At 68.1% G+C, this 57,671-nt stretch carries 47 protein-coding genes and 3 tRNA genes (1 of these 50 cut by a window edge); 39 read left to right on the top strand and 11 right to left on the bottom strand.

Annotated elements, in window-relative coordinates:
- A protein-coding gene (locus BMW54_RS08765; protein WP_256374576.1) for a 5-(carboxyamino)imidazole ribonucleotide synthase crosses the window boundary here: on the top strand, positions 1 to 846 show its 3' portion. It extends 309 nt beyond the left edge of the window; only the last 846 of its 1,155 coding nucleotides appear in the window; the start codon falls outside the window, past its left edge; its stop codon occupies positions 844 to 846.
- A 41-nt stretch (positions 847 to 887) separates the two neighbouring features.
- Here BMW54_RS08765 and BMW54_RS08760 read toward each other — a convergent pair whose 3' ends face one another.
- Positions 888 to 1,469 carry a Fe-Mn family superoxide dismutase gene (locus BMW54_RS08760; protein ID WP_090054659.1) on the bottom strand — a complete coding sequence of 194 codons (582 nt, stop codon included), beginning with the start codon at positions 1,467 to 1,469 and terminating at the stop codon, positions 888 to 890.
- Between the two features lie 106 nt (positions 1,470 to 1,575).
- Between BMW54_RS08760 and grxD the strand changes: the two genes are divergently transcribed.
- The 10 genes from grxD (at position 1,576) to BMW54_RS08710 (ending at position 13,785) form a co-directional block, all read left to right on the top strand.
- Positions 1,576 to 1,899 (top strand): Grx4 family monothiol glutaredoxin, encoded by a 324-nt coding sequence (grxD, locus tag BMW54_RS08755; protein WP_090054658.1) that lies wholly within the window; start codon positions 1,576 to 1,578, stop codon positions 1,897 to 1,899.
- Positions 1,896 to 2,669 (top strand): SDR family NAD(P)-dependent oxidoreductase, encoded by a 774-nt coding sequence (locus BMW54_RS08750; RefSeq protein ID WP_090054656.1) that lies wholly within the window; start codon positions 1,896 to 1,898, stop codon positions 2,667 to 2,669. Before grxD ends, BMW54_RS08750 begins: the two co-directional genes overlap by 4 nt.
- Before the next feature lie 58 nt (positions 2,670 to 2,727).
- Positions 2,728 to 3,324: a YhgN family NAAT transporter gene (locus tag BMW54_RS08745; protein WP_090055846.1), complete on the top strand. Its 597-nt coding sequence runs from the start codon at positions 2,728 to 2,730 to the stop codon at positions 3,322 to 3,324.
- Positions 3,325 to 3,553: 229 nt separating this feature from the next.
- Positions 3,554 to 5,260: a bifunctional ornithine lipid synthase OlsF gene (locus tag BMW54_RS08740; RefSeq protein ID WP_090054654.1), complete on the top strand. Its 1,707-nt coding sequence runs from the start codon at positions 3,554 to 3,556 to the stop codon at positions 5,258 to 5,260.
- A 446-nt stretch (positions 5,261 to 5,706) separates the two neighbouring features.
- Complete coding sequence (locus BMW54_RS08735) at positions 5,707 to 9,087, top strand: TonB-dependent receptor (RefSeq protein WP_090054653.1); 3,381 nt, start codon at positions 5,707 to 5,709, stop codon at positions 9,085 to 9,087.
- A 192-nt stretch (positions 9,088 to 9,279) separates the two neighbouring features.
- Positions 9,280 to 10,677, top strand: coding sequence for a nucleotide 5'-monophosphate nucleosidase PpnN (gene ppnN / locus BMW54_RS08730; protein WP_090054651.1), 1,398 nt, complete (start codon positions 9,280 to 9,282; stop codon positions 10,675 to 10,677).
- 139 nt (positions 10,678 to 10,816) lie between these two features.
- Complete coding sequence (locus tag BMW54_RS08725; protein WP_089978734.1) at positions 10,817 to 10,972, top strand: DUF3309 domain-containing protein; 156 nt, start codon at positions 10,817 to 10,819, stop codon at positions 10,970 to 10,972.
- Between the two features lie 211 nt (positions 10,973 to 11,183).
- Positions 11,184 to 11,789, top strand: coding sequence for a DNA-3-methyladenine glycosylase (locus tag BMW54_RS08720; RefSeq protein ID WP_090054649.1), 606 nt, complete (start codon positions 11,184 to 11,186; stop codon positions 11,787 to 11,789).
- Positions 11,790 to 11,854: 65 nt separating this feature from the next.
- On the top strand, positions 11,855 to 12,127 hold the full coding sequence (locus BMW54_RS08715; protein WP_090054648.1) for a hypothetical protein: 273 nt from the start codon (positions 11,855 to 11,857) through the stop codon (positions 12,125 to 12,127).
- An 86-nt stretch (positions 12,128 to 12,213) separates the two neighbouring features.
- Positions 12,214 to 13,785, top strand: a complete 1,572-nt coding sequence (locus BMW54_RS08710) for a PAS domain-containing sensor histidine kinase (RefSeq protein WP_090054646.1) — start codon at positions 12,214 to 12,216, stop codon at positions 13,783 to 13,785.
- Here BMW54_RS08710 and BMW54_RS08705 read toward each other — a convergent pair.
- Positions 13,782 to 14,675 (bottom strand): AraC family transcriptional regulator, encoded by an 894-nt coding sequence (locus tag BMW54_RS08705; protein WP_090054644.1) that lies wholly within the window; start codon positions 14,673 to 14,675, stop codon positions 13,782 to 13,784. The two genes, BMW54_RS08710 and BMW54_RS08705, sit on opposite strands and share 4 nt — an antisense overlap.
- A gap of 116 nt (positions 14,676 to 14,791) precedes the next feature.
- Here BMW54_RS08705 and BMW54_RS08700 point away from each other — a divergent pair, with 116 nt between their 5' ends.
- Positions 14,792 to 15,562 carry an SDR family NAD(P)-dependent oxidoreductase gene (locus BMW54_RS08700; RefSeq protein WP_090054643.1) on the top strand — a complete coding sequence of 257 codons (771 nt, stop codon included), beginning with the start codon at positions 14,792 to 14,794 and terminating at the stop codon, positions 15,560 to 15,562.
- Positions 15,563 to 15,566: 4 nt separating this feature from the next.
- On the opposite strand, the gene BMW54_RS08695 is transcribed toward BMW54_RS08700, so the two are convergent.
- From BMW54_RS08695 to BMW54_RS08685, 3 genes are all read right to left on the bottom strand, one after another.
- Entirely contained in the window at positions 15,567 to 16,220 is a 654-nt protein-coding gene (locus tag BMW54_RS08695) for an NYN domain-containing protein (RefSeq protein WP_175472812.1), read from the bottom strand.
- Positions 16,221 to 16,472: 252 nt separating this feature from the next.
- Positions 16,473 to 16,549 (bottom strand) — tRNA-Asn (locus tag BMW54_RS08690).
- Between the two features lie 37 nt (positions 16,550 to 16,586).
- Positions 16,587 to 17,126, bottom strand: a complete 540-nt coding sequence (locus BMW54_RS08685) for a GspH/FimT family pseudopilin (RefSeq protein WP_090054639.1) — start codon at positions 17,124 to 17,126, stop codon at positions 16,587 to 16,589.
- A 128-nt stretch (positions 17,127 to 17,254) separates the two neighbouring features.
- On the opposite strand from BMW54_RS08685, the gene uvrB reads away from it, so the two are divergent.
- From uvrB to recD, 6 genes are all read left to right on the top strand, one after another.
- Complete coding sequence (gene uvrB, locus BMW54_RS08680) at positions 17,255 to 19,276, top strand: excinuclease ABC subunit UvrB (RefSeq protein ID WP_090054638.1); 2,022 nt, start codon at positions 17,255 to 17,257, stop codon at positions 19,274 to 19,276.
- A gap of 89 nt (positions 19,277 to 19,365) precedes the next feature.
- Positions 19,366 to 19,440 (top strand) — tRNA-Val (locus BMW54_RS08675).
- Between the two features lie 217 nt (positions 19,441 to 19,657).
- Positions 19,658 to 20,077, top strand: a complete 420-nt coding sequence (locus BMW54_RS08670) for a CopD family protein (protein ID WP_090054636.1) — start codon at positions 19,658 to 19,660, stop codon at positions 20,075 to 20,077.
- Between the two features lie 76 nt (positions 20,078 to 20,153).
- Positions 20,154 to 23,567, top strand: a complete 3,414-nt coding sequence (gene recC / locus BMW54_RS08665; protein ID WP_254779265.1) for an exodeoxyribonuclease V subunit gamma — start codon at positions 20,154 to 20,156, stop codon at positions 23,565 to 23,567.
- Positions 23,564 to 27,217: an exodeoxyribonuclease V subunit beta gene (gene recB, locus BMW54_RS08660; protein WP_090054635.1), complete on the top strand. Its 3,654-nt coding sequence runs from the start codon at positions 23,564 to 23,566 to the stop codon at positions 27,215 to 27,217. The genes recC and recB overlap by 4 nt, the downstream gene beginning before the upstream one ends.
- Positions 27,214 to 29,091, top strand: a complete 1,878-nt coding sequence (recD, locus tag BMW54_RS08655; protein ID WP_090054633.1) for an exodeoxyribonuclease V subunit alpha — start codon at positions 27,214 to 27,216, stop codon at positions 29,089 to 29,091. The genes recB and recD overlap by 4 nt, the downstream gene beginning before the upstream one ends.
- 78 nt (positions 29,092 to 29,169) lie before the next feature.
- Here the strand turns inward: recD and BMW54_RS08650 are convergent, their stop codons facing one another.
- Positions 29,170 to 30,180 carry an NAD-dependent epimerase gene (locus BMW54_RS08650; protein WP_090054631.1) on the bottom strand — a complete coding sequence of 337 codons (1,011 nt, stop codon included), beginning with the start codon at positions 30,178 to 30,180 and terminating at the stop codon, positions 29,170 to 29,172.
- Positions 30,181 to 30,414: 234 nt separating this feature from the next.
- Between BMW54_RS08650 and thrS the strand changes: the two genes are divergently transcribed.
- From thrS to BMW54_RS08600, 10 genes are all read left to right on the top strand, one after another.
- Positions 30,415 to 32,316 (top strand): threonine--tRNA ligase, encoded by a 1,902-nt coding sequence (gene thrS / locus BMW54_RS08645; protein WP_090055841.1) that lies wholly within the window; start codon positions 30,415 to 30,417, stop codon positions 32,314 to 32,316.
- Positions 32,229 to 32,888: a translation initiation factor IF-3 gene (gene infC / locus BMW54_RS08640; RefSeq protein ID WP_343124114.1), complete on the top strand. Its 660-nt coding sequence runs from the start codon at positions 32,229 to 32,231 to the stop codon at positions 32,886 to 32,888. Before thrS ends, infC begins: the two co-directional genes overlap by 88 nt.
- Before the next feature lie 258 nt (positions 32,889 to 33,146).
- Positions 33,147 to 33,344: a 50S ribosomal protein L35 gene (gene rpmI / locus BMW54_RS08635; RefSeq protein WP_036114929.1), complete on the top strand. Its 198-nt coding sequence runs from the start codon at positions 33,147 to 33,149 to the stop codon at positions 33,342 to 33,344.
- Between the two features lie 14 nt (positions 33,345 to 33,358).
- Entirely contained in the window at positions 33,359 to 33,718 is a 360-nt protein-coding gene (gene rplT / locus BMW54_RS08630; RefSeq protein ID WP_072322974.1) for a 50S ribosomal protein L20, read from the top strand.
- Positions 33,719 to 33,818: 100 nt separating this feature from the next.
- Positions 33,819 to 34,811, top strand: coding sequence for a phenylalanine--tRNA ligase subunit alpha (gene pheS, locus BMW54_RS08625; protein ID WP_090054628.1), 993 nt, complete (start codon positions 33,819 to 33,821; stop codon positions 34,809 to 34,811).
- A gap of 62 nt (positions 34,812 to 34,873) precedes the next feature.
- Positions 34,874 to 37,255, top strand: coding sequence for a phenylalanine--tRNA ligase subunit beta (gene pheT, locus BMW54_RS08620; RefSeq protein WP_090054626.1), 2,382 nt, complete (start codon positions 34,874 to 34,876; stop codon positions 37,253 to 37,255).
- A gap of 1 nt (position 37,256) precedes the next feature.
- Positions 37,257 to 37,556 carry an integration host factor subunit alpha gene (gene ihfA, locus BMW54_RS08615; RefSeq protein ID WP_036114917.1) on the top strand — a complete coding sequence of 100 codons (300 nt, stop codon included), beginning with the start codon at positions 37,257 to 37,259 and terminating at the stop codon, positions 37,554 to 37,556.
- On the top strand, positions 37,537 to 37,893 hold the full coding sequence (locus BMW54_RS08610; protein ID WP_036114913.1) for a MerR family transcriptional regulator: 357 nt from the start codon (positions 37,537 to 37,539) through the stop codon (positions 37,891 to 37,893). Before ihfA ends, BMW54_RS08610 begins: the two co-directional genes overlap by 20 nt.
- A gap of 47 nt (positions 37,894 to 37,940) precedes the next feature.
- Positions 37,941 to 38,017, top strand: a tRNA-Pro gene (locus BMW54_RS08605).
- 197 nt (positions 38,018 to 38,214) lie between these two features.
- Positions 38,215 to 39,168: a GGDEF domain-containing protein gene (locus BMW54_RS08600; RefSeq protein WP_090054625.1), complete on the top strand. Its 954-nt coding sequence runs from the start codon at positions 38,215 to 38,217 to the stop codon at positions 39,166 to 39,168.
- Between the two features lie 94 nt (positions 39,169 to 39,262).
- On the opposite strand, the gene serA is transcribed toward BMW54_RS08600, so the two are convergent.
- Entirely contained in the window at positions 39,263 to 40,498 is a 1,236-nt protein-coding gene (gene serA / locus BMW54_RS08595) for a phosphoglycerate dehydrogenase (protein ID WP_090054623.1), read from the bottom strand.
- A 110-nt stretch (positions 40,499 to 40,608) separates the two neighbouring features.
- On the opposite strand from serA, the gene BMW54_RS08590 reads away from it, so the two are divergent.
- Both BMW54_RS08590 and pip read left to right on the top strand, forming a co-directional pair.
- A complete protein-coding gene (locus BMW54_RS08590) occupies positions 40,609 to 41,991 on the top strand; it encodes an FAD-binding oxidoreductase (RefSeq protein ID WP_090054622.1) in 1,383 nt (460 codons plus the stop codon).
- A gap of 33 nt (positions 41,992 to 42,024) precedes the next feature.
- On the top strand, positions 42,025 to 42,984 hold the full coding sequence (pip, locus tag BMW54_RS08585; protein WP_090054621.1) for a prolyl aminopeptidase: 960 nt from the start codon (positions 42,025 to 42,027) through the stop codon (positions 42,982 to 42,984).
- Positions 42,985 to 43,104: 120 nt separating this feature from the next.
- Here pip and BMW54_RS08580 read toward each other — a convergent pair whose 3' ends face one another.
- From BMW54_RS08580 to BMW54_RS08565, 4 genes are all read right to left on the bottom strand, one after another.
- Positions 43,105 to 45,843: a lamin tail domain-containing protein gene (locus BMW54_RS08580; RefSeq protein ID WP_090054620.1), complete on the bottom strand. Its 2,739-nt coding sequence runs from the start codon at positions 45,841 to 45,843 to the stop codon at positions 43,105 to 43,107.
- A 146-nt stretch (positions 45,844 to 45,989) separates the two neighbouring features.
- Positions 45,990 to 46,628, bottom strand: a complete 639-nt coding sequence (upp, locus tag BMW54_RS08575) for a uracil phosphoribosyltransferase (RefSeq protein WP_090054618.1) — start codon at positions 46,626 to 46,628, stop codon at positions 45,990 to 45,992.
- Positions 46,629 to 46,759: 131 nt separating this feature from the next.
- A complete protein-coding gene (locus BMW54_RS08570; protein ID WP_090054616.1) occupies positions 46,760 to 47,074 on the bottom strand; it encodes a PsiF family protein in 315 nt (104 codons plus the stop codon).
- A 172-nt stretch (positions 47,075 to 47,246) separates the two neighbouring features.
- Complete coding sequence (locus BMW54_RS08565) at positions 47,247 to 48,749, bottom strand: aminotransferase class III-fold pyridoxal phosphate-dependent enzyme (RefSeq protein ID WP_090054614.1); 1,503 nt, start codon at positions 48,747 to 48,749, stop codon at positions 47,247 to 47,249.
- A 214-nt stretch (positions 48,750 to 48,963) separates the two neighbouring features.
- On the opposite strand from BMW54_RS08565, the gene BMW54_RS08560 reads away from it, so the two are divergent.
- The 9 genes from BMW54_RS08560 (at position 48,964) to BMW54_RS08520 (ending at position 57,528) form a co-directional block, all read left to right on the top strand.
- On the top strand, positions 48,964 to 49,875 hold the full coding sequence (locus BMW54_RS08560) for an ABC transporter ATP-binding protein (RefSeq protein ID WP_090054613.1): 912 nt from the start codon (positions 48,964 to 48,966) through the stop codon (positions 49,873 to 49,875).
- Positions 49,872 to 50,651 (top strand): ABC transporter permease, encoded by a 780-nt coding sequence (locus BMW54_RS08555; protein ID WP_090054611.1) that lies wholly within the window; start codon positions 49,872 to 49,874, stop codon positions 50,649 to 50,651. Before BMW54_RS08560 ends, BMW54_RS08555 begins: the two co-directional genes overlap by 4 nt.
- A gap of 39 nt (positions 50,652 to 50,690) precedes the next feature.
- A complete protein-coding gene (locus BMW54_RS08550) occupies positions 50,691 to 51,872 on the top strand; it encodes a sensor histidine kinase (RefSeq protein ID WP_090054610.1) in 1,182 nt (393 codons plus the stop codon).
- Positions 51,869 to 53,005, top strand: a complete 1,137-nt coding sequence (locus BMW54_RS08545) for a sensor histidine kinase (RefSeq protein ID WP_254779167.1) — start codon at positions 51,869 to 51,871, stop codon at positions 53,003 to 53,005. The genes BMW54_RS08550 and BMW54_RS08545 overlap by 4 nt, the downstream gene beginning before the upstream one ends.
- Positions 53,002 to 53,604, top strand: a complete 603-nt coding sequence (locus BMW54_RS08540; protein ID WP_090054608.1) for a response regulator transcription factor — start codon at positions 53,002 to 53,004, stop codon at positions 53,602 to 53,604. The genes BMW54_RS08545 and BMW54_RS08540 overlap by 4 nt, the downstream gene beginning before the upstream one ends.
- Before the next feature lie 103 nt (positions 53,605 to 53,707).
- Positions 53,708 to 54,751, top strand: a complete 1,044-nt coding sequence (gene queA / locus BMW54_RS08535) for a tRNA preQ1(34) S-adenosylmethionine ribosyltransferase-isomerase QueA (protein WP_090054607.1) — start codon at positions 53,708 to 53,710, stop codon at positions 54,749 to 54,751.
- A gap of 78 nt (positions 54,752 to 54,829) precedes the next feature.
- Positions 54,830 to 55,147: an STAS domain-containing protein gene (locus BMW54_RS08530; RefSeq protein ID WP_090054606.1), complete on the top strand. Its 318-nt coding sequence runs from the start codon at positions 54,830 to 54,832 to the stop codon at positions 55,145 to 55,147.
- Between the two features lie 10 nt (positions 55,148 to 55,157).
- Positions 55,158 to 55,520 carry a response regulator gene (locus BMW54_RS08525; protein WP_090054604.1) on the top strand — a complete coding sequence of 121 codons (363 nt, stop codon included), beginning with the start codon at positions 55,158 to 55,160 and terminating at the stop codon, positions 55,518 to 55,520.
- Positions 55,521 to 55,560: 40 nt separating this feature from the next.
- Positions 55,561 to 57,528: a chemotaxis protein CheA gene (locus tag BMW54_RS08520; RefSeq protein ID WP_090054603.1), complete on the top strand. Its 1,968-nt coding sequence runs from the start codon at positions 55,561 to 55,563 to the stop codon at positions 57,526 to 57,528.
- Positions 57,529 to 57,671 lie beyond the last annotated feature (143 nt).

Genomic DNA, 57,671 nt, shown 5'->3' with positions numbered 1-57,671 from the left:
CTGGCCGAGAAGACCCTGTTCCGGGAGTCCGGCCTGTCGACGCCCGAGTTCGCGCCCGTCGACACCCGCGAGGACCTCGTCGCCGCGGTCGCCCGCATCGGCCTCCCGGCCATCCTCAAGACCCGTCGTCTCGGTTACGACGGCAAGGGGCAGTTCCGCCTGAAGACGGACGCCGACGTCGACGCAGCCTGGTCCGCGCTCGGCGAGGCGGCCGGCAAGCATGGCCTGATCCTCGAAGCCTTCGTGCCGTTCGACCGCGAGCTTTCCGTGGTGGCCGTGCGCGGACGCGACGGCGCCTTCCGCACCTGGCCTTTGACGCGCAACTGGCATGTCGATGGCGTGCTGTCGGTGAGCCTGGCGCCCGCGCCGGGTACGTCGGACGAACTGGAAGCGGCGGCGGTCGCGCATGCGAAGGCCATCGCCGAGCGGCTCGATTACGTCGGCGTGTTCGCGCTGGAACTCTTCGTGCGTGGCGGCGAGCTGCTCGGCAACGAGATGGCGCCGCGCGTGCACAACTCGGGACACTGGACGATCGAAGGCGCCCATACCAGCCAGTTCGAGAACCACATCCGCGCCGTGCTCGGCCTGCCGCTCGGCGACACGGGCGTGCGTGGCTGCAGCGCCATGCTCAACTGGATCGGGCAGATGCCCGACCCGGCGCCGGTGCTGTCGGTGGCCGATGGCCACTGGCACGACTACGGCAAGGAAGCGCGCGAGGGCCGCAAGGTGGGCCACGCGACGGTCTGCGCCCCGGACGCGGGCACGCTGCGGACGAGGCTGGCGGAAGTGGCGGTCGGCCTGGGACGCGAAGCGCAGGTGGCGCCGGCGCTCGAAGCGCTCGGCTGACCGACCGGAGGTGGGAGCGGATACGATCCGCTCCCACGGGATCAGGCGAGGTTCTTTTCCGCGAAGTCCCAGTTCACCAGGTGCCAGAAGTTCTCGAGGTACTTCGGACGCGCGTTGCGGTAGTCGATGTAGTACGCGTGCTCCCACACGTCGGCGGTGAACAGCGCCGTGTCGCTGCCGGTGAGCGGCGTGGCGGCGTTCGAGGTGTTCACGATGGCCAGCGAGCCATCCTGACGCTGCACGAGCCAGGTCCAGCCCGAGCCGAAGTTGCCGGTGGCCTGCTTCGTGAACTCTTCCTTGAACTTGTCGACCGAGCCGAAGGCCTTGTCGAGGGCTTCCTTGAGCTTCGCCGACGGCTCGGCGGCCTGCGAGGCGGGACGCATCGAGTTCCAGTAGAAGGTGTGGTTCCACACCTGGGCGGCGTTGTTGAAGATGCCGCCGGACGAGGTCTTGACGATCTCCTCGAGCGTCTTGTTCTCGAACTCCGTTCCCTTGATCAGGTTGTTGAGGTTCGTGACGTAGGTCTGGTGGTGCTTGCCGTAGTGGAATTCGAGCGTTTCGGCCGAGATGTGCGGCTCGAGGGCATTCTTCTCGTAGGGAAGCGGAGGAAGTTCGAACGCCATGAGGGGCTCCTTAGCGGTGGCTGGGGGGATGGGCGCAGGCAGGGAGGGGCAGGCCGTCGCTGCTACACTATGTAACTAATCGCATTCTAATGATGAAATCCGACCTATGGACGTCGTAGACGAGATCAAGGCCATCGTGGCGGCCCATCCGATCGTGCTTTTCATGAAAGGCACGCCGGAATACCCGACCTGTGGCTTTTCCGACCGCGCGGTGAAAGCCCTGCAGGCGGCGGGCGCGACGTTCCATCCGGTCAACGTGCTGGCCGATCCGCGCATCCGCGCGGGCCTGCCCCATTATTCGAACTGGCCCACGTTCCCGCAGCTGTTCCTGCTCGGGGAATTCATCGGTGGCTGCGACATCGTCGAGGATCTCCACGCCGCCGGCGAGCTGAAGCGCATGGCGGCCGACGTGGCCGGAGCCGAATCGTGAGCGCGTTACCCTCCGCTCGGCTCCCCGGCGACTGGGCCCCGGCCCCGGGCCTGCTGGCCGGTCGTGTCGTGATCGTGACCGGCGCCACCGGCGGTCTCGGCGGCGAATCGGCCCGGGCGATCCAGCGCGCCGGCGGCACCGTCATCATCACGGGCCGCAAGGTGCGGGCCCTGGAAAAGTTCTACGACGAACTGGTCGCCCTCGGCGGCAGCGAGCCGGTGATCCACCCACTCGACCTCGAAAGCGCCACGCCGGCCGATTACGCGGCGCTCGCCGAGGGCGTCGAGAACGAGTTCGGCCGCCTGGACGGCATCGTGCACGCGGCGGCGCACTTCAACGAACTGACGCCCATCGCGATGCACAAGCCCGACGACTGGCTGCGCGCGATGCAGGTCAACGTGTCCGCGCCCTTCGCGCTGACCCAGGCCTGCATGCCGCTGCTGGCGAAGGCCGACGACAGCGCCGTGGTGTTCGTGCTGGACGATCCGGAGCTGCTCTCCCGCGCGCACTGGGGTGGCTACGGCGTGTCCAAGGCCGCCGTGGAGCGCATGGCCGCGGTGTTGCACGCGGAGAACGGCCGTGGCGCGATGCGCGTGCACGCGCTGCTGCCGCCGCCGATGCGCACGGCGCTGCGGCGGGCCGCCTACTACGGTGAGAACACGCTCGACCGGCCGCTGCCGACCGCGTCGGCCGACGCCGTCGTCTATCTGCTCTCGGGCGCCGGCGCGCCGGCGCGCGGCACCGTCCTCGACATCCGCCACACCCATTGACCACGCGCCGCCCGCTCCTGGGCGGGCGCACGAAGGAGTTCTACCCATGGAAACGCAGATGACGACGTTGTCCGCGGGCATCCTGCTGTTCCTGATCATGGATCCGCTGGGCAACATCCCGCTGTTCCTCGCCCTGCTGAAGGACGTGCCGCCCCAGCGCCGGCGCAAGGTGATGATCCGCGAGCTGCTGATCGCGCTCGGCGTGCTCGTGGCCTTCCTGCTCGGCGGCCAGTACATCCTCAAGGTGCTGCAGCTGCGGCAGGAGTCGGTGAGCATCGCCGGCGGCATCGTGCTGTTCCTGATCGGCATCCGCATGGTCTTTCCGCCGGTCGAAGGCGGCGTGTTCGGCAAGCCGGGCGAGGGCGAGCCGTTCATCGTGCCGATGGCGATCCCCGGCGTCGCCGGACCGTCGGCCATGGCGGCGCTCCTGCTGCTGACCAATTCGCAGCCGGGCCGCACGGCGGAGTGGGGCATCGCGCTGTTCCTCGCCTGGCTGACCACGTCGGTGATCCTGCTCAGCTCCACCTTCCTGTTCCGCTGGCTGGGCGAAAGCGTGCTTACCGCGCTGGAACGCCTGATGGGCATGCTGCTCATCGCCCTCTCGGTGCAGATGTTCCTGGGCGGCCTGTCCGCTTATCTGCACATCGCGGTCTGATCAGAGCATCCTCAGCCGCGGCCATTGCCGCAGGAACATACGTGGCGGTAGGGTTGCTGTCATAATTGCCCGCGAGCATGCGCGGAAGGGTAGGAAGCTCCTATCCTCGGGCATGGGCCGAAAGGCCTGATATGGGGCATTGAGGATGTTCGAAGGCACTATGCGTAATCACGTCTCTGCACCGGCCCGGCACGGCAGCCACCGTTCGACGTCACAGGGAGCCTAAGACATGCTGAGCATCGATCAGACACTGCTGGAACGCGTGCCCTGGCTGGCGCAGCATCCGCTCCTGCGCAAGCCGCTCGTCGGGATGCTGGAAACCCTGGCGCACGAAGACCGCTTCAATCGCACGCTCGCCTACGCGGGCAACGCGGTCGGTTTCGACTTCTGCGAGAAGACCCTCGATTACCTCGGCGTCAGCTGCCGCGTCACCGAACGCGAGCGCGAGAACATTCCCGTCGAAGGCCCGCTCATCGTGGTGGCCAACCATCCGCTGGGCATGGTGGACGCCATCGCGCTGATCCAGCTCATCGGTTCCGTTCGCCGCGACGTGCGCATCCTCGGCAACGAGGTGCTCTCCGCGGTGCCGCAGCTCGGTCCGCTGCTGCTGCCCGTCGACGTGTTCGGCAAGGGCGCCTCGTCGAAGATGCGCGGCGTGTTCCGCGCGCTCGAAGCCGGCGAAGTCATCATCATGTTCCCCGCGGGCGAAGTGTCCCGCATGCGCGCCGGTGGCGTGCGCGACGGCAAGTGGTCCGACGGCTTCGCCCGCCTCGCCATGCGCGCGGGCGTGCCGGTGCTGCCGGTGCACATCGCCGCGCGCAATTCGGTCGCGTTCTACGGCCTCTCCATGCTCGCCAAGCCGCTGAGCACCGCGATGCTTCCGCGCGAAGCGACGTCGGGCAAGCAGCGCGTGGGCTTCCGCATCGGCAAGCTTGTCGATGCCGACGAACTCAAGCAGGCCAGTGGCGATAACGCGCAGCAGGCCGCGAAGCTGATGCGTCGCCACGTCTACCGCGTGGCGCGTCAGCGCGGGCTCGTCTTCGGCGGGCAGACGCCGCTGGCGCATCCCGAGCCCGTCGAGCGCGTCGTCGCGGAACTCGACAAGGCCGAGCTGCTGGCCGAGCTGCCGGATGGCAAGAAGATCCTGCTGATGCAGGGATCCAGCGACAGCTACGCGCTGCGCGAGATCGGCCGCCTGCGCGAGCTCACGTTCCGCCGCGTCGGCGAGGGCACGGGCAAGCGCCGCGACCTCGACGCCTACGATCCGCACTACGAGCACCTGGTGCTCTGGGACGCGAAGGCGCTGCGCATCGTCGGCGCGTACCGCTTCGGCCACGGTGGCAGGCTGATCGCCGAGCACGGCATGAGCTCGCTCTACACGTCGAGCCTCTTCGATTATTCGCCGGCGCTGGAATCGCGCCTCGCGCAGGGCCTCGAACTCGGGCGCAGCTTCATCGCGCCGGCGTACTGGCGTTCCCGCGCGCTGGACCAGCTCTGGCAGGGCATCGGCCTCTACCTGCAGCGTCACCGCGAACTGCGCTACCTGTTCGGGCCGGTGAGCATGTCGGTGAGCATGCCCCGCGAAGCACGCGAGTGGATCGCGGCGGCGCACCAGCATTTCTTCGGCGTGCAGGGTCTGGCCGCCGCGCGGCAACCGTTCGTCATTCCGGAAGCCACCATCGAATCCGTGCGCAACGAGCTCGCGGGCCTCGATCCCGCGGCGGGCCTCGGCCGGCTCAAGCATCGCCTCGATGCGCTGGGCGTCACGCTGCCGGTGCTGTACCGCCAGTACGTCGACCTCGTCGAGCCGGAGGGCGTGCAGTTCCTCGCCTTCGGTGAAGATCCGGACTTCTCGGGCTGCGTCGACGGCCTGGTGATGCTCGATCTCGCTTCGCTCAAGCCGGCCAAGCGGTCGCGGTACCTCGGCAAAGCCTGATATTCCAGGCCGCCCGGGATGTGGCGTCGGTCGGGGGCTGGGGCTCGCGGCCGGCGTGTGCGGGGACTTTCTGACCGAGGCGAAAAGATGTCGCGCGCAGGGCGCGCTCCTACGGCGGTGTTCGTGAAGGCGGCTGTTACCGCGACGGCGGTGTCGTCGGCATCTTAATGATTAAAATCAATGGCTTGTGGCCATCCGCCGGGTGGCTAGGAAAAATTGGTATTTATCAAACCGGCGTGAAAACGTTACAAAAGTGTCATACAATGCCGTTAAAGTTGGCTTAACAACTGTCGCCACCGCGTTACGACTCGTGACCGGGTTCACATAGAGACGACACAGCCACCAGTTGGGGAAGTCCAAGCGAAGCGCGCCACCCGGCCCCTTGCCGAGTGCCCCTTCGTGCGGCCGAAGATTTTTTCGTTGCAAGCCACAGGGTCGACCATTAGATGAATAGCCGAATCCGCGCCAAACTTCTGCCGCTCGCGATCGCATCGCTGCTCGCGGCACCTGCTGCGTTCGCGCAGGAGACGTCCTCCACCATCAGCGGTCGCGTCCTGGACGCCAGCGGCCAGCCGGTGAGCAACGCCACCGTCACCATCGTGCACGAGCCCTCGGGCACGACGAAGACGACCGTCACGGATGCCGCCGGTCGCTATTCGGCTCAGGGTCTGCGCGTCGGCGGTCCGTTCGACGTCACCGCGTCGAAGGAAGGCACGCCGTCGGTCCGCCAGGACAACGTCTATCTCCAGCTCGGCGCCGACACGGCCGTGAACCTCACCGCCGGTGGCGCCGCCAGCGCCGCCGATGCCACCGCGCTGGGCGCGGTCACCGTGTCCGCGGTGTCGGGTCAGTTCACCTCCGAGAACAAGGGTCTCGGCACGAACATCTCGCAGGCCGAACTGAAGGCCGCGCCGTCGCCGAGCGGCAACATCGCCGACATCGCGCGCCGCGATCCGCGCGTCAACGTCGACCACGGCACGGGCGCCATCTCGGCCAACGGCCAGAACACGCGCCTCAACAACATCAAGGTCGACGGCCTGGGCGTCGGCGACCCGTTCGGTCTGAACTCGACCGGCATGCCGACCGTCGGCTCGCCTGTGTCGCTCGACACGATCGACTCGTTCAACATCTCGACCGCCAACTACGACGTCTCGTCGGACACCGTCGGTGCCGAGATCAACGCCGTCACCAAGTCGGGCACGAACGAATTCCACGGTTCGGCCTACTACGGCTTCAAGAACGCCAGCAGCATGGTCGGCAAGGCCGGCTGGCTCGACAACAACCGCGACTACACCGAGTTCGACCGTAACTGGAAGGCCGGTGCGACCGTCGGCGGTCCGATCATCAAGGACAAGCTGTTCTTCTTCGCCGGTTACGAGAAGGAAGAAGTGACGGGCCTGAGCTCGGGCGCCGTGAACGGCCTCGATCCGACGCTCGCCAATTCGACGCTCAACAAGGTGTCGCCGGCCGACCTGCAGAAGATCATCAACGGCGCGAATGCCCTGGGTCTTTCGCCCGGCACGACCGCCGCCAACGCGGGCACGCTGACCGACAAGCGCTACATCGCGAAGATCGACTGGAACATCACCGACGGTCACCGCATGAACCTTGCGTACTCGCGTACCAAGGAAGTGAAGCCGAACCCGCAGGGTAACGGCGTCAACTCGATCGGCCTGTCCAGCTACTGGTACACGGTCAACTCGGACATCAAGAACTACACGCTGCAGTCGTTCGACGACTGGGCCGACAATTTCTCGACGGAAACCAAGGTCGGTTACAGCGACTACCAGCTCAACCGCTCGGTCGACACGCAGCAGCCGCAGATCACCGTGCGCGTGAACAACACGAACTTCGGCACGGCCGCCACCGGTCCGACCGTGAACCTCGGTGAAGATCAGTTCAGCCATTACAACAGCGCGTCGGTGAAGAGCCTCAACGCGATGTGGGCGGGCACGCTGTACCTCGACGACCACACCATCAAGGGTGGCGTCGAATGGGAGCGCAACCGCATCTACAACCTGTTCGGTCGCACGCAGTTCGGTGCGTACACGTTCGGCAACAATGGCCAGAACAACATCGCCAACGGGCTGTACAGCAACTACTCCCTGTACCGTCCGGCGCCGGGCTACTCGCTTAACGACATCGCCGCCCAGTGGGAGCTGCGTCGCAACACGTTCTTCCTGCAGGACACGTGGCAGCCGACCGAGGCCCTCTCGGTGCAGTTCGGTTTCCGCGTCAACAAGTACCTGACCGACGACAAGCCGCTCTACAACGCCGACTTCGCACGTACCTACGGCTTCAGCAACGCGAACACGATCAACGGCAGCAAGCTGGTCGAGCCGCGCTTCTCGTTCAACTACACCTTCGACAGCGAATACAAGACGCAGCTGCGCGGTGGTGTCGGCCTGTTCCAGTCCGATCCGCCGACAGTGTGGATGACGAACCCGTACCAGAACAACGGTATCAACATCGTCACGTATTCGTACGATCGCAACGCCAACGGCACCTGCAACCTCGGCACGCAGAAGAACATTGCCTGCCCCCTCTTCAGCGCCGATCCGTTCAATCAGCCGATCAGCGGTCCGGGCGTGACCCCGCAGCAGGCCGTCGATACCGTCGACAAGAACTTCAAGCTGCCGAGCGTCTGGAAGTCGTCGCTGGCGTTCGATCGTGAACTGCCGTGGCAGGGCATCATCGGCACGATCGAGTGGCAGCACATCGAAGTGCAGGATGGCATCCTGTACCAGAACCTCAACCTCGGCGCGCCGACCGGCATCATGCCGGATGGTCGCTACACGTACGCCGGCTGCATCGGCGGTTCGACGCCGCTCAACGGTCCGGCCGCCACGAACTGCGCGACCGTCGTCAACGGTGTGAACAACCTCAATGGTGCGAACACCGGCGGCGCCAACGCCCGCTTCCGCCAGAACGGTCGCTTCGCCCAGGGTGTCACCTACCTGACGAACACCAAGAAGGGCGGTTCGGACACGGTCACGCTGTCGTTCTCGAAGCCGATGGCCGACGGTTGGGCATGGAGCATCGCGGCGACCGGCGGTCACGCGACCGAAGTGAACCCGGGCACCTCGAGCCAGGCCACGTCGAACTACTCGAACAGCGCCTGGTATAACCCGAACGAAGACGTCGCCTCCACGTCGAACACCAACATCGCGAAGCGCCTCAACGCCTCGCTGACGTGGCAGCACAACTTCTTCGGCGACTACGCCACGACGATCAGCGCGTTCTACGACGGCCACAGCGGCGTGCCGTACAGCTGGATCTTCGGCAACGACTCGAACGGCGACAGCTACTCGAAGGACCTGGCGTACATCCCGACCCGTGGCGATGGCACGATCTTCCGCAACGCGACCGGCTCGGCCGCCGCTTCGCAGGCGCTCGTCGACCAGTTCTACAGCTACATCCAGGGTGACGACTACCTGCGCAAGAAGCAGGGCGAAGTCGCTCGTCGCAACGGCGCCACCTCGGCCTGGGTCAACCAGATCGACCTCAGCCTGAGCCAGGAAATCCCGGGCATCTTCAAGGGCAACAAGGGCGAGATCCGTCTCGACGTCTACAACTTCCTGAACCTGGTGAACAAGGACTGGGGCCAGCAGTCGTACATCGGCTTCCCGTACACCCGCACCCTCGCCAACTTCGGTGGCGTGGATCCGGCGACGGGCAAGTACATCTACAACCTGCCGACCGACGCCAACGGCAACTACCAGCCGGGCCAGAAGGCGATCTACGACGCCCCGACCGACAACAGCGCGACCAAGGTCAATCCGGTCTCCCGCTGGTCGGCGATGCTGACGGTTCGCTACACGTTCTAAGCGAAGGATTCGCCTGAAAGACGAGAAGCCGGCACCTGCAAGGGTGCCGGCTTTTTTCTTGGCCGTCCGGTCGCTGCCCTGGACGCGGCCCGAGACTTGACCCCCGCCGACGACTCGCGTGATCCTAGGCGGTCCGCTCCCGACCCGGGGCGGGGTTCGCCGCTAATTCGCGGTCAGAAGGAACGTAACACCATGAATGCCATCCAGTTCGGGGATCCGGTCAGCGGCAAGACCGTCAGCGCCCGCGTCTCCCCGGCCGGCGGTCTCGACATCCTTTCCCGCAACGAGGTCGCGCGCCTGCGCGACGCCAGCGGGTCCGGGTTGCACCAGCTGCTGCGCCGCTGCGCGCTCGCCGTGCTCACCTCCGGCAACCTCTCCGACGATCCGGGCTCGATCTTCGAGCAGTACCCGGACTTCGACATCCAGGTGCTGCAGGAAGACCGCGGCATCAAGATCGAACTGAAGAACGCGCCCGAGCAGGCGTTCGTCGACGGCCGCATCATCCGCGGCATCAACGAGCTGCTCGTCGCCGTCGTGCGCGACATCGTCTACATCTCGACGCAGCTGGAAGCCGGCGCGTTCGACCTCGACGACACCGTCGGCATCACGCACGCCGTGTTCGAGATCCTGCGCAACTCGCGCATCCTGCGTCCGCAGGTCGATCCCAACCTCGTCGTCTGCTGGGGTGGTCATTCCATCTCGCGCGACGAGTACGAGTACACCAAGCGGGTGGGTTACCAGCTCGGCCTGCGCGGCATGGACATCTGCACGGGCTGCGGCCCTGGCGCGATGAAGGGCCCGATGAAGGGCGCGACCATCGCGCACGCCAAGCAGCGTCGCAAGGGCAATCGCTACATCGGCATCACGGAGCCGGGCATCATCGCCGCCGAGTCGCCGAATCCGATCGTCAACAACCTCGTGATCATGCCGGACATCGAGAAGCGTCTCGAAGCGTTCGTGCGCCTCGGTCACGGCATCATCGTGTTCCCGGGCGGCGTGGGCACGGCGGAAGAAATCCTGTACATGCTCGGCATCCTCCTGCTCCCGCAGAACAAGGGTATCCCGTTCCCGCTGATCTTCACCGGCCCGCAGAACTCGGCGGCGTACTTCGAGCAGATCGACCGCTTCCTGCGGCTCGCGCTGGGCGACGAGGTGGCGGAGCACTACCGCATCATCATCGACGATCCCGCGGCCGTCGCGCACGCGATGGTGTCCGGCGTCGACAAGGTGCGCAATCATCGCCTCGACAACAAGGACGCCTTCTTCTTCAACTGGGCGCTCGAGATTCCGCTGCCGTTCCAGCGGCCGTTCCGTCCGACGCACGAAGCGATGGCGTCGCTCGCCTTGCATCGCGGCCGTCCGCGTCACGAACTCGCGGCCGACCTGCGCCGCGCGTTCTCGGGCATCGTCGCGGGCAACGTCAAGGAAGAGGGCGTGCGCGCGATCGAGGCGCACGGTCCGTTCGTGATCGACGGCGAAACCGAGATCATGCGCGCGCTCGACGACCTGCTGAAGGCGTTCGTCGAACAGCACCGCATGAAGCTTCCGGGTGGCACGGCGTACGAGCCGTGCTACGTCGTCCGGACGTGATCCACGGCCGGCGCGGCGTCCTGCCGCGCCGGCCTTCCGGTGGCTGAATGTGGTGCGCGCCATGTGGCTTCGCATCACGACGTCTCCACGGCGCCGACCGGACGATGCGCGTCACTGGGACCACTGCCGGAGACGCCACATGCTCATCACCATTCTCATCGTCGTGCTGATTCTCGCCCTCATCGGCGGCCTTCCCACCTGGGGTTATTCCAGCGGTTGGGGCTATGGTCCCAGCGGCGGTATCGGCGTGATCCTCGCGATCATCCTCGTCTGCTGGCTGCTTGGCGTATTCTGACGAATCCGAATCGGCGGACCGTCGATCCGACGGTCCGCTTTTCAGCCGGCGCAGCGGACGCGCCGCCGGAGTTCGCCATGCCGCGTCCCCATCGTCCCGTACCCGATACAGAGCGCCAGGCGCCGGGCACATCGCCGCCGCCCTACGATCACGAACCCGTCGAGCGCCCTGGCCCCGACCCGGATACCGACGGCGAGCCGCCGGAGACGTGATGGCGGCACGACGACCTCGCTGGCCCGGCGACATCCTTCCGCGATCCTTCTTCCATCGCGACCCGCGTGTCGTGGGCCCTGAACTCCTCAACAAGGTGCTCGCCTGCGCCGACGGCCGGGCAGGGCGCATCGTCGAAGTCGAAGCGTACTGCGGCGCGTTCGATCCGGCGGCACACACCTTTCGCGGCAAGACGAAACGCAACGCCGTGATGTTCGGCCCGCCGGGTCATATGTATGTGTACTTCACCTATGGCATGCACTGGTGCTGCAACACGGTGTGCGGCGACGACGGCGAGGGCGTCGGCGTGCTCATCCGCGCGCTCGAACCCATCGCGGGGCTGGAGCGCATGCGCGAGGCGCGGCCGAAAGTCCGGCGCGATCGCGAACTGTGCAGCGGACCGGCGCGCCTGACCCAGGCGCTCGGCATCACCGGGGAGCAGAACGGGATCGACCTCGTGCGGGCGAAGGAGGGCTACACGGTGCTCGACGACGGCATGCCCGCGCCGGAGAACGTCCCGGGCTCCGCGCGCATCGGTATCCGCGAAGGCACGGACCTGCTGTGGCGCTGGTACGTGGCGGGCAATCCCAACGTGTCGAGGGCCTGAGGCCTCGACTTGGCCTGCGTGGCGCGGCGATATACGCTCTGCCCGAAGTCCGGACAGGAGCCCGCATGAAGCGCACCATCGCCATCCTCATCTTCGCCCTGCTCGCGGTCGACGCCGCCGCGGCCGACACGTATCGGTTCGGCTCGCAGGTCATCTCCACGGGCGACAGCGAAGGCCGCCTGCGCCAGGTGGCCGGCAAGCCCGACCGGGAGACGCCCATCGAATCCCGCCACGGCGGTCTGGAAGGGTACCGCCTCGAGTATTACCAGCGCGGCAAGTCGATACAGTTCGAGGTCGTCGACGGCCGCGTGCGGTCGATCACGCAGATCGAAAGCTGAAAGATGCGCCCAAGCGTGAAGGTTTCTTCACGAATCCGTGAGTAGCGCGTGCGTACGGTCGGCGGTCCGGGAATACAGGTGTGGAAATGACCCAGGACAATCTCGACGAACTCCGTCGAAGCCACGAGCAGTTTCGATTGCTCGTGCAGGGCGTGGCCGACTACGCCATCTACATGCTCGATCCCGAGGGCAATGTCTCCAGCTGGAATTCGGGTGCGGAACGGATCAAGGGTTATCTCCCGGACGAGATCATCGGCTCGCATTACTCGGCGTTCTTTACGCCGGAAGACGTCGCCCGGCGCGAGCCGTGGGACAACCTCGTCGCCGCGCGCGAGGTCGGGCGGCTCGAAACCGAAGGCTGGCGCGTCCGCAAGGACGGCACGCGTTTCTGGGCGCACGTGATCCTCGACCGCATCGAGGACGAGTCCGGCAGGTTCGTCGGCTTCGCCAAGGTGACGCGCGACGTCACCGAGAAGCGCAATGCGGCGATCGCCCTGGAGCAGGCCCGCGAAGCGCTGTTCCAGTCGCAGAAGCTCGAGGCGGTGGGGCAGCTCACGGGCGGCGTGGCGCACGACTTCAACAATCTGCTCATGGCGATCCACGGCAACCTGGAGCTCCTCACGCATCGCGACGACCTTCCCGCCCGCGCCCAGACGCTGGTGGGCAACGCGCTGAACGGCGTGCGTCGAGGGGTCGCGCTCGTGCAGCGCATGCTCGCGTTCGCACGCCGGCAGCAATTGCACCTCGCGCCGGTCAGCATCCCCGACCTCGTCTATGGGATGTCCGACCTGATGCGCACGTCGCTCGGGCCGGCCATCGTCGTGGAGGCGAGCTTTCGGTTGTCGCTTCCGCCGGTGCTGGCCGACAGCAATCAGCTGGAACTGTGCCTGCTCAACCTGGGTGTCAACGCCCGCGACGCCATGCCGGACGGTGGCAAGCTGGTGATTTCCGCGCGGCCCGAAACACTGAGCGAGGACACCGTGCTTGGGTTGCCCGCGGGCGGCTACGTGCGTCTCTCCGTGGCGGACGATGGTACCGGCATGGACGAAGCGACGCTCGCTCGCGCGACGGAGCCGTTCTTCACGACGAAGGGCGCGGGAAAGGGGACGGGTCTCGGCCTGTCGATGGTCCATGGCATCGTGCGGCAGTGCGGCGGGGCCATGCGTCTGAAGAGTTCGCAGCCCGGCGGCACCACCATCGACATCTGGCTGCCCGTCGCCGGCGCCACCGCCGCCGCGATGTCGCAGGGCTCGCAGGCGCCGGTCGAGCATGCTGGCCCGGCTGTGTCAGAGGATGCCATGGCGCCCTCGGTGCTCGTGGTCGACGACGATCCGCTCGTTCTCGCGACGACGGTGGAGATGCTCTGCTATGCCGGTTACGACGCCGTGGGGGTGTCGTCCGGGCAGCAGGCGCTCAGGTTGCTCGCGGAGGCGAAGGGCATCTCGATGATGGTCACCGACCAGGCGATGCCCGGCATGACGGGCGTCGAATTGGCCGCGCAGGTGACCGAGCGTTACCCCGATCTGCACATCGTGCTCGCCAGCGGCTACGCGGAGCTACCGGGCGACGCGCCGGGCATCCACGCCCGTCTGCAGAAGCCTTACGGGCGCACCGAACTCATCGCGTCGCTGCGTCGTTCTGAAGCGGGCGTGGCCTAGACGGACGCGGACGACCGCAGATTCGTGACGTCGCGACGTGGCGGGCTGCCGAACATCCGCGCGTACTCGCGGCTGAACTGCGACGGGCTCTCGTAGCCGACCGCATAGGCGGCGGCTTCCGCGCTGGAGGCGTCGGCGAGCATGAGCCGGCGCGCTTCGTGCAGGCGCAACTGCTTCTGGTACTGCAATGGCGTCATCGACGTCACCTGCTTGAACTGGCGGTGGAACGCCGAGGTGCTCAGCTGGGCCAGCGACGCGAGTTCTTCGATCCGCACGGGCTCGGCGAAGCGGTCGCGCAGCACGCGGATGGCACCGATCACCCGACCCGGCGTGGCGTGACTGGCCGCGAGTCGCGCGAGCACGCCGCCTTGCGGACCCATCAGCATCCACGCGGCGAGTTCGCGCATGATCGCGGGCTGCAGGATCGGGATCGCGGCCGGGGTATCGGCCAGCTGGACCAGCCGGGTCACCGCGTCCGCGACCGGGCCGTCGATCCGGATCATCGCCGCCGCGGGCTCGTCGTCCGGGGCAGGCCGGGGGCGTGGCTCCATGGACGACATGACATCGTGGAGCAGGGCGACATCCAGCTCCACGATCGCGCCGAGAAACGGCTCGGACGGGCTGGCCTGGGTCACCTCGCCGAGGGCGGGCGTGTCGACGCCCACCACCAGGGCCTGGCCGGCCTCGTAATCGACACGCCGCTCGCCGAACGTCGCCGTCTTCGAGCCCTGCGCCACGGCGCACAGGACGGGCCGATAGACCAGCAGGTTCGGCATGCGCGCGGTCTCCGAGCGCAGGATGGTCAGGCCCGGGACGCCGGTCGCATACGGACTCTCGCCGGGCCGCCGGCTCGTGAAGAGCGTGAGGGCATCGATGAGCGCGTCGGGCATCGGGGTCTCCGGAGGTCGGGAGCAGGATCGGGCAAGAAGGGGGCGCCTTCCGGCATTCAGGGATCGTCGTCCGGCTTCTATGGTGGCGAGCATCCCACCAACCAAGGAACCTCGCCATGAACAGCACGCTTTCTTCCCGCCGGGTCGCCCTCGTCACCGGCGGCAGCCGCGGCCTGGGTCGCAGCATGGTCCTCGCGCTCGCCGCTCGCGGCGTCGACAGCATCCTGACCTATCAGTCGCGCCGCGACGATGCCGACGCCGTCGCCGCCGCCGCCCGCGAGGCGGGTGCGCGCGCGGTGGCGCTACCGCTCGACGTCGGCAACGCCGCCTCGTTCGCCGGATTCGTCGACGCGGTTGACGGTGCGCTGGCCGAACTCGGCGCGGCGAAATTGCACTACCTGGTCAACAACGCCGGCACCTCGCTGCACAAGACGTTCGCCGAGACGACCGAGGCCGAGCTGGACGGCGTCTACGACGTGCACTTCAAGGGCCCGTTCCTGCTGACGCAAGCCCTGCTCGCGCGCATCGCCGACGGCGGCGGCATCGTGAACATCTCCAGCGGCCTCGCACGCTTCGCTGGCGCGCCGACGCCCGTGTACGGCGCGATGAAGGCCGCGGTGGAAGTGCTCACGCGTTACCTCGCGAAGGAACTCGGTCCGCGCGGCATCACGGTGAACGCCGTCGCCCCCGGCGCCATCGCCACGGATTTCAGCGGCGGCGTGGTTAGGGACAATCCGGAGGTCCAGAAGATGGTGGTCGCGAACACGGCGCTCGGCCGCGTGGGCCTGCCCGACGACATCGGCCCGATGGTCGCCTCGCTGCTCGACGACGCGAACCGCTGGATCACCGGTCAGCGCATCGAGGTGTCCGGGGGCATGATGCTCTGACGGGTCACTCCTTGCGGCCTTCTTCGAGCCGCCAGCTGTCCGGGCAGGCGAGCTGGCGGCCCTGCGCGTCCACGAGGACGCGGGGCAGCTGGCATCGGCGCACTACGGCAAGGTCGACTCTGCGATAGAAATCGCTGCAGTGCGCCAGCTCGGTGGCTGGCCGCCGTGGCGAACCGATGATTCCGACGACCTTGCCGAGCGATCTCACCAGGTGGCAAGCCTCCGCCAGGTCCGAGTCGTTGGAGATGACGACGGCGCAGTCGTAAGCGTTACTCCATGCGTCGTTGACCATGTGGACCGCAAGGTTCACGTCCGACCCTTTCTCCTCCCGATGCCACACTTCGGCATACCTGGAAGCCGGGGGAGGTGGAGGATCAACCAAACGCCGACGCTTCGGCCGTTCCTTGAATGTTCCCCAGTGGACGACCACATCGCGCGCTCGTAGCGCACGAATGTAGAAATCCTGGCGCGTGGGCTTGCCCGGGTCGTCGTCGGTGGCTTTCACTCGCGCCGTGAAATAGCGGACGAGCCGTATCGTGTTGTGCGGCCGAAGAGCGGCCGAAGCGAGTGCATGGAGGTCGAGCCACTTGGCTCCGCGCCTGCCATCCAGCAGCGAGTGAAAGAGATTGAAACCGGCGACATAAACGGCAGTGCGCAATTTTCCATTCCTTAGAAAAGGCAACGCCACCCTCGAAGGGGTGGCGTGCGACCCGGCGGCAGAAGCCAGCGGGGATGTTCAGTTATGGTGCCCCGCGCGCTCGCAGCCGTCAATCCACGCTGTTTGTCGGATTCAGCTCACGGTGCAGTAAGACATTGGCAACGTGGGCCCGCCGGCGACTCGACCCGCGGCTCCGTGTTCCGCGAGCACCAAAGAAAAAGGCCGTGCATCGCTGCACGGCCTTTCAAAACCTGGCGCCCGAAGTTGGACTCGAACCAACGACCCCCTGATTAACAGTCAAGTGCTCTAACCGGCTGAGCTATTCGGGCGGGGAGCCACGTATTTTGTGGAAGAGCGGAGGGGCTGTCAAGCATCTTTACGCTTTCGTGAAGGCGCGGCGGCGCAGGTCCAGGCCTCGTCGGCTCTCGCCGTTCTGCGCCGTGCGAGGCCCGCATTCCCGATCACGATCGCGACGGCGCTGGAGGGTCGTCCCCGCAGGCAGAGGACGAGCGTCTGGTTGCTTGCCGGCGACGTGCCGTTCGGTTTGAAGTCGACCGAGGAGCGACCGTCCCGATGGACGAGGACGATCCGGTCGTCCAGCGCTGGCTGCCGGGTATCGCCGGAAAGCGACGGGCGGACGATCCAGCCGCGGGTCCAGTCGGACGAGGCGAGGCAGGTCCGGCCATCCGCGCTCGCGCAGAGGGTGGTGGGCTGGTTTCGCCACACGGCGGCGGCCCGGGCGCGGCCGAGGGCGTCGAGGAGCGCTTCGGTGGCCACGCGGAGGCGATGGCGCGCGATCGCGTCGCCGAAGGCGGGCAGGGCGCAGGCCAGCAGCACGCCCGCGATGGCGAGGACCGCGAGGATCTCGACGAATGTGAACGCACGGGAGGCGCGATACCGGCGCATGGTTGCGTCCTTGGGTGACGGGCGGCCATCGTCGCGGCCGGAGGGCCATCCCGGTGCGGGTGCGCCGCGTCACGGCACGTAGGCGCCGGCGCTTTAAACTCGTGGTCCGAACCAGCATATCGTCAGTCATGACCGATCGCTTCCAGCTCGTATCCCCGTTCAAGCCCTCCGGCGACCAGCCCGAGGCCATCCGCCGCCTCGTCGAGGGCTTCGAATCGGGCCTCGCCGCCCAGACGCTGCTCGGCGTCACCGGGTCCGGCAAGACCTTCACGATCGCCAACGTCGTCGAGCAGGTGCAGAAGCCGACGATCGTGCTGGCGCCGAACAAGACGCTGGCGGCGCAGCTCTACGGCGAGTTCAAGGAGTTCTTCCCGCACAACGCGGTGGAGTACTTCGTGAGCTACTACGACTATTACCAGCCGGAGGCCTACGTGGTCGCCTCGGATACCTTCATCGAGAAGGATTCGAGCATCAACGACCACATCGAGCAGATGCGTCTCGCGGCGACGAAGGCGCTGCTGTCGCGGCGCGATTCGCTGATCGTGGCGACGGTCTCGGCGATCTACGGCCTCGGTGACCCCGAGGACTACATGAGTCTGCGCCTGATCCTGTCGCGCGGCGAGCACATCGAACAGCGCGCGCTGATCCGCCAGCTCACCGAATTGCAGTACGTGCGCAACGAGATGGAACTGCGCCGTGGTACGTACCGCGTGCGCGGCGAGGTGGTCGACGTGTTCCCGGCGGAGTCGGAGTCCGAGGCCCTGCGCATCGAGCTGTTCGATGGCGACGTGGAGAACCTGTCGCTCTTCGATCCGCTCACGGGCGAAGTGCTGCGCAAGGTGCCGCGGTACACCGTCTACCCGAAGACGCATTACGCGAGCACGCGGCAGAGCGTGCTCAACGCGATGGAGACGATCAAGGTCGAGCTCTCCGAGCGCCTCGAGCAGCTGTATCGCGACAACAAGCTGGTGGAGGCGCAGCGCCTCGAGCAGCGCACGCGTTTCGATCTGGAGATGATGGCCGAGGTGGGCTTCTGCCAGGGTATCGAGAACTACTCGCGGCACATGACGCGCCGTGGCCCGGGCGAGCCGCCGCCGACCCTGTTCGACTACCTGCCGCCCGACGCCCTCATGGTCGTCGACGAATCGCACGTGACCGTTCCGCAGCTCGGCGCGATGTACAAGGGCGACCGTTCGCGCAAGGAGACGCTCGTGGAATTCGGCTTCCGTCTGCCGTCGGCGATGGACAACCGTCCGCTGCGCTTCGAGGAGTGGGAGCGTCGCGCGCCGCGCGCGATCTACGTCTCCGCGACGCCGGCGAAATACGAGCTGGACCGTTCCGACGACAACGTGGTCGAACTGGTCGTCCGTCCGACGGGCCTCATCGATCCGGAAGTGGAGGTGCGTCCGGTGCGCACGCAGGTCGACGACCTGCTCGGCGAGATCCACAAGCGCGTCGCGATGGGCGACCGCGTGCTGGTCACCACGCTGACCAAGCGCATGGCCGAGAACCTGACCGATTACCTCTCCGAGCACGACGTACGGGTGCGGTACCTGCACGCGGACATCGACACGGTGGAACGCACGGAAATCATCCGCGACCTGCGCCTCGGCGAGTTCGACGTGCTGGTCGGCATCAACCTGCTTCGCGAGGGCCTCGACATGCCCGAGGTGTCGCTGGTCGCGGTGCTCGACGCGGACAAGGAAGGCTTCCTGCGGTCCAACCGCTCGCTGATCCAGACGATCGGCCGCGCGGCGCGCAACGTGCGCGGCAAGGCGATCCTCTACGCGGACGAGATCACGAAGTCGATGCAGGAGGCGATGGACGAGACGGCACGGCGTCGCGAGAAGCAGATGCAGTACAACGAGGCCAACGGCATCACGCCGAAGACCGTCGTGCGCCGTATCGCGGACATCATGGAAGGGGCCCGGGCCGACGTCGGGTCGCGCGGCAAGGGCAAGAAGGGCAAGGAGGCGAAGAAGGTCGCCGAGAGTGCGCCGGACTATGGTTCGCTGACGCCCGAGCAGGTCGGCTCGACGATCAAGAAGCTGGAGGCCCGCATGTACAAGCACGCGCAGAACCTCGAATTCGAGGAGGCGGGCAAGCTGCGCGACGAGATCCACAAGCTGCGCGAGCGGGCCCTGCGCTGACACCGTCCCCGGCCGTGGCGGCGGTTTTGCGGAAAAGCGGCCACCCCCTTGCACACCCCGTCGACGGTCGGTAAACTGCGCAGCTCTTCGGGCGGTTAGCTCAGCGGTAGAGCACTACCTTGACATGGTAGGGGTCACAAGTTCGATCCTTGTACCGCCCACCACTTCCCCTTGCGGCAGTGGCACGAAGAAACGAGAAAGGAGCCGCGGGCTCCTTTTTTTGTGCCCGCGTTTCGGGTGGTCGCGCCATCGGACATGGTCGCCGTGGATACCGGCGTGCGCCGGTATGACGGGGCGTGAGGGGCCGGTACCACGCCCCCGGTCCGTGGCAGGCGATGACGCGTACGCTAGACTCCGCTTTTCATCGACGGAGCGACGCCAGTGGCCTATCTGCTCACCAAGTCCCTGCACATCGTCTTCGTCATCGCCTGGATGGCGACGGTGTTCTACCTGCCGCGGATCCTCGTCAACATCGCCGAGGCGGGTGCGGAGCCGGCGGTGAAGGCGCGCCTCGAACTGATGGGGCGCCGGCTCTACAAATTCGGGCACAGCATGTTCGGCCTGGCGTTCCTGTTCGGCCTCGTGCTCTGGCTGTACTTCCACATCTCCGGCGGCTGGCTGCACGCGAAGATCGCGCTGGTGGTCGTGATGCTCGGCTACTACGTCTGGTCGGGACGCCTGCTCAAGCGGAGCATCGCGGGCGGCGCCTTGCCGCCGGCGAAGACGCTGCGCCTGTTCAACGAACTGCCCGTGCTGGTGCTGCTGGCGATCGTCTACCTCGTCGTGGCGAAGCCCTTCTGACGTCTCGCGCCGCGAGACGCGGATGGGCGATGATCCGCTCCTGTCCGAACCGATCCGGAGCCGCCCGTTGAGCGACATGGACGACATCGCGCCGGGCCTGATGGTCCTGCACGGCAATCGACTCGAGGAACTGCGCGACGTGCTCGTCGCGTGGCTCCGCCGTGCGCCGCTCGCGCCGCTCGAAGACGAATGGGTGCTGGTGCAGTCCAACGGCATCGCGCAGTGGTTCCAGCAGGCGCTGGCGCGCGGCGTGGATGCCGGGGGGCTCGGGATCGCGGCGGCGGTGAACGTGCAGTTGCCGGGCCGGTTCCTCTGGAAGGCGTATCGCGCGGTACTGGGCGACGATGCGGTGCCGCCCGAGTCGCCGTTCGACAAGTCGCGGCTGGTCTGGCGCCTGATGCGGCTGCTGCCGACGCTCGCGCGCGACGAAGGTTTCGAACCGCTCGCCGGGTTCCTCGGTAACGAGGGCGACGCGCGGAAGTGCCACCAGCTCGCCGAGCGTCTCGCCGATCTGTACGACCAGTACCAGGTGTACCGCGCCGACTGGCTGGACGACTGGGCCGCCGGACGCGACGTGCTGCGCGACGCGCGTGGGGGGGCGCCGGCCATGGGTCCGGGCGATCGCTGGCAGGCCGCGCTCTGGCGCCGGCTGCTCGACGACGTGGGGCCCGGCGAGGCCGAGGGGCACCGTGCCGCGGTGCATGCGCGTTTCCTCCGCGCGACGGCGGCGGAAGGCGCGCGGCCGGCACGCCTTCCCCGGCGCATCGTCGTGTTCGGCATGTCGTCGCTGCCCCGGCAGACGCTCGAGGCCCTGTCGGCGCTCGCGCGCTGGTCGCAGGTGCTGCTCGTGGTGCTCAACCCCTGCCGTCATTATTGGGCCGACGTCGTCGACGACCGCGAACTGCTTCGCGCCGAGCGTCGCCGCCAGGCGCAGAAAGCCGGCATGCCCGCGCTGCCGTCGGACGCCGACATGCACCTGTACGCGAATCCGCTGCTGGCCGCGTGGGGCAAGCAGGGGCGCGATTACATCCGCATGCTCGACGAATTCGACCACCCCGAGACGTACCGCGAGCGGTTCACCGCGTGGGACCAGCGCATCGACCTGTTCGAGGAGCCCGCCGCCCACACGCTGCTGGCGCAGGTGCAGGGCGCGATCCTCGATCTCGAACCGTTGCCTTCCACGCCGCGCGCCATCGCGCCCGACGACACCAGCATCGTTTTCCATGTCGCGCACGGGCCCCAGCGCGAGGTCGAAATCCTGCACGACCAGCTCCTGGCCCGCTTCGAGGCATCCGCGCGCGCGGGCGATCCGATCCTGCCGCGCGACGTGATCGTGATGGTGCCGGACATCGAGACCTACGGTCCGCACATCGACGCCGTCTTCGGTCGCGTGTCGCGCGACGATGCGCGCTACATTCCCTACAGCGTCGCCGACCGCGCCTCGCGCGGCACCGTTCCCGTGGTGATGGCGCTCGACATGCTCCTCGGCATGACGGAATCGCGCTTCACCGCCGGCGATCTCGCCGACCTCCTCGACGTGCCGGCCATCCGCGCGCGCTTCGACGTGGCGGTCGACGACCTGCCGCTGCTGCATCGGTGGATCGAAGGCGCGGGCGTCCGCTGGGGCCTCGACGCCGCCCAGCGCGCGTCGCTCGGCCTGCCGGCGCTGGAGCAGAACACGTGGCTCTTCGGTCTGCGCCGCATGCTGCTCGGCTACGCCGTCGGACGCGGCGCGGCCTGGCACGACATCGAACCGTACGACGAGGTCGGCGGCCTGGACGCGGGGCTGGTCGGGCCGCTCGCCGATCTCCTGCAACGCCTGGGCGACCACTGGCGCGCGCTGGCTGAGCCCGCCTCGCCCGCCGCGTGGGCGCTGCGCCTGCGCGCGTTGCTGCGCGACTTGTTCACCCCCGCCGAGCCCGACGACAGCATCCGCATCGAACGCCTGCACGAGGCGCTCGACGCGTGGGAGCGCGCCTGCGCCGAAGCGGCGTTCGACGAAGCCCTGCCGATCGACGTCGTGCGCGAAGCGTGGCTCGGCCAGCTCGACGACGGCGGCTTGTCCAAGCGGTTCCTCGCAGGCGCCGTGAGCTTCGGCACGCTGATGCCGATGCGCGCGATCCCGTTCCGCCTCGTCTGCCTGCTCGGCATGAACGACGGCGATTATCCGCGCGCGCGCCCCCCGATGGATTTCGACCTGATGTCGCGCGCCGGCGCCTGGCGTCCGGGCGACCGTTCGCGCCGCGAGGACGACCGCTACCTGTTCCTCGAAGCGTTGCTTTCCGCACGCGACGCGCTGCACATCGGCTGGGTCGGCCGCAGCGCCCGCGACAACGCGGAGCGCATGCCTTCGGTGCTGGTCGGCCAGCTTCGCGACTACCTCGCCGCCGGCTGGCGCGGCGCGGACGATGCGTCGCCCCTGTCGCGCCTTACGGTCGAGCATCCGTTGCAGCCCTTCAGCCGCGGTTATTTCCGCGAGGGCGACGAGCGCCTGTTCACCTATGCGAGCGAGTGGCGCCAGGCGCACGACGGCGCCGTGTCTCTGCCGGATGCCGCGCTGCCGCCCTTCGTGGTCGAACGCCCGATCGGCCTCGCCGTGCTGCGGCGCTTCCTGCGCCACCCGGTGCGCGAGTTCTTCCAGTCGCGCCTCGGCGTGCGCTTCGACATCGCCGACGTGGCCGCCGACGACCTCGAGCCGTTCGCGGTCGACGGTCTCGGCCGCTTCGCCATGACCGACATGGTGCTGCGCGCGGCGGTCCGGGGTGACGGTCCGGCGAGCACCTCGATCGCGGAAGCGGCGGCGCGGCTGCAGCGCAGCGGTCTGCTGCCGATGGGCGCGTTCGCCGCACCGGTGCGGCGCGACATCGAGACGACCGCCGGCATCGTCGTCGGTCGTCATGCCGCCGAGCGGCGCGCCTGGCCGCACGATGCGGGCAAGCGCGAGGTCCGCCTCGAGGTCGCCGGCGTCGTGCTGGAAGACTGGCTGGCCGATCTGCATGCCGATGCGTCGGGCCGTCTCGCGTCGTTGCTGCTGTCCCCGTCGGCGGTACTGGGCGACGACGGCACGCCGAAGGCGCATCGGCTCGTCGCGCCGTGGGTCGATCACCTTGTGGCGCAGGCGGCCGGTGTCGCACTGGAAACGCGTTACATCGGTCCCGACGCGACGATCGTCCTCGATGCCATGGATGCCGATCACGCGCGGCGGATGCTCGACACGCTCGTGCACGCGTGGCGGGAAGGCATGCGCATGCCACTGCCGGTCGCCGTGAGGACGGCGCTGGCCGCGCTAGGCGCCCCGGCCGACGAGGCGCGCACGGCGGCCCGCCACGCCTACGAAGGCGTGCACGAACGCACGCGTGGCGAAGTCGACGGCGACCCCTATCTGGCGCGGGCATGGCCCGAGTTCGCCGCGCTGGAGGGCGCCGGCTTCGATCGCTGGCTGCAGCCGTACCGCGATCTGCTCGCCGCGCTGCGCGTGGAGGCCGCATGAGCGTCGACACGCGGCCCCTGCGACCGCTGGCGATGCCACTCGACGGCGTGCGCCTGATCGAGGCCAGCGCGGGCACCGGCAAGACCTGGACGATCGCGGCGCTCTACGTGCGCGCGATGCTGGGCCACGGCATCGACCGTCCACTGTTGCCGCCGCAGGTGCTCGTCGTCACCTTCACCGAGGCGGCGACACAGGAGCTGCGCGAACGCATCCGCGCACGCCTGGTCGACGCGGCGCGCGCGTTCCGGGCGGGCAGGGCGGAGGAGCCGTTCCTCGACGAACTGATGGCCGAATACGCGCCGGACGACCACGCCGCCTGCGCGCGACGGCTCGAACTCGCCGCGCAATGGATGGACGAGGCCGCGGTCTTCACCATCCACGGCTGGAGCCAGCGCATGCTGACCCAGCACGCGTTCGGCAGCGGGCACGCCTTCGCGCAGACGCTGGAGCCCGACGAGAGCGAACTGCTCGCCGAATGCGTGCGCGACTACTGGCGACAGGCCTTCTATCCGCTCGACGAGGGCCGGCTCGCGCCGATCCTCGAGGAGTGGCGCACGCCCGAGGCGTTGCTCCGCTCGCTACGGCCGCTGCTTGGTGGCGGCGAGACGACGTTGCGCGTCAACGGCGACGTGTTGCCGCACGAGGTCGACATGGCGGCGACGCTCGCCGGTCGGGCGGCGTGGGACGGGGAAGCGGCGCGGCGCCTCGCCGATGCCGCCCGTTCGTGGCTGGCCGACGCCGACGCGCTCGAAGCGCTGCTGACGGAGGCCGTGCGCGGCAAGGTGTTGCACAACGGCTGGTACAAGCCCGACCGCATGCCGCTCGACCTCGCGGCCATGCGTCGCTTCGCCACCGGCGGCGACGCCGCGGGCTTCGATATCGCGCGCTATGCGACGGCGCGGCTGGCGAAGGCCACCGGCAAGGGCAAGACGCCGCCGTCCCATCCCGCGTTCGGCGCCCTCGATCACTGGCAGGCATGGCAGGCGGGCAAGGTGGGCGTGCGTCACGTGGTGCTGGCCGATGCGTTGCGTTGGGTGCGCGAGCGCTTCGCCGCGCAGAAGCGCCGCCGCGCGCAGATCGGTTTCGACGACCTGCTGCTGCGCCTCGACCGCGCGCTGGCGGCGCCGTCCGGCGCCGATCTCGCGGCGACGATCCGCGGGCAGTATCCGCTCGCGCTCATCGACGAATTCCAGGACACCGATCCGCTGCAGTACCGGATCTTCCGCGCGATCTACGGCGAGGCGCCCGAGCAGGGCCTGCTGCTGATCGGCGATCCGAAACAGGCGATCTACGCGTTCCGCGGCGCCGACATCCATACCTACCTCGCGGCACGCCGCGAGGCGCGTCCGCCGCATTACAGCCTCGACACCAACCACCGCTCCAGCGAAGGGATGGTCGCCGCGGTGAACGCCGTGTTCGGCCGTGCCGAGGCGCACGCCACGGGCGCGTTCCATTTCGACGCCCGCGGGCTGCCCTTCGTTCCCGTGCAGGCGCGCGGACGCAAGGAGGCCTTCACCGTCGACGGCGAACCGCAGCCGGCCATGCAGCTGTGGCTGCTCGACGACGAGGCGCCGGTCGGCGTGCGGATGTACCGCGACCAGATGGCGGGGGCGTGCGCCGCGCGCATCGTCGAGCTGCTGCAGGCCGCGGATCGCGGCGCGTGCGGCTTCACGGGCGCCGACGGCACGTTCGTGCCGCTGAAGCCGGCCGACATCGCGATCCTCGTGCGCAGCCATAACGAAGCCGCCGAGATGCGCGCGGCCCTGACGCAGCGGCGCGTGCGCAGCGTGTTCCTGTCGGATCGCGACTCCGTGCTGGAGAGCGTGGAAGCGCACGACGTGCTGCTCTGGCTGCGCGCCGTGGCGGAGCCGTCGTCCGACGTCGCCATGCGCGCGGCGCTCGCCACCCGCAGCCTCGGTCTGGGTTACGGCGAGCTGGAGCGACTGAACGTCGACGAGCGCCACTGGGAGCGGCGTGGCCAGCAGCTGTTCGAGCTGCGCGAGGTCTGGCGGCGCGGCGGCGTGCTGGCGATGCTGCACCGGTTCCTCCACGTCTTCGACCTGCCGGCGCGCCTGCTCGCCGCGGCGGGGGGCGAGCGCGCGCTGACCAACCTGCTTCACCTCGCGGAACTGCTGCAGCAGGCGGCCGCGAAGATCGAGGGCGAGCAGGCGCTGATCCGCCACCTTGCCGAGCGGATCGCGGATGTCGCGAGCCATCACGGCGACGACCAGATCGTGCGCCTCGAAAGCGACGACGACCTGGTGAAGGTCGTCACCATCCACAAGTCCAAAGGTCTCGAATACCCGCTGGTGTTCCTCCCGTTCGCCTGCGCCTCGGGCGCGGCGCGGGGAGGGCAGGGCTATCGCTATCACGACGGCGAAGGCGCGCAACTGGAATTGTTGTCCGCCAGCCACGACGACGCCGGCGACGCCGTGCGCGAGGCGAAGGAGGCCGCGGAGCGCGCGGCCCTGCAGGAAGACCTTCGCCTGCTCTATGTCGCGCTTACCCGCGCGCGGCATGCCTGCTGGATCGGCGTCGCGCCTGTCTGCCACAACCCGTCGAAGAAGCCGCAGCTGCACCGCGGTGCCTTCGGGCACCTGCTGACGGGCGGCGCCGAGATCGACAACGGCGCCATCGAGGGGCTTCTGCGCGATCTCGCGCGCGAGCACCCGTCGATCGCGCTGGACTACATGCCGGCACCGCACGACACGCCGTACGTGCCGCTGTCGCGCGACGACGCCCCACGTCCCGCGCGCGAACCGCGAATCGCCCGCGCCAAGCCCTGGTGGATCGCGAGCTACAGCGCGCTTCGGCATGCGGACGATGCGGTGCCCGCTCCCGAGACCGCGACGGACGACATCATCGTCGAGTACGCGGCCGAGCCGGTCGCCGCGGCGCCCGACGCCTCGTCGATCCACGGATTCGAGCGCGGCGCGGAAGCCGGCACGTTCCTCCACGATCTTCTCGAATGGATCGCCGAGGAGGGCTTCGCCGCCATCGCAACGGATCCCGTGCGCCTGCGCGACACCGTCGCGCGACGCTGCGAGCGCCGTGGCTGGGAGCGGCACATCGACGTGCTGACGGACTGGCTGCTCGTGCTGCTGCGTACGCCCCTGGCGCTACCCGACGGACGGACGTTCGCACTCGCGGCGCTCGACGACGCACGCCGGTACCGGGCGGAGCTCGAGTTCCTCTTCGAAGCGCGCGGTGTCGACACGCTCGCCCTGGATCGCATCGTGCGTGAGCACACGCTCGACGCGGCGCCGCGGCCGGCGCTGGCCGCCGACACCGTCAACGGCATGCTCAAGGGCTTCATCGATCTCATCGTCGAGCACGAGGGCCGCTGGTACGTGGCCGATTACAAATCGAACTGGCTGGGTACCGACGAGCGAGCCTACACCGCCGATGCCATGCGGCGTTCGATCCTCGACGCCCGCTACGAACTGCAGTACGCGCTGTACCTGCTCGCGCTGCACCGGCAGCTGCGCGCCCGCCTCGGCGACGCCTACGACTACGACACGCACGTCGGCGGCGCGGTGTACCTCTACCTTCGCGGCGTCGACGGGCGCGGCCATGGCGTGCACGTCGAGCGCCCGCCGAAGGCCATGATCGACGCGCTCGACGTGCTGTTCGACGGGGTGCCCGCATGACGGCCGACATCGGTACGTGGCTCGACCGCGCGGTGGACGACGGGCGCCTCCGCCGCGTCGACCGCGCCTTCGCACGCTTCCTCGCGACGCTCGATCCGCAGGGCGACCCCCGCGTCCTCGCCGCCGCGGCGCTGGCGAGTCGCGAGCTGGGCGAGGGCCACATCTGCGTCGACGTGCGCGCGCTGCCGCTCATGGACGCGTCGCTGGCCGGCGCGGACGACTGGCTGGCCGCGTCGCCCCTCGTCGGTGGCCCCGACGGAGATCCGGCGACGCCGCTCGTCCTCGACGCCGGCTGGTTGTACCTGCGGCGGTTCTGGCGCGACGAGGCCAGCGTGGCGGCGGGGATACTCGCGCGTCTCGACGCCTTGCCCGTGCCCGATGACCTCGGCGACGAACTGGACCGCCTCTTCGCCGCCGATGGCGACGGGCCCGACTGGCAGAAGATCGCGTGCGCGATCGCGGTGCGCGGATCCTTCGCGGTCATCACGGGTGGGCCGGGAACGGGCAAGACCACGACAGTGGTGCGGCTGCTCGGTCTGCTGCAGACGCTCGCGTTCCGCAACGGCATGCCGCGCCTGCGCGTGCGGCTCGCGGCGCCGACGGGCAAGGCGGCGGCGCGCCTCAACGCGTCGATCGCGGGGCAGATCGAGCGCCTCGACGTCGACGATGCGATCAAGCAGGCGATCCCGGCCGAAGTGACCACCTTGCATCGTCTGCTCGGTAGCCGGCCGGACAGCCGGGCGTTCCGCCACGATCGCGACAATCCGTTGCATCTCGACGTGCTCGTGATCGACGAGGCGTCGATGATCGACCTCGAGATGATGTCCGCCACGCTCGACGCGTTGCCGGCCGGCGCCCGGCTCGTCCTCCTGGGCGACAAGGACCAGCTGTCGTCGGTGGAGGCGGGTGCCGTCCTCGGCGACCTCTGCGCTCGCGCGGACCGCGGTCATTACGACGTGGCCACGCGCGACTGGCTCGCGCGCACCTGCGGCGTGGACGTCGCCGCGTGGAGCGACGCGGCCGATGCGCGCCCGCTCGACCAGCACGTCGCGATGCTGCGACGGAGCCGACGTTTCGGCAGCGAGAGCGGCATCGGCGCACTCGCCGCGGCGATCAACGCGGGCGACGCGGCCGCGGTGCGCGAGGTGTTCGCCAACGCGCCGGCGGACATCGCGTTGCACCCCGGCACGCCCGCCACGATCGCCGCGCTGGCGATCGACGGTCGCGGGGACGCGCCCGGCTACGCGCACTACCTTCGCGAGCTGGAGGCCACACGCCCCGCCGCCGACGCGGCGGACGACGCGTTCACGGCCTGGGGTGCCGCCACGCTGCGCGCGTACGCGCGGTTCCAGTTGCTCTGCGCGGTGCGCCACGGCGAGGCCGGCGTGGAAAAGCAGAACGCGCGCATCGCGCAGGGGCTGCTGGAGCGGGGGCTTGTCGACGCTGTGGATGGCTGGTACGAAGGCCGTCCCGTCATGGTCACGCGCAACGATTACGCGCTGGGTCTGATGAACGGCGACGTCGGGGTCACGCTGTGGATCCGCGACGCGCAGGGCGGCATGGCGTTGCGCGTGGCGTTTTCGGTGATGGACGAGGGTGGCGGCGAACGCATCCGCTTCGTCGTGCCGAGCCGGCTCGCGGCGGTGGAGACCGTGTACGCGATGACGGTGCACAAATCGCAGGGTTCCGAGTTCGAGCACACGGCGCTCGCGCTTCCGGCCGAGCCGTCGCCGGTGCTGACCCGCGAGCTGGTCTACACCGGCGTGACCCGCGCGCGCAGCCACTTCACGTTGCTCGCGTCGCCCGACATCTTCGACCACGCCGTCCGGCAGAAAACCCAGCGCGCGTCAGGCCTGCTCCGCCGCCTGTCGTGACGCGGCGGCCGGCAGGTGGGAGCCGATCGTATCGGCGATCCCGCGATAGCGGGCCCGATGGCGAGCGACGCGGCAAACTCAACCGACGCCGTAAAACCCCTTGTACCACTCCGCGAACTTCCGCAGACCCTCGTCGATCGGCGTCGACGGCGCATAACCCACGTCGCGCCGTAGCGCCGATACGTCGGCCCACGTGTCGGGCACGTCGCCCGGCTGCATCGGCAGCAGGTTCTTCTCCACGCTGCGTCCGAGGTGCTTTTCCAGCGTGGCGATGAAGTCGAGCAGCTGCACCGGCTCGTCGTTGCCGATGTTGTAGACGCGGTACGGCGCGGCGGACGTGCCGGGATTCGGCGACACGGGGTCGTAGGACGGATCGGCCTCGGCCGGATGGTCGAGCGTGCGGATCACGCCCTCGACGATGTCGTCGATGTACGTGAAATCGCGGCTGTGCTGGCCGTGGTTGTACACGTCGATCGGCTCGCCGCGCACGATGCGGCTGGCGAACAGGATCGGCGACATGTCCGGGCGTCCCCACGGGCCGTAGACGGTGAAGAAGCGCAGGCCCGTGGTCGGGAGGCCGAAGAGATGGCTATAGGTGTGCGCCATCAGCTCGTTCGATTTCTTGGTCGCGGCGTAGAGGCTGACCGGATGGTCGACGGCGTCCTCGACCGCGAACGGCATCTTCCGGTTCGCGCCATACACCGAGCTCGACGACGCGTAGACCAGGTGCCCGACCTTATGTCGCCGGCAGGCCTCGAGGATGTTGACGAAGCCTACGAGGTTGCTCTGCACGTAGGCGTGCGGATGCGTCAGCGAGTACCGCACGCCCGCCTGCGCCGCGAGGTGCGCCACGCGCTCGGGCTGGAAATCGGCGAACGCGCGGTCGACCGCGGCCTGCTCCGAAAGATCGGCCCGCACGTGCGTGTACCCCGGATGGTCGATGAAGCGCGCCAGGCGCGCTTCCTTCAGGGCCGGGTCGTAGTAATCGTTGTGGTTGTCGAAACCCATCACCGTGTCGCCGCGGGCGAGCAGGCGTTCGGTGAGGGCCGAGCCGACGAAGCCGGCACTGCCGGTGACCAGGATGCGCATGGGGTAGGGCCTGCGGGGTAGGGCGGCCGCACAGTGTAACGGACCCCTTTATTGACACGGGAGCAGCCCTGATCTAGTTTTCGGCAGATAACCACGAACGAAGGTGGCCCGCGGCAACGCCGGCCGAGTGTGCGACATGCGGACTACGCGCTTCCCAACCTGAGCCCCCGCCACGTCTTCGTCACCATCGAAGGGCGCCTGGCGCCCTTTTTGTTTTCCGGAAACACGCCTCCCATGATCCAGATCACGCTTCCCGACGGCAGCCAGCGCCCGTTCGAGCATCCCGTTTCCGTGCAGGACGTCGCCGCCTCCATCGGCGCCGGCCTCGCCAAGGCCACCCTCGCCGGCAAGGTCGACGGCAAGCTGGTCGACGCCAGCTACACCATCGATCGCGACGCCGCGCTCGAGATCGTCACCGACAAGAGCCCCGAGGCGCTGGACATCCTGCGCCACTCCACGGCCCACCTGCTGGGCCAGGCCGTGCAGCGCCTGTTCCCCGGCGCGCAGGTCACGATCGGCCCCGTGGTCGAGAACGGCTTCTATTACGACTTCGCGTACGAGCGCCCGTTCACCCCGGACGATCTGGGCGCGATCCAGGCCGAGATGGAAAAGATCGTCAAGGAGGAGATCCCGGTCACGCGCTCGGTGAAGACGCGCGACGAGGCGATCCGCTTCTTCCGCGGCATGGGCGAGGAGTACAAGGCCCAGATCATCGAGAGCATCCCGGCCAACGAAGAGCTCTCGCTCTACACGCAGGGCGAGTTCACCGACCTCTGCCGTGGTCCGCACGTGGCCAACACGGGCAAGCTGCGCGCGTTCAAGCTGATGAAGGTCGCGGGCGCCTACTGGCGCGGCGATTCCAACAACGAGATGCTGACGCGCATCTACGGCACGGCCTGGCTCAACGACAAGGATCTTAAGGCCTACCTGCACCAGCTCGAAGAGGCCGAAAAGCGCGACCACCGCCGCATCGGCAAGCAGCTGGACCTCTTCCACATGCAGGAAGAAGCCCCGGGCATGGTGTTCTGGCATCCCAAGGGCTGGGCGATCTGGCAGGCGGTGGAGCAGTACGTCCGCGGCGTGTACCGCAAGAGCGGCTACCAGGAGGTCCGCGGTCCGCAGATCATGGACGTCAGCCTCTGGAAGAAGTCGGGCCACTGGGACAACTACCAGGAGAACATGTTCTTCACTGAGTCGGAGAAGCGCACGTACGCCCTGAAGCCGATGAACTGCCCGGGTCACGTGCAGATCTTCAACACGAACCTGCACAGCTACCGCGACCTGCCGATCCGTTACGGCGAGTTCGGCGGCTGCCACCGCAACGAGCCGTCGGGCGCGCTGCACGGCATCATGCGCGTGCGCGCCTTCACGCAGGACGACGGCCACATCTTCTGCACCCCGGCCCAGATCGAGGGCGAGGTGGCGGCGTTCCATGCGCAGGCCATGAAGGTGTACGAGGACTTCGGCTTCAACGACATCGCGATGAAGATCGCGCTGCGCCCGGACAAGCGCATCGGCTCGGACGAGGTCTGGGACAAGGCCGAGCACGCCCTGCGCGCGGCCCTGTCGGCCGCCGGCGTGGCATGGGAGGAGCTGCCGGGCGAGGGCGCCTTCTACGGCCCGAAGATCGAGTACCACATGAAGGACTCCATCGGCCGCGCCTGGCAGGTGGGCACGATGCAGGTGGATTTCATGATGCCCGAGCGCCTCGGCGCCGAGTACGTGGACGAAAACAGCCAGCGCCAGCATCCCGTGATGCTGCACCGGGCCATCGTGGGCTCGATGGAGCGCTTCATCGGCATCCTGATCGAGCACCATGCCGGGTTGCTTCCGACCTGGCTCGCCCCCATTCAGGCAGTGGCGTTCAGCATCACGGACGCACAGGCCGATTACGTGCAAGACGTCACGCAAGCCCTTGTAGGAAAAGGCTTCAGGGTGCAGGCTGATTTGCGCAACGAAAAAGTCGGATATAAAATCCGCGAGCATACGTTGCAGAAGGTTCCCTATCTGATCGTGGTCGGCGACCGCGAAAAGGAAACGGGTACCATATCCGTACGTACCCGCGGCGGCGAAGACCTCGGCAGCATGCCGGTGGCTCAGTTCGTCGAACGTTTGGAAGCCGAGACCCGCCGCTAGGCCGCGGGTCCGGTATTGGGATCATTCTTCTGGAGGATAGCGGTATCGCTACGACCGATAACAAGGGCAATCGCAAGAACAACGAGATCCGCGTTCCGCGGGTTCGCGTGCTGGGCGCCGAAGGCGAGCAGATGGGCATCATGGACACCCGTGACGCCATCCGTGCCGCCGAGGACCTCGGCATGGACCTCGTCGAGATCCAGCCGAACGGCGATCCGCCGGTCTGCAAGATCATGGATTACGGCAAGTTCAAGTTCGAAGCCCAGAAGAAGGCCTCCGCTGCCAAGAAGAAGCAGAAGCAGGTCGAGATCAAGGAAGTGAAGTTCCGCCCGGTCACCGACGAGGGCGACTACCAGATCAAGCTGCGCAAGATGCGCGAGTTCCTCGAAGAGGGCGACAAGGTCAAGGTCACGATCCGCTTCCGCGGCCGTGAAATGTCCCACCAGGACCTCGGCCAGAACCTGGCCCGCCGCGTCCAGACGGACATCGGCGAAGACGGCGTCGTCGAGTCGTTCCCGCGCCTCGAAGGCCGTCAGATGGTCATGATGATCGGCCCGAAGAAAAAGGCCTGATCCTCCGGCCTCCCGTGGGAGCGCACCTGGGCGCGAACGCTCTTCGCCCCGGTCCGCGTGCCGGCGCGCCACTCCGCAGGCTGGCGTGAACGGCGGTCGCGGCCAGGTCCGCTCCTACACATACCTTTTAGATTCGTGTATCATCGCCGGCTCGGTCCGTATGGATGGGCCGATCCACCGTACCCGGCAGGAAGGAAAGTGCAGGCCCTTCAGGGCCTTGCCGCCGGATCAGTCAGCAACCGAATACGGAGCATTCCGATGCCCAAGATCAAGACCAACCGGGCGGCCGCGAAGCGTTTTCGCAAGACCGCGTCCGGCAAGTTCAAGGCCGGTCACGCCTTCAAGTCGCACATCCTGACGAAGAAGTCGACCAAGCGTAAGCGCGGCCTGCGCGCTCCCAACCACGTCAAGGCGTGCGACACCAAGGGTGTGGCTCGCATGTTGCCGTATCTCTGAGGGAGGGCTGAAAAATGGCTCGTGTTAAGCGTGGTGTTACCGCCCGTCGTCGTCACAAGAAGATCATCGGCCGTGCCAAGGGCTACTACAACGCCCGTCGCAAGGTTTTCCGCGTAGCTAACCAGGCCGTCATCAAGGCCGGTCAGTACGCCTACATCGGCCGCAAGCAGCGCAAGCGTCAGTTCCGCGCGCTGTGGATCGTCCGTATCAATGCCGCCGCCCGTCAGTTCGGTCTGTCGTACAGCCGCCTGATCAACGGTCTGGCCAAGGCCAACATCTCGGTCGACCGCAAGGTCCTCGCCGATCTGGCCGTGCACGACATCAAGGCGTTTGGCGCGATCGCAGAGAAGGCCAAGGCCAGTCTGGCTGCGTAATCCGCTTTACCACGCGCGGTAGTCTTATCGCGCGAAGATGGATGACGTGGGGAGAAGGCCTTGCCTTCTCCCCATTTCTTTTTCCACGTCAGGAAAACCGATGGAATCGATCGAGAACATCGACGCGTCCCTCAAGGACATCGAAGCCGCCGCCACCCTCGATGCGCTGGACGCCGTCCGCGTCGCGCTGCTGGGCAAGAACGGCGCGGTCACGGCGGCGCTCAAGGCACTGGGCCAGCTGACGGGCGACGAGCGCAAGGCGCGCGGCGCCGAGGTCAATCGCGTCAAGGAACGCCTGACCGATGCCATCGCCGCACGCAGGCAGTCGCTCGAACAAGCCGAACTGGATCGTCGCCTCGCCTCCGAACGCATCGACGTGACCCTGCCGGGACGCGATGGCGAATACGGTGGCATCCACCCGATCACGCGCGCGCTCGAGCGCATCGCCGACATTTTCGGTCGCCTCGGCTACCAGCGTGCCGACGGCCCGGAAATCGAGGACGACTGGCACAACTTCGAGGCGCTGAACTTCCCGCCGCATCATCCCGCGCGCGCGATGCACGACACCTTCTATTTCGGTGACGGCCGCCTGCTGCGCACGCACACCTCGCCGGTGCAGATCCGCTCCATGCAGGGCCGCCAGCCGCCGATCCGCATCATCGCGCCGGGCAAGGTCTACCGCAGCGATTCGGATCAGACGCACTCGCCGATGTTCCACCAGATCGAAGGCCTGCTGGTCGACGAGACCTCGAGCTTCGCCGACCTCAAGGGCACGCTGGCCGAGTTCGTGCGCGCGTTCTTCGAGCGCGACTTCGAGATGCGCTTCCGCCCGAGCTATTTCCCGTTCACCGAGCCGTCCGCGGAAGTCGACATCCGCTGGGACGCCGAAGACGGCAGCAGCCGCTGGCTCGAGGTGCTCGGCTGCGGCATGGTTCATCCGACCGTGCTGGCGAACTGCGGCATCGACCCGGAGCGCTACACGGGCTTCGCCTTCGGCCTCGGCGTCGAACGCTTCGCCATGCTGCGCTATGGCGTGGGCGACCTGCGCGCGTTCTTCGAGAACGACCTGCGCTTCCTGCGTCAGTTCGCCTGACCCGCATCGACGCGTGGCCGGCCGGCGGCCGGCCACGGACCCCACGTTAACGAGTCGCTCCCATGAAATTCTCCGAAAACTGGCTACGCGAACTGGTCACCATCGATGCCGACCGTCCGGCGCTGGTCCACGCGCTGACGATGTCCGGCCTCGAAGTCGAAGAGGTCACGCCGCTGGGTGATGGCCTCGACGGCGTGGTCGTCGCGCAGATCGTCGAAGCCGCGAAGCATCCCGAGGCCGATCGCCTGCAGGTGTGCAGGGTGGACGCGGGGCAGGGCGAACTCCTGCAGATCGTCTGCGGCGCGCCCAACGCCCGCGTCGGCATCCGCGTGCCGCTCGCCATGGTCGGTGCCACGCTGCCGGGTGGCGTCGCCATCAAGGCGGCGAAGCTGCGCGGCGTGGAATCGTTCGGCATGCTCTGCTCGGCGAAGGAGCTCGGCGTCGACGCCGACGCCTCCGGCCTGCTCGAACTGCCCGCGGATGCGCCCCTCGGCACGCCGCTGGCCGCGTACCTCGGGCTGCCCGACGCCAGCATCGAACTCAAGATCACGCCGAACCGGCCGGACGTGCTCGGCCTCTACGGCCTGGCGCACGACGTCGCCGCGCTGTTCGGCAGCCAGGTGAAGGCGATCGGCGGCGGCGACGCCCCGGTCACGTCCACGGCCACCCGCGCGGTGAGGCTGGAAGCCGGTGCCGACGCGCCGCGTTACCTCGGCCGCGTGATCGAGGGCGTCGACGCCAGCGCCCGTTCGCCGCTGTGGCTCGCCGAGAAACTGCGCCGCGCGGGCATCCGTCCCATCAGCGCCATCGTCGACGTCACGCAGTACGTGATGCTCGAACTCGGCCATCCGCTGCATGCGTTCGACAACGGCAAGCTGTCCGGCGCCGTCGTCGCCCGCCACGCGCGCGACGGCGAGACGCTCAAGCTGCTCGACGGCAGCGAGGCGAAGCTCGACCCGTCGTTCGTCGTGATCGCCGACGAGGCGAACGCGCTCGCGGTGGCCGGCGTCATGGGTGGCATGGATTCCCGCGTCACGGACGACACCCGCGACATCTTCCTCGAAGCCGCGCACTTCACGCCGTCCGCGATCATGGGCCGCGCGCGCAAGCTCGGCCTGCACACGGACGCCTCGCACCGCTTCGAGCGCGGCGTCGATCCGGCCCTGCCGAAGCGCGCGATCGAGCGCGCGACCGAACTCCTGCTGGGGATCGCCGGCGGCAAGGCCGGCCCCGTCACGGTGGCCGAACTGCCGGAGTACCTTCGTGCGCACGAGCCGGTGCTCCTGCGCCATGCGCGCCTGCGTCGCGTGCTCGGCATCGACGTCGCCGCCGGCGAAGTCACGCGCATCTTCACCGCGCTCGGCATGGGCGTGGAGGAGATTCCCGACGGTTGGCGTATCACGCCGCCGAGCAGCCGCTTCGACATCGAGCGCGAGGAAGACCTCATCGAAGAGGTCGCCCGCATCCACGGTTACGAGCGCATCCCCACGCATGTGCCGGCCGGCGAGATCGCCCTCCGCGCCGAGCCGGAGGCCCGCCTCGACGAGATGGCCCTGCGCGACCAGCTGGCCGCCCGCGGCTACTTCGAGGCCGTGACGTTGTCGTTCGTCAGCGCCGACCTGCTGCGCACCTGGCATCTCGACCACGCCTGGGTGCCCCTGGCGAACCCGCTGTCCGCCGATCTGGCCGTCATGCGCACGTCGCTGCTGCCCGGCCTGGTCGAGGCCCTGCGCCACAACCGCGCGCGCCAGCAGGAGCGTGTGCGCCTGTTCGAAATCGCCCGCAGCTTCCACGCCACCGGTGGCGCGCCGGACGAGATCGGCCGCGTCGCGGTCGTCGCGTCGGGAACGGCGCGCGCCGAGCAGTGGGGCGAGGTCTCGCGCCCGGTCGACTTCTTCGACCTCAAGGGCGACCTCGACGCGCTGATCGCCCACACCGGCGAGCCGGCGCGCTGGACGATCGACACGCAGGACCTCCCGTTGTGGCTGCACCCGGGCCGCGGTGCCCGCGTCCTTCGCGACGGCGTGCCATCGGGCTTCCTCGGCGCGCTGCACCCGGCGCTGGCGAAGTCGCTCGACCTCGGCCCCGACGTCTATGTGATGGAGCTAGCGCTCGAGCCGATCCTGGCGCGCCGCCTGCCCAGCGCCGGCAAGGTCCCGCGCTTCCCGGCCGTCCGCCGCGACATCGCCGTCGAGCTGCCGGAAGAGGTGACCTGGGCGTCGGTCGAAGCGACCGTTCGCGAGGCGCTCGGCGACATCCTCGTAGGGATCCGCCTCTTCGACCGCTACGCCGGAAAGGGAATCGATGAAGGTCGAAAGAGTCTCGCTATGGGCTTGATTTTACAGGACGCTTCACGCACCCTTACCGACGACGATGCCGACGCTCGCGTCGCCGACGCGGTGGGGGCATTGGAGAAGACATGCAAGGCAAGATTGCGAGGATAAGATGGCGCTGACCAAGGCGGAAATGGCCGAGCGGCTTTTCCTCGACGTAGGCCTCAACAAGCGCGAGGCCAAGGAATTCGTGGACGCGTACTTCGAGGTCGTGCGCGAGGCTCTGGAGCGGGGCGAGCAGGTGAAGCTGTCGGGTTTCGGCAACTTCGACCTGAGGCAGAAGAATCAGCGGCCCGGTCGCAATCCCAAGACCGGCGAAGAAATTCCCATCTCTGCCCGGCGGGTGGTCACCTTCCGTCCCGGCCAGAAACTCAAGGTAAGAGTCGAGGGCTATGCTGGATCCAGGGAATAACACCGAACTTCCGGCCATTCCGGCGAAGCGCTACTTCACCATCGGTGAGGTCAGCGAGTTGTGCGGTGTCAAACCCCACGTGCTCCGCTACTGGGAGCAGGAGTTTCCGGCCCTCAAGCCCGTCAAGCGCCGCGGCAACCGCCGCTATTACCAGCGCCACGACGTGCTGATGATCCGCCAGATCCGTTCGCTGCTGTACGACGAGGGTTTCACCATCACGGGCGCCCGCGCCCGCCTCGAAGGCCCGCAGGCCCGGATGGAAGCCAGCATGTCGCACCAGATCGTGCGCCAGGTGCGGCTCGAACTGGAAGAAGTGTTGACCCTGCTTCGTCGCTGATCCGCCTTCCGCAGATCGCGGCGATGCTGTTACAATCGTCAGCTCGTCGGGGTGTAGCGCAGCCTGGTAGCGCACTACGCTGGGGGTGTAGTGGTCGCGAGTTCGAATCTCGCCACCCCGACCATTATTCTGAAAAGCGTCCTCCGGGACGCTTTTTTTTTCGACCCGGTAGGAGCGCGCCTTGCGCGCGACATGTTTTGAGGCCGTGAGCCGCAGGTCCTGGGCTTCTCGCGAGGAGCTGTCGCGCGCACGCGCGCTCCTACAGTTCACGCCGAATCGGCCGATACCCCTGCAGAGCACCAGGGGAACCGCAGGCGCCACATGAGCATCGAAGACATCCTCCGCGAGGAGGACGCCGGCGTTTACAAGACGCTGCTGGAATCCACCCGCGCCATTCCGTGGAAGATCGACTGGGCGACGCTGCGCTTCGCGTATATCGGTCCGCAGATCGAGGAGCTTCTGGGCTGGGCGCCGCAGTCGTGGCAGACGGTGCAGGACTGGGCCGACCGCATGCATCCCGAGGATCGCGAGTGGGTCTTCAACTTCTGCGTGTCGCAGTCGCAGGCGGGCATCGACCACGAGGCCGATTACCGCGCGTTGCGCAAGGACGGCGAGTTCGTGTGGATCCGCGACGTGGTCCATGTGGTGCGCAATCCCGACGGCACGCCGAACGCGCTGATCGGCTTCATGTTCGACATCAGCGAGCGTAAGCGCACCGAGGAGCGGCTGCTCGACATGCAGCGCGAGCTCGAGGAGCTCTCGTTCAAGGACGGCCTGACTGGCGTGGCGAATCGCCGCCGTTTCGACCTCGTGATGGAAAGGGAGTGGCGGCAGGCGCAGGCCGATCGCCAGCCGCTGTCCGTGGTCGTGCTCGATATCGACTACTTCAAGCAGTACAACGACCACTACGGTCATCTCGAAGGCGACGAGTGCCTGAAGCGCGTCGCCGCCGCGCTGTCGGGCATCGTGCGAGGCCCGCGCGACCTTCTCTGCCGTTTCGGCGGCGAGGAGTTCGTGTTGCTCATGCCCGACGCCGACGCGGCCACCGCCATGGCGCTGGGCTGGCGCTGCCTCGACCTCGTCGACAAGGCGCTCATTCCCCATGCCGGCGCGGGTGACGGCAAGCGCCTCACGCTCAGCGCGGGCGTCAACACGCTCGTTCCCGCGGAGGGCGACGACATCCTTCCGTTCATCGCACTGGCCGATCGCCGTCTTTACATGGCGAAGGAGCGCGGCAGGGCACGCGTGGTGGCCGAGGGCGGCGTCCCCGCCTGACGCCCGCGTTTCCCCGTAGGAGCGGACCTGGCCGCGATTGGCAGGTCGCGAGCCCCCATCGCGGCCAGGTCCGCTCCTACCGGGGGTAGGTGCTTCAATACAGCGCGCGGGCCTTCAGCGTGCCGTCGATCGCCGCCAGCTCGTTGCGCAGGGCGGCCGCGTGTTCTTCGCTGGTGGTGACGTCGATCACCACGTAGCCCACCTGCGCGGAGGTCTGCAGGTACTGGCCATCGATGTTGACGGCCGCGCGCGAGAAGACCTCGTTGACGCGCGAGAGCACGCCCGGGATGTTGCGGTGGATGTGCAGCAGGCGACGGCTGGTCGGGTGGCCGGGCAGGGAGACCTCCGGGAAGTTGATCGCCGAGAGGGTGCTGCCGTTGTCGCTGTAACGGACCAGCTTCGAGGCGACCTCGATGCCTATGTTCTCCTGCGCCTCGGCTGTGCTGCCGCCGACGTGGGGCGTGAGGATCACGTTGTCCATGCCGACCAGCGGCGAGACGAACGGATCGTCGTTGCCCTTGGGCTCGACCGGGAAGACGTCGATGGCCGCGCCCGCGAGATGCTTCGAGCGCAGCGCGTCGGCGAGGGCGTCGATGTCGACGACGGTGCCGCGCGAGGCGTTCACCAGCATGCTGCCCGGCCGCATGCGCCGGATCTCGTCCGCACCGATCATGTTCTTCGTGGACGCCGTCTCCGGCACGTGCAGCGTGACCACGTCCGCGCGTTCGAGCAGGTCGTCCAGGCTTGCCGCGGGACGCGCGTTGCCGAGCGAAAGCTTCGGTTCGATGTCGTGGAAGATCACGCGCATGCCCAGCGATTCGGCGAGCACGCCGACCTGCGTGCCGATGTGCCCGTAACCGACGATGCCCAGCACCTTGTCGCGCACCTCGAAGCTGCCCGCGGCCGATTTCGACCAGCCCCCGCGATGGCATTCCGCGTTCTTTTCGGGAATGCGGCGCACGAGCATGATCGTCTCGGCGATGACCAGTTCGGCCACGCTGCGCGTGTTGGAGTAGGGGGCGTTGAAGACGGGCACGCCGAGGCGTTCGGCTTCTGCCGAATCCACCTGGTTCGTGCCGATGCAGAAGCAGCCCACGGCGATTAGCCGGCGCGCTTCGGCGAGCACCTCCGCCGTCAGCTGCGTCCGCGAGCGGATGCCGACGATGTGCGCGTCGGCGATGCGCTCGATCAGGTCGTCGCCGGACAGCGATTTCTCGTGGAACTCGATCTGCGTGTAACCCGCCTGACGGAAGGTATCCAGCGCGCTGCGGCTGACGCCTTCCAGCAGGAGCACCTTGATGTCTTCCTTCGGGTACGACGTGCGCTTCATGGTCCGGACGGTCCTGGGAGGGAGTTCCCACTATGCCAGATATGCTGCGGCGCGGTAGACGCTCGGGCCGCCTTGCGGCACGCTGGACGCCTTCGCCAGCGAGCCGTCCCATGACCGATCCGCGCCTGTCCGACCTTCTCCACCAGATTCCCGGCCTCAAGGTGTCGACCGATCCCGGCGACCTCGAGCACCACGGCCGCGACTGGACGCGTCGCTGGAGGCCGGCGCCGCTGGCCATCGTCTGGCCGGCGTCGGTGGACGAGGTACAGGCGGTGGTGCGCTGGGCGCATGGCGCCGGCGTCGCTATCGTCCCGTCCGGCGGGCGCACCGGTCTTTCCGGTGGCGCCGTGGCGGCGCACGGCGAACTCGTCGTCAGCCTCGATCGCATGAACCGCGTGCTCGGCTTCGACCCGATCGACCGCACGCTCACCGTGCAGCCCGGCGTTCCGCTGGAGACCGTGCAGAACGCCGCGCGCGAACACGGCCTGCTCTATCCGGTGGACTTCGCCGCGCGTGGTTCCTGCCAGATCGGCGGGAACATCGCGACCAACGCCGGCGGCATCCGCGTCATCCGTTACGGCAACACGCGGCAATGGGTCGCCGGCCTGAAGGTCGTCACCGGCACCGGCGAACTGCTGGACCTCAACCGTGGCCTGATCAAGAACGCCTCGGGCTACGACCTGCGCCATCTCGTGATCGGTTCGGAGGGTACGCTGGGCATCGTCGTGGAAGCGACGCTGACGCTCACCTCGCCACCGCCGCCCTCGCAGGTGATGTTGCTCGCGGTGCCCGCGATGGACGCGCTCATGAAGGTGTTCGCCGAAGCGCGGCACAGCCTCCGTCTGGAAGCCTTCGAGTTCTTCACCGATCGGGCCCTTCGTCACGTGCTGGCGCACGGGGCGCAGCAGCCGTTCGAAGAGACGCACCCGTTCTACGTCGTCACGGAATTCGACGCGGCCGACGACCAGGCCGAAGCCGCCGCGCTCGGTTTCTTCGAGTTGTGCATGGAGGAGGGCTGGGTCGTCGACGGCGTGATCAGCTCGAGCGACGCGCAGGCGGCATCGCTGTGGCGGTTGCGCGAAGGCATCACGGAGAGCCTCGCGCCACATAAGCCATACAAGAACGACGTGTCGGTGCGCATTTCCGCCGTGCCCGCGTTCATGGCGGAGATGGAGGCGCTTCTGTCCGAGGGATACCCGCACTTCGAGGTGGTCTGGTTCGGCCACATCGGGGACGGCAACTTGCACATCAACGTCCTCAAGCCGGCGGAACTCGACAACGCGCGGTTCGTCGAGCAGTGCGAGCACGTCACGACGCTCCTGGTCGACACGCTCGCCCGGCACGGCGGCAGCATCTCGGCCGAGCACGGCATCGGCCTGGTGAAGAAGCCCTGGCTCGGCAGCGTGCGCAGCGACGCCGAGATCGCGCTGATGCGCGCCATCAAGGCGGCGTGGGATCCGAAGGGCATCATGAACCCGGGCAAGCTGCTGTAACCTAGGCACTTTCCACGCCCCGCAGGACTTTCCATGGCCCAGGATTCACCCGACCTCTATCCGCCGATCGAGCCGTTCAACAGCGGCATGCTCCAGGTGTCGCCGTTGCATACGCTCTATTTCGAGGAGAGCGGCAATCCGCAGGGCAAGCCGGTCGTCTTCCTGCATGGCGGTCCGGGCGGCGGGACGAATCCGCGCTGCCGCCGTTTCTTCGATCCGGCGACGTACCGCATCGTCCTGTTCGACCAGCGCGGCTGCGGCAGGTCCACGCCGCACGCGGAGCTGACCGACAACACCACCTGGGACCTCGTCGCGGACATCGAGCGGGTCCGCGAATACCTGGGCATCGACCGCTGGCAGGTCTTCGGCGGCTCGTGGGGATCGACGCTGGCGCTCGCCTATGCCGAAACGCACCCGGAGCGCGTCACCGAACTCGTGCTGCGCGGCATCTTCATGCTGCGCCGCTCGGAACTCGAATGGTTCTACCAGTCCGGCTGCGACCAGCTCTACCCGGACGCGTGGGAAACGTATCTGTCCGCGATTCCGCAGGCCGAGCACGGCGATCTCATCAGCGCCTACCATCGCCGGCTGACGAGCGACGATCCGGCGGTGCGCGTCGCCGCGGCGCGCGCGTGGTCGGTGTGGGAAGCCGCCACGAGCTACCTTTATCAGGACGAAGGCCACATGGCCTCCAGCGGCGAGGACGAGTTCGCGCTCGCGTTCGCGCGCATCGAGTGCCACTACTTCGTCAACGCGGGATTCTTCGAGGTCGACGGCCAGCTGCTGCGCGACGTTGGCCGCATCCGCCACATCCCCACCGTGATCGTGCAGGGTCGCTACGACGTCGTCTGCCCGGTCCGCAGCGCATGGGACCTGCACCGCGCGTTCCCGGAAGCCGACCTGCGCATCGTGCAGGACGCCGGCCACTCGGCGTTCGAGCCCGGCATCACGCGCGAGCTGGTGCGGGCCACCGATCGCTTCGCGAACCGATAGGCGGCGCTTCGCGCCGCATCGCCGATACGATCGGCTCCCACCCTCCGGTAGCCACCTACCGAAGGGTGGGAGCCGATCGTATCGGCGAAAAGGCGCCCGGCCGTCGCCGGGCACCTCACATCATCGCAGGATCGTCGGCAGCGTCAGCATGTCCACCACGAAGCCGTCGTGGTCCGATGAGCCGATCGCCTTGCGCTTGTCCGTGGCGGTCGCCGCGTCGTCCAGCGTCTGCACGGGCGCGTCGAGGTTGCCGCGACCGTACTGCATCTGCAGGAACAGGCCGCGCGCGACCGTGTTGAGCAGCGCATGGTCCAGCACCTGGTGGGTGGGCACCTGGCGCGGGCTCTGGCCCTGGATGTTGCCGAAGTTCTCGGTGAACAGGAACGAGTAGCGATCCTGCGCGGGCACCGATTCCACGGCGTTCCACAGCGCCGGCTTCACCACGTTGCCGCCGAGCTTCAGCAGGTTCTGGCTGTCGTCGTAACGGCCCGAGATCAGGCCGACCACGTCGGTGAAGCCATCGCTGAACTGATACGCGTTGAAATCGCCGACGACCAGCAGCGGTGCCAGCAGGTTCTTCCGGCCCGTCTGCAACGCCTGCACCTGCGTGGCGAGCGACTTCGCCTGCAGGAAGCGTTTCTGGCGATCGCGCTCCGCCGTCGTGCCGGTCTTGTCGACGTTCTGGCGCGCCTTCGGATGCACCGCGATCACATTGACCCGCACGCGTCCGACCAGCGACGGCACTTCGGCCGTGAGCAACAGCGGCGGATGATCGTGCACGAACGCCGTGGCACCCTGGTCCTGCCAGGTTTCGTCGGCGCCGAGCTGACGCACGTCGAGCACGCGCACGCGGTCCGTGCGCACGAGGAAGCCGACGTTGATGCCGCTAGGATCGTGGCCCGGCTGCAGGATCGCTTCGTACTGGGCCGGATAGTCGTCGCCCAGCTGCTTCGCGAGTCCCTGCAGCACCTGCAGGCTCTTCACCTCTTCCACCGAGAGGATGTCCGGCAGCTTCAGCACGCTGCCGATGTATGCGGACAGGCGTTGCGTCTTAAGCTTCACCTCGTCGGCGGTCGGTTCCTTGTCGCCGCCGCTGCAGGTGAACGTGGTGTTGAACTCCGTATCGCAGAAACGCTCGGTGTTGAGCGCGCCGACGCGGGTGGCGTAGAACGGACGCGCATCCACGGCGCGCGGCAGCTCCGCGGCCTTCTTCACCGTCACCTTCGTCGGAATGAACGTGTACGCACCGAACGCGTACGACATGACGCCTTCGGCACGGAACGTCGTCCCGGCGTTGAACGGGGTGTTCGGCGCGACCGCGCCGAAGTCGGCGGTGTTCATCTTGAACACCTGCGGGTTGCCCGACCAGTTCGGCAGGTTCACGCCCTCGGGCACCGGCACGGTGTAGCGCACGCCCGGTTCGCGCAGCGAGCGCTTGCCGTTGGCGGTGACGTAGACCTCCGCGAACGGCTCGTTGCTGAAGCGCAGGTTGCCGGTGGTGATCATGCCGTTGTCGATCTGCACGCGCATGCCGACGTAGCACTGGAAGTTCGTCTCGCCGCAGGAAAGCGCGCTGGGGTCGGACGACGGCACGTCGTTACCGAACACGACTGCCTTCGGCAGCTTCGCGCCGCGCATCGTCGTGGTGATCGTGGCGTCCTTGAGCTCCGGCAGGCTGAAGTAGTTGTCGACCGTGGCTTCGACGTCGACCTTGTCGCCGGCCTTCACGGTCGGCGCGCCGCCGGTGAACACGTAGATGCCGTTCGAGGTGAGGCGGTCGGCATCGGCGCGATCATCGGGCGTCTGGATCGTGAAGCCCGCGGGGCCGACAGCCGTGACGACGTTGCCGCGCGTGGCGACACGCTTGCCGAGTAGCGGCGACACCTGGCCCCGGCCGGTGACCTGCCAGATCTCCGCGGCGACGGGAATCTGGTTGAGGATCGCGCCGATGGCCGACGCCTTCGCGATCGTGACGCCGCCACCGGAGGCGTTGGTCAGGTTCACGCGGAAGGCCTTGTCCGGACCGGCGGCGGTAGCGCCGTGCACCGTGACGTTCACCGCCGCGGACGTGCTGCCGGCCGGGATCGTGACGTCGGTCTCGACGGCGTCGTAATCGCCCGCCGCGACGGTGGCCGTGTCGTCGGCCGTGGCGGCGTGCACGGTGACATCGGCGGAGGACGGCTCGCTCAGCGTGACGGCGAACGGCACGGTCTGGTCGCCGCCGTTGCGGACGGTGACCGTGGCGTCGGCGATGGAGAGGCTCAGCCCGAACGACGCGCAGGGCGACGTGCTGGCGCGCGGCGCGGTCGGGGCGACCTTCACCCAGTCGGCCGCGTTGTCGCCGGTGGCCTGCGGCAGGCCCGAGCCGTTGGTGCGGCGGCCATACCCCTGGTCGGCGTTCGTGCTGCCAAGGCTCGTCAACGGCGTGCCGAGCTTATAGGCCGAGCCGGCGCTCAGGCCCACCTGGTCCACGATCGTGCCGGTGGCGTCGAGCAGGGCCAGGCCGCCGTCGTCCGTGACGCCCGTGTTGTACTTCACGTCCGGCGCCACGCTGCCGGAATACCCGCCGCTGGCACCGTTCGCGAGCAACAGGAAGCAGCCCGGCGCGAGGGTGGTGCCGGCCGGCAGCGTGGAGCGGGTGCTGGCGGTACCGCTGGCGTTGGATCCGTTGAGCTTGTAGCCGGACACGTCCAGAGGCGCGGTGCCGGTGTTCTGCAGCTCGACGAATTCGTCGTTGCCGCCGGCGGGGCCGCGGACGCGGAACTGGGTGATGGCCAGGTCGGCCGCCTGCAGCGGAAGAACGGCGGTGAGTCCCGCCAGCGCGGCCCAGATGGCGCGCCGTGTCGTGGTCGAACGCATTCGAATGTCCCCTCGAGTCGTTGGTATGTGTGCGACCCGAAGCGACGCGCGATCCCCTTGCGCGGCGTTCCCCCTGCGAGCCCACCCGGGGATTGTCCACCACGGATGTGACAGCGGGATGTGACAGAAACGGCGGCTTTCGAGGATCAGGTCGCCTTCTGCTTGGTACCGAAGATCTTGTCTCCGGCGTCGCCGAGACCGGGGAGGATGTAGCCCAGCTCGTTCAGGTGGTCGTCGATCGAGGCGACGTAGATCTCGATGTCCGGGTGCGCCGCCTCGATCCGCTTCAGGCCCTCCGGCGCGGCCACGAGGAACAGGCCCTTGATCTTCTTCGCGCCCGCGGCCTTGAGCATGTCGACGGTGGCCACCAGCGTGCCCGCCGTGGCGAGCATCGGATCGACGATGATCGCCGTGCGCTCGTCCATGCCGCCGCTGAGCTTCTCGTAGTACGCCACGGGTTCCAGCGTGTCTTCGTCGCGCTGCAGGCCGACCACGCTCACCTTCGCCGCCGGGATCATCTCCAGCACGCCCGTGAGCATGCCGAGGCCGGCGCGCAGGATCGGCACGATCGTCACCTTCTTGCCCTTGATGTGCGTCACCTCGACCGGGCCGGCCCAGCCGTCGATGGTCTTGCACTCGGTCTCCATGTCGGCCGTCGCCTCGTACGTGAGCAGCGCGGCGACCTCGGAAGCCAGCTCGCGGAACTCCTTCGTGCTGATGCCGGCCCGACGCATGAGGCCGAGCTTGTGCTGGATGAGGGGGTGACGGACTTCGACGATCTTCATGCGCGCGGGTCGTGTGGCGGACGGGTGGTCGATTGTCCCATAGGCGAGACAAGAGGGACGGGGAGTGGGGTGTGGTCCCGCGAACGGCCGTGCCGCCCCCACTTCCCGACCCCCACCCCCGAACGCGTGACTCAGCCCTTCAGACAGCTGCTCATGAAGGTCTTCCGCTCGTCGCCCTTGAGGCTCTTCGCCGAAGCGTCGGCGTTGCAGGTCTTCATCTTTTCCTGCTGGGAAGCCTTCGCGGGCTGCTCGCCCTTCAGGCAGCTGCTCATGAACGCCTTGCGCGCGTCGCCCGACTTGCCGGCGGCCTGCGCATTGCAGGTGCTCATGCGCTGCTGTTGTGGCGTGAGGTCTTTCTTTCCGGCCGCCTGCTGGGGCGCGGCGAGCGCACCGGCGGCGAAGCAGAGGAGGGAAGAAACGGCGAGGACACGAAGCTGCGTACGCATGGCGAACCCCTACGTGACGCCGGGCAGTCCGGCCGCCAGAGCTTAGCGCGATCCCGCGTGGTAGGAGCGCGCCCTGCGCGCGACATGTTTTCGCGAGGCGCGACAGGCCCTGTGGCTCATCGCCCCAACACATGTCGCGCGCAGGGCGCGCTCCTACAACGCACGCGGCTAGCTAGGCCGCCTTGTCCGCCGAGGCGCTGCGGCGCGGGCCTTCGGTCAGGGCGTGGCGGATCTCGTCCACGATCAGGTCGACCTCCGCGCTGGTGACGCGGAAGTGCGGCGTGAAGCGGAGCGAATTCGCGCCGCCGTGGATGACGCCGATGCCGCGTTCGCGCATGTATTCCTCGGTCGAACCTTCGCCGAAGCATTTGAACTCCGACGACAGCTCGCAGGAGAAGAGCAGGCCGGTGCCCTGCACCTTGGTGATCAGGCCACCGAGTTCGCCCTTGAGCTGCTCGATCTTCTTCACGAATTCCTGGCCGCGATCGCGGATGTTGGCGCGGACCTCGTCGGTGAGTTCGCCCAGCGTGGCGAGCGCGACGTCGAGCGCGCGCGGATTCGCCGTCATGGTGTTGCCGTAGATGCCCTTGCGGTAGAGCCCCGCGACGCGATCGGTGACCGCGAGCACCGAGAGCGGGTACTGGCCCGCGTTCAGCGCCTTCGAGAAGGTTTCCATGTCCGGCGGGTCGAGCGATTCGAAGCCCGGGTAATCGACGATCGACAGGACGCCATGCGCACGCAGGCCCGCCTGGATCGAATCGACCAGCAGCACGGTGCCGTGCTCGCGCGTCAGTTCGCGCGCGGCGGCGTAGAACTCCGGCGTGACGGCGCGGCCCGGATCGCCTTCGCCCATCACCGGTTCGAGGAACATCGCCTCGACGAACCAGCCCTGGCGATCCGCTTCGGCGAACGCGGCCTTGAGCTGCGCCACGTTGTACGGCTCGACCGTGATCAGGCTGTCTTCGTTGCGAAAGCTCGCCAGGTGCTGCTGGTAATTGCGGCGCGACGAATCGGAGTAGAGCGCCGGCCGCTCGGTGCGCCCGTGGAACGCGCCCTTCACCGCGAGGCGCTTGATGGTACGGCCCGCGTGGCGGCCGCCGGCGTCGGTCATCAGGCGCGCGTTGACGTCGGCGATGCGACCGGCGAGCGTCACCGATTCCGAACCCGAATTGAGGAACAGGAAATGCGAATACGGGCTGCCGCCACGCGAGCGCCCGAGTTCGCGACGCAGCGCTTCGCACAGGCGCAGCTGCGACACGTTGGCGGTCATCACGTTCGCCATCACCTGCGGACGCGACATGGCCTCGAGGATGGCGTCCGGGTTGTGGCCGAAGCCGAGCATGCCGTAGCCGCCGTCGTCGTGGATCACGGCGCCCTTCAGCGTGACGATCCACGGGCCGCGCGCGGCGGCGGGGACGTACGGATTCACGCCGTCGTCCGGATAGAAGTTCACGACGCCGCATTGCAGATCGAGGATCTGTTCGGCTTCGTCCTTGCGCAGGAAATCCGCCATGTCGGCGCGCAGCTCGCGATGGCGCGCGACCGCTTCGTCGATGGCGCGACCGAGCGAGGGATCCTGGGCGGCGAAACGCTCGACGACGTCATCGGAAAGACCCGTCGTACGCGGCGCGCCGCCGAACTCGCGCATTTCGCGCAGATGACCGATAACGCCCATGGACCCACTCCTCTTCCGGATGACGCGGCACTGGCTTGGATCGATCCCTTAAGAGGCCGCTAAGTATCTATATGTAAAGGGATTATTGACCCAGCATAGCATGCGGTTTTTGGCCGCGTAACCCCCGGGTGACGGTTGTCACATCCGCACAATGACGCAAGCGACTGCCGCCAATGGCTTGCGCGGGAATATGTTGCAACGCAAGGAGGGGCCCATGAACCAAGACACGCGCATCGCAAGGCTGGCCGGCGTCCGCAAGCGCTACGGGAACATCGTCGCGCTCGACGGCATCGACCTCGACATCCACCGCGGCGAACTGGTGGCGCTGCTCGGTCCGAACGGCGCGGGCAAGAGCACCAGTATCGCGTTGCTGCTCGGTCTGCATCGCGCCGACGCGGGGGCCGTGACGCTCTTCGGTCGCGATCCGCAGGATATCGCGGCTCGGCGGCGGATCGGCGTCATGCTCCAGTCCGCCGTCCTGCCGGACACGCTCCGCGTGGCCGAACTGCTCCGGCTGACCGCGAGCTATTACCCCGAGCCGCGCGCGATCGCGGAATGCGCGGCCATCGCCGGCGTCGCCGACCTCATGACCCGGCGCTACGGTGCCCTGTCCGGGGGACAGCAGCGGCGCGTGCAGTTCGCCATGGCGATCGTCGGCCGGCCGGAGATCCTCTTCCTGGACGAACCGACCGTCGGCATGGACATCGACGCGCGGCAGTCCCTGTGGGCGGCGATCCGGCAGATGCTGAAGGAACGTTGCGCGGTGGTGCTGACGACGCATTACCTGGAAGAGGCCGAGGCGCTCGCCGACCGCGTCTGCGTGATCGCGAAGGGGAGCGTGGTGTCGCAAGGCAGCGTCGACGCGTTGCGTGCCCACGTCGCGCTGCGTCGCATCCGCTGCGTCACCGCGCTGGATGCGGCCGACGTCGCGCGCTGGCCGCGAGTGGTCTCCGTCGACGTCCAGCAGGGCCGCCTGACCGTCGCGACCGCGGATGCCGAAGGGGTCGTACGCCGTCTGCTGGACGCCGATCCGTCGCTCGCCGAACTCGAAGTGCGACGCGCCGGCCTTGCCGAAGCGTTCCAGGAAATCACCCGCGAATCCGCCGCCGTGCAGGAGGCCGCATGACCACCATCGAGAGCGTCGCCACGCCAGTCATGAGCGCGGGCCGCAACGTCGCCGCGTACGTCGAGGAAGCGCGGGCCGAATGCCTGCGCTACCTGCGCAATCCCGGATTCCTCCTGCCGACGCTGCTGTTCCCGTCGGTGTTCTACCTCATGTTCGGGGTCTTCCTCGGTCACGCGAACGGGCCGGACGCGCCGCGTTATCTGCTCGCATCGTACGGCACGTTCGGCGTCATGGCGCCCGGGTTGTTCGGTTTCGGGGTCTCGCTCGCGCTCGAACGGGATACCGGCCTGCTCACGCTGAAACGCGCGCTGCCGATGCCGCCGGGCGCCTACCTGATCGGCAAGATGGCCATGGCGGTGCTGGTCGCGGCCATCGTGTCGGCGATCATGCTGTGTCTCGCGATCTTCGTCGCCGGCGTGCACCTCGCCGCGCCGCGCATCGCCGCGTTCTTCCTGCTGGAGGTCCTGGGCGTGCTGCCGTTCGCGGCGCTCGGGTTGCTGATCGCCACGCTGATCAAGGGGCAGGGTGCGCCAAGCGTGGTCAACCTCGTGTACCTGCCGATGGCGTTCCTGTCCGGGCTGTGGTTCCCGCTGTCGATCATGCCTTCCGCGATCCAGGCGATCGCGCCGCTGTGGCCGGCGTATCACCTCGACCGGCTCGCGCTCGGTGCCGTCGGCCTGGGCACGGATGCGCCCTGGCCGCATGTCGCGGTCCTGGCCGGCTACACGGTCGTCTTCGTCACGCTGGCGACGCGTCGCCTGCGCCGGCACGGTTGAAGTAGCATGACGGCTCGGCTCACTGGGGGGACGTCGACGATGCGCTCGTGGTTCCGGCCGGCGCCGGGTTCGTTGTGGAGCCGCTTTCGCGGGCAGCCGAGGCTGCGCATCGCGAGCATGTTCCACCTCGTGTGGACGGTGTACGTCTTCGGTGACCTCGTCTTCCGCAACGACATCGGGCCGTACTGGATCCTGGCCACGGCGTTGTCGTTCCCCACGTTCCTCTTCCTCTACGCGCAGGCGTACCTGCGCCCCGTCGCCATGGCCCCGTGGCTCGCGGTCCTCGTAGCGCTGCTCGGTTACGCGACGATGGGCTTCAACGCCAGTGGCGGCGGCTGTTACGTCATCTACGCCTGCGCGATGCTGGGCTTCGACGGCGCGCCGCGTCGCTGCCTGGCCAGCATGGCGGCGGTGCTCGCGGGCTTCGTCGCCATCGCCTGGTTCGTCGTGCACTGGCCGTACGCGGCGATCGCGACGGTGTCGTTCATCGCCTTCGGCGTGGGCACCATCAACGTCGTCTACCGCTACAACGCCGAGCGCGACGTCGAACTGAAGCTGTCGCACGACGAGATCCGCCGGCTCGCCGCGACCGCCGAGCGCGAGCGCATCGGCCGCGACCTGCACGATCTGCTCGGGCATACGCTTTCGCTGATCACGCTGAAGCTGGAGCTTTCCCGGCGTCTCGCGGATCGCGATCCGGTCGCCGCGAAGCGCGAGGTCGAAGAGGCGGAGCAGGTGGCGCGGCACGCGCTGGCCGAGGTGCGTTCCGCCGTGACGGGCATCCGCGCCTCGGGCCTCGTCGCGGAACTGGCCGCGGCGCGGCTGCTCCTGATCAGCTCGCAGATCGAGTTCGTCTACGCGAACGACCTGCCCGAGGTGCCCGCGCGGATCGACAATCAGCTGGCGCTCGTCCTGCGCGAAGCCGTCACCAACATCCATCGCCACGCGCGTGCCACGTATGCCGAGGTAAGCCTCGTGGTGGATGCGCGCACCTGCATCCTCACCGTGCGGGACGACGGCCGCGGCGTCACCGGCGAGGAAGGCAACGGCATCTGCGGCATGCGCGAACGCGTGCGTTCGCTCGGCGGAACGCTGGCGTTCGAATCGGGCCAGGGGAAGGGGACGTCGTTGCGGATCGAGGTACCGCTGCGACCCGAGGATCGCGCGCTGCCGCCGCAACCCGCGGTGCTGCCGGGAACCCACGACAGGCTCGCGTCGTGATCCGCGTGCCGCCACCTCACCGCGACTCCCTGCTGGGCGGATTGCGCTCGCCGGTCTACCTGCGCTGGCAGGGCGGAGTGCAGGTGTTCTGGCTGGTCGCCCTCATCCAGGCGCCGTTGGCGGTGAAGGGATTCGACTGGGACTGGATGGCGCCGACGCTGATCTCCATTCCCGTCTACCTCGTGTGCTACGTCAGCGTCTATGTGGCGCCGTTGTCGAGGCTGCCGTTCAACGCGGCGATGATCACGCTGCTCGGCTTCACGCTGTGGCCCGTCAATCCGGTGTCGGTGGGCTACGTGGTGATCGGCGTGACGCTGCTCGCCTACGCTCGCCGCGCGCGCGTCTGGTTGCTCGGTACGCTGGTCGCGACCGTCGTCACCCAGGTGTGGGTGATGCTGTTCCATGTGCCCCAGGTGCACGTGCTCGTCGTTTTCGGTGTGTCGCTCGCCGCGGGCTTCAGCAATTTCCTCTACGTGCGTGGCGCGCGGCGCGACGCGGAGCTGCGTCTGTCCCAGGCGGAAGTGCGCCGGCTCGCGACGCTCGCGGAGCGCGAGCGCATCGGGCGCGACCTGCACGATCTGCTGGGCCATACGCTGTCGCTGATCACGCTGAAATCGGAACTGGCCAGGCGCCTCGCGCTCGCCGATCCCGCGCGTGCGCAACAGGAGATGGAGGAGGTGGAGCGCGTCGCCCGCCACACGCTCGCCGAAGTGCGCAGCGCCGTGACCGGGTTGCGCGCCGGCGACCTGGCCAGCGAACTCGTCTCGGCCCGGTTGATGCTGGAAGCGTCGGGCATCGCGCTGCATACCGAGCTACCGGACGGGTTCGACCTGCCGCAGGCCACCGAGGCGACGCTGTCGCTCGTCCTGCGCGAGGCGGTCACCAACATCCATCGTCACTCGCGCGCCACCGAGGCGCACGTCGTCATTTCACGCAAGGGGCAGGACTTCGCGATGCGCATCACGGACAACGGCTGCGGCGGACTCGCCGCGCACGGCAACGGCGTGTCGGGCATGCGCGAGCGCATGCGCCAGATCGGTGGGAGGCTCGCGATCGATTCGCCTCCGAAACAGGGTACGGTGCTGTCCATCGATGTTCCCGGCCATGCCGGTCGCATGGAGCGCATCGCATGATCCGCGTGCTGCTCGCCGAGGACCAGGCGATGGTGCGCGGCGCGCTGTCGGCGCTGCTGAACCTGGAGTCCGACATCGAGGTGCTCGCGTCCGCGGCCGACGGCGAGGCGGCATGGCGCGAGGTCCAGCGCCTGAAGCCGGATGTCCTCGTCACCGACATCGAGATGCCCGGACTCACCGGCCTCGAACTCGCCCAGCGCATCCGCCGGCACGAATTGCCGGTGAAGGTGATCATCGTGACGACGTTCGCGCGACCGGGTTTTCTTCGCCGCGCGCTCGACGCCGGCGTGGGCGGATATCTCCTGAAGGACGCCCCGGCCGAAGGACTCGCCGACGCCCTGCGCACCGTGCACCGGGGCGGCCGCGCCATCGATCCGCAGCTGGCGCTGGAAGCCTGGTCGGACGCCGATCCGCTGAACGACCGCGAGCGCCAGGTGCTCCGGCTGGCGGGGGAGGGGCACTCGGCGAGCGACATCGGCAGCCAGCTCAACCTGTCGCACGGTACCGTGCGGAACTACCTCTCCGAGGCTATCGGCAAGCTGGGCGCCGCCAACCGCATCGAGGCATACCGGCTGGCCCGCCAGAAGGGCTGGCTCTGAACGGGGGCTGTGGGAAGCGCGCTAGCGCGCGAACGGCCGGAGCGAAACCGAAGTCCGCCCGATAGGCGATAATGCGGCCACCGTTCCGCCGCCCGGCCGTCCCGTGAAAAGATCCGACTTCGATTTCGACCTCCCGCCCGAACTCATCGCGCAGGCGCCGCTCGCCCGCCGGTCGGGGAGCCGCCTGCTGGTGGTGGATGTCGAGGCGCACACGAAGAAGGACCGCCGCTTCACCGACCTGCCCGAGATGCTCCGCCCCGGCGACCTGCTGGTGTTCAACGACACCCGCGTGCTGCCGGCGCGCCTCTACGGCCGCAAGGAGTCCGGCGGCGCCGTCGAGATCCTGATCGAGCGCGTGACCGGCGCCCACGAGGCCCGCGCGCAGCTCGGCGTCAGCAAGAAGCCCAAGGAGGGCGGACGGATCGAGCTCGCCGACGGCAGCATGGTCACCGTGCTGGGCCGCGAGGGCGAATTCTTCCTGCTTCGCTTCGAGGGCGACGAGCCCCTGGAGCGCCTGCTCTCGCGGCTGGGCGAGATGCCGCTGCCGCCGTACATCGAGCGCGGCGCGGAGGAGGCCGACAAGGAGCGCTACCAGACGGTGTTCGCGCGCGAGCCGGGCGCCGTCGCCGCGCCCACCGCCGGCCTGCACTTCGACGAGGAGTTGCTCGAGCGCCTCCGGGCGCGCGGCGTCGAGACGGGCTACGTCACGCTCCACGTGGGCGCCGGCACGTTCCAGCCGATGCGCGCCGACGACATCCGCGACCACGTGATGCATCGCGAATGGCTCAACGTGGGCGCCGCCCTGGTCGAGAAGATCCGCGCCACGCGCGCGGCCGGTGGCCGCGTCGTTGCGGTCGGGACCACCGTCGTGCGCGCGCTGGAGAGCGCCACGGTCGAAGGCGTGCTCCGGCCGTTCGCGGGCGAGACCCAGATCTTCATCTTCCCGGGCTACAGGATCACCAGCGTCGACGCCCTGATCACCAACTTCCACCTGCCGCAGTCGACCCTGCTGATGCTCGTCTCTGCCCTGGCGGGCAAGGAAGCGATCTTCGACGCCTACCGCTACGCGGTCCTGCAGCGCTACCGCTTCTTCTCCTACGGCGACGCGATGCTGATCCTGCCGAAGCCCGCGACGCCGGCCGCCTAAAGCTTTCCTTCCCGCCGCCGATAAGCCCACCGAACGACCCCATGGCGATGTGCGCCACGGGGCTCCACGGTACGGACGATGGCGAAGAAATCTCCCAAAGACGCTCCCCGCGAGCCGGTCGCGCTCGATGCCGACCTGCGCATCGCGGCCGCCCCGGCGCTGCGCGAGACGCTGCTCGCCGCCCTCGCGGCCGGCGGGCCGGTCCGCATCGACGCCGGCGCCGTCGCCCAGATCGACACGGCCGGCCTCCAGGTGCTGGCCGCCTTTTCGCGCGACGCGCGCGCCGCGGGCGTTCCCGTGGCGTGGGACGGTGTCAGCGACACGCTGCGCCGCGGCGTCGCCGCGCTCGACCTCACCGCTTTGATCGAACTGCCGGCCGACGCCGGCGTGAACTGAAGGTGCACTCATGGCAAAGATTCTTGCGGTAGACGACTCGGCCTCCATGCGCAGCATGGTGGCCTTCACCCTGCGCGGCGCCGGCCACGACGTCGACGAGGCCGACAACGGCCAGGCCGCGCTCGACACGGCGCGCGGCGCCAAATTCGACCTCGTGCTGGCCGACGTGAACATGCCGGTGATGGACGGCATCTCGATGGTGCGTGAAATGCGCACGATGGCCGGCTACAGCGGCGTGCCCATCCTGATGCTCACCACCGAGTCGAATCCGGAGAAGAAGATGGAAGGCAAGGCCGCCGGCGCGACCGGCTGGCTGGTCAAGCCGTTCGACCCCGACCAGCTGCTGGCCACCGTCGCCCGCGTGCTCGGCTGATCCACCCGTCCACGTTCCGGCAACCGAAGGCTCCACCCTCATGTCCAAAGTCGATCTGGCGCAATTCCACAAGGCGTTCCACGAGGAAAGCCTCGATGGCCTCGACGCCATGGAGCAGGCGCTCCTCGCACTGGACGAGGGCGCGACGGACCCGGAACTGATCAACGTCGTGTTCCGCGCCGCCCATTCGATCAAGGGCGGCGCGGCCACGTTCGGTTTCACCGACGTGGCGGCCTTCACCCATGTGGCCGAGAACCTGATGGACGAGGTCCGCAGCGGCCGCCGTCCGATGGAAAAGGCCGTCGTGGAGCTGCTGCTCCGCTCGGGCGACACCGTGCGCGACATGCTCGCGCTGTCGATGGCCGGCCAGCCGGCCGCCACGCCGGAGAGCCAGGCGCTGCTCGCCGAGCTGTCCGCGATGGTCTCGGGCGGCACGGCCGCGCCGGTCGTCGCGAAGGCGGCCGCCGTGGCCGAGGAGATCGAAGGCTGGGACATCGCGTTGCGTCCGTTCGATTACCTGCTCAAGACGGGCAACGATCCCGCGCGCATGTTCCGCGAGCTGGCGACGCTCGGGCCGCTGCGGGTCACGTGCGACGCCAGCAAGCTGCCTGCGCTGGCCGACATGGACGCGTCGTCGTCCTACCTCGGGTGGACGCTCGGCCTCGACGCCGGCGCGAAGCGCGTGGCGGTGGAAGGCGTGTTCGACTGGGTCGACGGCGACTGCGACCTGTCCATCGTGCCGCGCATCGCCGCGCCGGCCGTCGTCGCCGCTCCGGCGGCTGTCCCGGCCGCCCCGCCGCGCGCCGTCCGCGAGGTCGCGGCGAGCAGCGAGGCCAGTTCGGTCCGCGTGGGTATCGAAAAGATCGACACCCTCATCAACCTCGTCGGCGAACTGGTCATCACGCAGTCGATGCTCAGCCAGTTCCAAGACGGCGTGGACGCCTCGCAGCTGGAGATGCTGCGCCAGGGCCTCGCCCAGCTGTCGCGTCACACGCGCGAGCTGCAGGAAAGCGTGATGAGCATCCGCATGCTGCCCATCAGCACCGTCTTCAACCGCTTCCCGCGCCTGGTCCGCGACCTGGCGCAGAAGCTCGACAAGAAGGTCGTCCTCGACCTGCGCGGCGAGACCACCGAGCTCGACAAGACCGTGCTGGAGAAAATCGGCGATCCGCTCGTCCACCTCGTCCGCAACGCGATCGACCACGGCCTCGAAGTGCCCGCGAAGCGGCTCGCGGCAGGGAAGGGCGACACCGGCACGCTGCGCATGGAGGCCTTCCATCGTGGCGGCTCCATCGTGGTCGAAGTGGCCGACGATGGCGCGGGCCTGAACCGCGACGCCATCGTCGCCAAGGCCGTGCAGCGCGGCATCATCGCGTCGGGCGACGGCATGTCCGACGACGCCGTTGCCGAACTCATCTTCGAAGCGGGTTTCTCCACCGCCGCCGCGACCACGGATCTCTCGGGCCGTGGCGTGGGCATGGACGTCGTTCGCCGCAACGTCATGGACCTCGGCGGCACGGTCGCCATCCGCAGCGTGCACGGCAGCGGCACCACGTTCACGATCACGCTTCCGCTCACGCTCGCGATCATCGACGGCCTCACCGCCGCCGTGGGCGCCGAGACCTACATCGTTCCGCTGGTCTCCATCGTCGAATCGGTGCAGGTGAAGCCGGACGCCGTTCGTAGCGTCGCCGGCGGCGGCGAGCTCTTCCGCTTCCGCGACCACTGGCTGCCGATCGTCCGCCTCTACGACGTATTCGGCTGCGACGGCCAGCGCCGCGCGATCGACGAGGGCATCGTCATCGTGGTGGAAGGCGAGGGCACCCGGATCGGCCTCTTCGTCGACGAACTGATCGGCCAGCAGCAGGCGGTCGTGAAATCGCTCGAGGCGAACTACCGCCGCGTCGCGGGCATTTCCGGCGCCACGATCCTGGCCGACGGTTCCGTCGCCCTCATCGCCGACGTCACCGGCCTCGTCCGCATGCAGTCCCGCCGCAAAGCCGCCTGACCGCGCAAGGCGGCCCCGGCGGCGACAGCTCTTCGTGCGGGTGTTGTGGGAGCGGACCTGGCCGCGACAGCTTCTCGCCGAAAGCAACAGGTCCTGCGGCTCTTCGCCAAAAGCAGTCGCGGCCAGGTCCGCTCCCACAGAAA

Source organism: Luteibacter sp. 329MFSha, assembly GCF_900111665.1.
Lineage (GTDB): Bacteria > Pseudomonadota > Gammaproteobacteria > Xanthomonadales > Rhodanobacteraceae > Luteibacter.
Note: the sequence above shows the minus strand (reverse complement) of the source record. Positions and strands in the feature narration are given on the sequence as shown.

What these genes read in the sequence shown, in the direction of transcription:
- BMW54_RS08760 (WP_090054659.1), bottom strand. Translation starts at nt 1,469, where the DNA reads ATGGCGTTCGAACTTCCTCCGCTTCCCTACGAGAAGAATGCCCTCGAG.
- BMW54_RS08720 (WP_090054649.1), top strand. Translation starts at nt 11,184, where the DNA reads ATGGCGGCACGACGACCTCGCTGGCCCGGCGACATCCTTCCGCGATCC.
- BMW54_RS08525 (WP_090054604.1), top strand. Translation starts at nt 55,158, where the DNA reads ATGGCAAAGATTCTTGCGGTAGACGACTCGGCCTCCATGCGCAGCATG.
- BMW54_RS08610 (WP_036114913.1), top strand. Translation starts at nt 37,537, where the DNA reads ATGCTGGATCCAGGGAATAACACCGAACTTCCGGCCATTCCGGCGAAG.
- BMW54_RS08570 (WP_090054616.1), bottom strand. Translation starts at nt 47,074, where the DNA reads ATGCGTACGCAGCTTCGTGTCCTCGCCGTTTCTTCCCTCCTCTGCTTC.
- BMW54_RS08685 (WP_090054639.1), bottom strand. Translation starts at nt 17,126, where the DNA reads ATGCGCCGGTATCGCGCCTCCCGTGCGTTCACATTCGTCGAGATCCTC.
- recD (WP_090054633.1), top strand. Translation starts at nt 27,214, where the DNA reads ATGACGGCCGACATCGGTACGTGGCTCGACCGCGCGGTGGACGACGGG.
- BMW54_RS08700 (WP_090054643.1), top strand. Translation starts at nt 14,792, where the DNA reads ATGAACAGCACGCTTTCTTCCCGCCGGGTCGCCCTCGTCACCGGCGGC.
- BMW54_RS08540 (WP_090054608.1), top strand. Translation starts at nt 53,002, where the DNA reads ATGATCCGCGTGCTGCTCGCCGAGGACCAGGCGATGGTGCGCGGCGCG.
- pheT (WP_090054626.1), top strand. Translation starts at nt 34,874, where the DNA reads ATGAAATTCTCCGAAAACTGGCTACGCGAACTGGTCACCATCGATGCC.
- BMW54_RS08740 (WP_090054654.1), top strand. Translation starts at nt 3,554, where the DNA reads ATGCTGAGCATCGATCAGACACTGCTGGAACGCGTGCCCTGGCTGGCG.
- thrS (WP_090055841.1), top strand. Translation starts at nt 30,415, where the DNA reads ATGATCCAGATCACGCTTCCCGACGGCAGCCAGCGCCCGTTCGAGCAT.
- rplT (WP_072322974.1), top strand. Translation starts at nt 33,359, where the DNA reads ATGGCTCGTGTTAAGCGTGGTGTTACCGCCCGTCGTCGTCACAAGAAG.
- BMW54_RS08650 (WP_090054631.1), bottom strand. Translation starts at nt 30,180, where the DNA reads ATGCGCATCCTGGTCACCGGCAGTGCCGGCTTCGTCGGCTCGGCCCTC.
- recC (WP_254779265.1), top strand. Translation starts at nt 20,154, where the DNA reads ATGGACGACATCGCGCCGGGCCTGATGGTCCTGCACGGCAATCGACTC.
- BMW54_RS08715 (WP_090054648.1), top strand. Translation starts at nt 11,855, where the DNA reads ATGAAGCGCACCATCGCCATCCTCATCTTCGCCCTGCTCGCGGTCGAC.
- recB (WP_090054635.1), top strand. Translation starts at nt 23,564, where the DNA reads ATGAGCGTCGACACGCGGCCCCTGCGACCGCTGGCGATGCCACTCGAC.
- BMW54_RS08710 (WP_090054646.1), top strand. Translation starts at nt 12,214, where the DNA reads ATGACCCAGGACAATCTCGACGAACTCCGTCGAAGCCACGAGCAGTTT.
- BMW54_RS08600 (WP_090054625.1), top strand. Translation starts at nt 38,215, where the DNA reads ATGAGCATCGAAGACATCCTCCGCGAGGAGGACGCCGGCGTTTACAAG.
- pip (WP_090054621.1), top strand. Translation starts at nt 42,025, where the DNA reads ATGGCCCAGGATTCACCCGACCTCTATCCGCCGATCGAGCCGTTCAAC.
- BMW54_RS08705 (WP_090054644.1), bottom strand. Translation starts at nt 14,675, where the DNA reads ATGCCCGACGCGCTCATCGATGCCCTCACGCTCTTCACGAGCCGGCGG.
- BMW54_RS08580 (WP_090054620.1), bottom strand. Translation starts at nt 45,843, where the DNA reads ATGCGTTCGACCACGACACGGCGCGCCATCTGGGCCGCGCTGGCGGGA.
- ppnN (WP_090054651.1), top strand. Translation starts at nt 9,280, where the DNA reads ATGAATGCCATCCAGTTCGGGGATCCGGTCAGCGGCAAGACCGTCAGC.
- BMW54_RS08555 (WP_090054611.1), top strand. Translation starts at nt 49,872, where the DNA reads ATGACCACCATCGAGAGCGTCGCCACGCCAGTCATGAGCGCGGGCCGC.
- BMW54_RS08590 (WP_090054622.1), top strand. Translation starts at nt 40,609, where the DNA reads ATGACCGATCCGCGCCTGTCCGACCTTCTCCACCAGATTCCCGGCCTC.
- uvrB (WP_090054638.1), top strand. Translation starts at nt 17,255, where the DNA reads ATGACCGATCGCTTCCAGCTCGTATCCCCGTTCAAGCCCTCCGGCGAC.
- BMW54_RS08520 (WP_090054603.1), top strand. Translation starts at nt 55,561, where the DNA reads ATGTCCAAAGTCGATCTGGCGCAATTCCACAAGGCGTTCCACGAGGAA.
- BMW54_RS08725 (WP_089978734.1), top strand. Translation starts at nt 10,817, where the DNA reads ATGCTCATCACCATTCTCATCGTCGTGCTGATTCTCGCCCTCATCGGC.
- serA (WP_090054623.1), bottom strand. Translation starts at nt 40,498, where the DNA reads ATGAAGCGCACGTCGTACCCGAAGGAAGACATCAAGGTGCTCCTGCTG.
- BMW54_RS08560 (WP_090054613.1), top strand. Translation starts at nt 48,964, where the DNA reads ATGAACCAAGACACGCGCATCGCAAGGCTGGCCGGCGTCCGCAAGCGC.
- pheS (WP_090054628.1), top strand. Translation starts at nt 33,819, where the DNA reads ATGGAATCGATCGAGAACATCGACGCGTCCCTCAAGGACATCGAAGCC.
- BMW54_RS08565 (WP_090054614.1), bottom strand. Translation starts at nt 48,749, where the DNA reads ATGGGCGTTATCGGTCATCTGCGCGAAATGCGCGAGTTCGGCGGCGCG.
- BMW54_RS08735 (WP_090054653.1), top strand. Translation starts at nt 5,707, where the DNA reads ATGAATAGCCGAATCCGCGCCAAACTTCTGCCGCTCGCGATCGCATCG.
- grxD (WP_090054658.1), top strand. Translation starts at nt 1,576, where the DNA reads ATGGACGTCGTAGACGAGATCAAGGCCATCGTGGCGGCCCATCCGATC.
- BMW54_RS08530 (WP_090054606.1), top strand. Translation starts at nt 54,830, where the DNA reads ATGGCGAAGAAATCTCCCAAAGACGCTCCCCGCGAGCCGGTCGCGCTC.
- rpmI (WP_036114929.1), top strand. Translation starts at nt 33,147, where the DNA reads ATGCCCAAGATCAAGACCAACCGGGCGGCCGCGAAGCGTTTTCGCAAG.
- upp (WP_090054618.1), bottom strand. Translation starts at nt 46,628, where the DNA reads ATGAAGATCGTCGAAGTCCGTCACCCCCTCATCCAGCACAAGCTCGGC.
- BMW54_RS08550 (WP_090054610.1), top strand. Translation starts at nt 50,691, where the DNA reads ATGCGCTCGTGGTTCCGGCCGGCGCCGGGTTCGTTGTGGAGCCGCTTT.
- ihfA (WP_036114917.1), top strand. Translation starts at nt 37,257, where the DNA reads ATGGCGCTGACCAAGGCGGAAATGGCCGAGCGGCTTTTCCTCGACGTA.
- BMW54_RS08745 (WP_090055846.1), top strand. Translation starts at nt 2,728, where the DNA reads ATGACGACGTTGTCCGCGGGCATCCTGCTGTTCCTGATCATGGATCCG.